At 70.9% G+C, this 57,671-nt stretch carries 49 protein-coding genes and 1 riboswitch (1 of these 50 running past the window's edge); of the genes, 24 read left to right on the top strand and 25 right to left on the bottom strand.

The window, feature by feature from the left end; genetic code table 11:
- A protein-coding gene (locus Q1K33_RS05515) for a lysine 2,3-aminomutase (RefSeq protein WP_300401485.1) crosses the window boundary here: on the bottom strand, positions 1-838 show its 5' portion. The gene continues 626 nt to the left of window position 1, outside the view; 838 of the gene's 1,464 nt are visible here — the first part of the coding sequence; it begins with the start codon at positions 836-838; its stop codon lies off the left edge, out of view.
- Between the two features lie 133 nt (positions 839-971).
- On the opposite strand from Q1K33_RS05515, the gene Q1K33_RS05510 reads away from it, so the two are divergent.
- The 8 genes from Q1K33_RS05510 (at position 972) to Q1K33_RS05475 (ending at position 9,596) form a co-directional block, all read left to right on the top strand.
- A complete protein-coding gene (locus tag Q1K33_RS05510; protein WP_300401483.1) occupies positions 972-2,045 on the top strand; it encodes an L-erythro-3,5-diaminohexanoate dehydrogenase in 1,074 nt (357 codons plus the stop codon).
- Positions 2,038-3,582 (top strand): amidohydrolase family protein, encoded by a 1,545-nt coding sequence (locus tag Q1K33_RS05505; protein WP_300401481.1) that lies wholly within the window; start codon positions 2,038-2,040, stop codon positions 3,580-3,582. Before Q1K33_RS05510 ends, Q1K33_RS05505 begins: the two co-directional genes overlap by 8 nt.
- The gene (locus Q1K33_RS05500; RefSeq protein ID WP_300401479.1) at positions 3,579-5,162 is read left to right on the top strand and encodes a lysine 5,6-aminomutase subunit alpha; all 1,584 of its coding nucleotides are present in this window, start codon (positions 3,579-3,581) and stop codon (positions 5,160-5,162) included. The genes Q1K33_RS05505 and Q1K33_RS05500 overlap by 4 nt, the downstream gene beginning before the upstream one ends.
- Positions 5,159-5,902 (top strand): OAM dimerization domain-containing protein, encoded by a 744-nt coding sequence (locus Q1K33_RS05495; protein ID WP_300401477.1) that lies wholly within the window; start codon positions 5,159-5,161, stop codon positions 5,900-5,902. The genes Q1K33_RS05500 and Q1K33_RS05495 overlap by 4 nt, the downstream gene beginning before the upstream one ends.
- Entirely contained in the window at positions 5,899-6,333 is a 435-nt protein-coding gene (locus Q1K33_RS05490; RefSeq protein ID WP_300401475.1) for a hotdog fold domain-containing protein, read from the top strand. The genes Q1K33_RS05495 and Q1K33_RS05490 overlap by 4 nt, the downstream gene beginning before the upstream one ends.
- A gap of 405 nt (positions 6,334-6,738) precedes the next feature.
- Positions 6,739-8,340 carry an apolipoprotein N-acyltransferase gene (lnt, locus tag Q1K33_RS05485; protein ID WP_300401473.1) on the top strand — a complete coding sequence of 534 codons (1,602 nt, stop codon included), beginning with the start codon at positions 6,739-6,741 and terminating at the stop codon, positions 8,338-8,340.
- Positions 8,291-9,121, top strand: a complete 831-nt coding sequence (locus tag Q1K33_RS05480) for a polyprenol monophosphomannose synthase (protein ID WP_300401542.1) — start codon at positions 8,291-8,293, stop codon at positions 9,119-9,121. The genes lnt and Q1K33_RS05480 overlap by 50 nt, the downstream gene beginning before the upstream one ends.
- Before the next feature lie 4 nt (positions 9,122-9,125).
- Positions 9,126-9,596 (top strand): FxsA family protein, encoded by a 471-nt coding sequence (locus tag Q1K33_RS05475; RefSeq protein ID WP_300401471.1) that lies wholly within the window; start codon positions 9,126-9,128, stop codon positions 9,594-9,596.
- Positions 9,597-9,608: 12 nt separating this feature from the next.
- Here the strand turns inward: Q1K33_RS05475 and Q1K33_RS05470 are convergent, their stop codons facing one another.
- The 4 genes from Q1K33_RS05470 to Q1K33_RS05455 form a co-directional block, all read right to left on the bottom strand.
- Positions 9,609-9,989, bottom strand: a complete 381-nt coding sequence (locus tag Q1K33_RS05470; RefSeq protein ID WP_300401469.1) for an RNA polymerase-binding protein RbpA — start codon at positions 9,987-9,989, stop codon at positions 9,609-9,611.
- A 93-nt stretch (positions 9,990-10,082) separates the two neighbouring features.
- The gene (locus tag Q1K33_RS05465; protein ID WP_300401467.1) at positions 10,083-11,471 is read right to left on the bottom strand and encodes an MFS transporter; all 1,389 of its coding nucleotides are present in this window, start codon (positions 11,469-11,471) and stop codon (positions 10,083-10,085) included.
- Positions 11,468-12,277, bottom strand: coding sequence for a glycerophosphodiester phosphodiesterase (locus tag Q1K33_RS05460; protein WP_300401465.1), 810 nt, complete (start codon positions 12,275-12,277; stop codon positions 11,468-11,470). The genes Q1K33_RS05465 and Q1K33_RS05460 overlap by 4 nt, the downstream gene beginning before the upstream one ends.
- Positions 12,278-12,280: 3 nt before the next feature.
- Positions 12,281-13,807, bottom strand: coding sequence for a UDP-N-acetylglucosamine 1-carboxyvinyltransferase (locus Q1K33_RS05455; protein ID WP_300401463.1), 1,527 nt, complete (start codon positions 13,805-13,807; stop codon positions 12,281-12,283).
- A 65-nt stretch (positions 13,808-13,872) separates the two neighbouring features.
- Here Q1K33_RS05455 and Q1K33_RS05450 point away from each other — a divergent pair, with 65 nt between their 5' ends.
- Positions 13,873-14,889, top strand: a complete 1,017-nt coding sequence (locus Q1K33_RS05450; RefSeq protein ID WP_300401461.1) for a zinc-dependent alcohol dehydrogenase family protein — start codon at positions 13,873-13,875, stop codon at positions 14,887-14,889.
- Between the two features lie 266 nt (positions 14,890-15,155).
- Here Q1K33_RS05450 and Q1K33_RS05445 read toward each other — a convergent pair whose 3' ends face one another.
- Positions 15,156-16,991, bottom strand: a complete 1,836-nt coding sequence (locus Q1K33_RS05445; RefSeq protein ID WP_300401459.1) for a HAMP domain-containing sensor histidine kinase — start codon at positions 16,989-16,991, stop codon at positions 15,156-15,158.
- Positions 16,992-17,010: 19 nt separating this feature from the next.
- Between Q1K33_RS05445 and Q1K33_RS05440 the strand changes: the two genes are divergently transcribed.
- Both Q1K33_RS05440 and Q1K33_RS05435 read left to right on the top strand, forming a co-directional pair.
- Positions 17,011-17,226, top strand: coding sequence for a hypothetical protein (locus tag Q1K33_RS05440; protein ID WP_300401457.1), 216 nt, complete (start codon positions 17,011-17,013; stop codon positions 17,224-17,226).
- 3 nt (positions 17,227-17,229) lie between these two features.
- Entirely contained in the window at positions 17,230-19,587 is a 2,358-nt protein-coding gene (locus tag Q1K33_RS05435) for an excinuclease ABC subunit UvrA (RefSeq protein WP_300401455.1), read from the top strand.
- A 50-nt stretch (positions 19,588-19,637) separates the two neighbouring features.
- Here Q1K33_RS05435 and Q1K33_RS05430 read toward each other — a convergent pair whose 3' ends face one another.
- On the bottom strand, positions 19,638-20,951 hold the full coding sequence (locus Q1K33_RS05430) for a peptide synthetase (RefSeq protein WP_300401453.1): 1,314 nt from the start codon (positions 20,949-20,951) through the stop codon (positions 19,638-19,640).
- Between the two features lie 46 nt (positions 20,952-20,997).
- Between Q1K33_RS05430 and Q1K33_RS05425 the strand changes: the two genes are divergently transcribed.
- Positions 20,998-21,789 carry an alpha/beta hydrolase gene (locus Q1K33_RS05425; protein WP_300401452.1) on the top strand — a complete coding sequence of 264 codons (792 nt, stop codon included), beginning with the start codon at positions 20,998-21,000 and terminating at the stop codon, positions 21,787-21,789.
- 3 nt (positions 21,790-21,792) lie between these two features.
- Here the strand turns inward: Q1K33_RS05425 and Q1K33_RS05420 are convergent, their stop codons facing one another.
- From Q1K33_RS05420 to Q1K33_RS05405, 4 genes are all read right to left on the bottom strand, one after another.
- Positions 21,793-22,101, bottom strand: coding sequence for a hypothetical protein (locus Q1K33_RS05420; RefSeq protein ID WP_300401450.1), 309 nt, complete (start codon positions 22,099-22,101; stop codon positions 21,793-21,795).
- Positions 22,102-22,255: 154 nt separating this feature from the next.
- Positions 22,256-22,984, bottom strand: coding sequence for a class E sortase (locus Q1K33_RS05415; RefSeq protein ID WP_300401448.1), 729 nt, complete (start codon positions 22,982-22,984; stop codon positions 22,256-22,258).
- Positions 22,985-23,030: 46 nt separating this feature from the next.
- Entirely contained in the window at positions 23,031-27,017 is a 3,987-nt protein-coding gene (locus tag Q1K33_RS05410) for a M12 family metallo-peptidase (protein WP_300401446.1), read from the bottom strand.
- Positions 27,018-27,185: 168 nt separating this feature from the next.
- Positions 27,186-28,055: an LLM class F420-dependent oxidoreductase gene (locus Q1K33_RS05405; RefSeq protein ID WP_300401444.1), complete on the bottom strand. Its 870-nt coding sequence runs from the start codon at positions 28,053-28,055 to the stop codon at positions 27,186-27,188.
- 45 nt (positions 28,056-28,100) lie between these two features.
- Between Q1K33_RS05405 and Q1K33_RS05400 the strand changes: the two genes are divergently transcribed.
- Complete coding sequence (locus tag Q1K33_RS05400) at positions 28,101-29,393, top strand: peptidylprolyl isomerase (RefSeq protein WP_300401442.1); 1,293 nt, start codon at positions 28,101-28,103, stop codon at positions 29,391-29,393.
- On the opposite strand, the gene Q1K33_RS05395 is transcribed toward Q1K33_RS05400, so the two are convergent.
- The gene (locus Q1K33_RS05395) at positions 29,380-30,267 is read right to left on the bottom strand and encodes an oxidoreductase (RefSeq protein ID WP_300401440.1); all 888 of its coding nucleotides are present in this window, start codon (positions 30,265-30,267) and stop codon (positions 29,380-29,382) included. The genes Q1K33_RS05400 and Q1K33_RS05395 overlap by 14 nt on opposite strands.
- A gap of 113 nt (positions 30,268-30,380) precedes the next feature.
- Between Q1K33_RS05395 and Q1K33_RS05390 the strand changes: the two genes are divergently transcribed.
- The 11 genes from Q1K33_RS05390 (at position 30,381) to Q1K33_RS05340 (ending at position 44,757) form a co-directional block, all read left to right on the top strand.
- Positions 30,381-30,662: a Fe-S cluster assembly protein HesB gene (locus Q1K33_RS05390; RefSeq protein ID WP_300401438.1), complete on the top strand. Its 282-nt coding sequence runs from the start codon at positions 30,381-30,383 to the stop codon at positions 30,660-30,662.
- A gap of 94 nt (positions 30,663-30,756) precedes the next feature.
- A complete protein-coding gene (locus tag Q1K33_RS05385) occupies positions 30,757-31,755 on the top strand; it encodes an NADP-dependent oxidoreductase (protein ID WP_300401436.1) in 999 nt (332 codons plus the stop codon).
- Between the two features lie 129 nt (positions 31,756-31,884).
- On the top strand, positions 31,885-32,031 hold the full coding sequence (locus tag Q1K33_RS05380; RefSeq protein WP_300401434.1) for a hypothetical protein: 147 nt from the start codon (positions 31,885-31,887) through the stop codon (positions 32,029-32,031).
- Positions 32,032-32,061: 30 nt separating this feature from the next.
- A complete protein-coding gene (gene pepN, locus Q1K33_RS05375) occupies positions 32,062-34,521 on the top strand; it encodes an aminopeptidase N (protein ID WP_300401432.1) in 2,460 nt (819 codons plus the stop codon).
- 2 nt (positions 34,522-34,523) lie between these two features.
- Entirely contained in the window at positions 34,524-35,357 is an 834-nt protein-coding gene (locus Q1K33_RS05370) for a formate dehydrogenase accessory sulfurtransferase FdhD (protein ID WP_300401430.1), read from the top strand.
- 62 nt (positions 35,358-35,419) lie between these two features.
- A complete protein-coding gene (locus Q1K33_RS05365) occupies positions 35,420-36,625 on the top strand; it encodes an exonuclease SbcCD subunit D (protein WP_300401428.1) in 1,206 nt (401 codons plus the stop codon).
- Positions 36,622-39,657: an SMC family ATPase gene (locus Q1K33_RS05360; protein ID WP_300401426.1), complete on the top strand. Its 3,036-nt coding sequence runs from the start codon at positions 36,622-36,624 to the stop codon at positions 39,655-39,657. The genes Q1K33_RS05365 and Q1K33_RS05360 overlap by 4 nt, the downstream gene beginning before the upstream one ends.
- Complete coding sequence (locus Q1K33_RS05355; protein WP_300401424.1) at positions 39,641-41,032, top strand: mycothione reductase; 1,392 nt, start codon at positions 39,641-39,643, stop codon at positions 41,030-41,032. The genes Q1K33_RS05360 and Q1K33_RS05355 overlap by 17 nt, the downstream gene beginning before the upstream one ends.
- Before the next feature lie 9 nt (positions 41,033-41,041).
- Positions 41,042-42,583, top strand: coding sequence for a TldD/PmbA family protein (locus tag Q1K33_RS05350; protein WP_300401422.1), 1,542 nt, complete (start codon positions 41,042-41,044; stop codon positions 42,581-42,583).
- Positions 42,580-43,986 (top strand): metallopeptidase TldD-related protein, encoded by a 1,407-nt coding sequence (locus Q1K33_RS05345; RefSeq protein WP_300401420.1) that lies wholly within the window; start codon positions 42,580-42,582, stop codon positions 43,984-43,986. Before Q1K33_RS05350 ends, Q1K33_RS05345 begins: the two co-directional genes overlap by 4 nt.
- A 102-nt stretch (positions 43,987-44,088) precedes the next feature.
- Positions 44,089-44,757 carry a hypothetical protein gene (locus Q1K33_RS05340; RefSeq protein WP_300401418.1) on the top strand — a complete coding sequence of 223 codons (669 nt, stop codon included), beginning with the start codon at positions 44,089-44,091 and terminating at the stop codon, positions 44,755-44,757.
- 18 nt (positions 44,758-44,775) lie between these two features.
- Here the strand turns inward: Q1K33_RS05340 and Q1K33_RS05335 are convergent, their stop codons facing one another.
- The 13 genes from Q1K33_RS05335 to Q1K33_RS05275 form a co-directional block, all read right to left on the bottom strand.
- Complete coding sequence (locus tag Q1K33_RS05335; RefSeq protein WP_300401416.1) at positions 44,776-46,023, bottom strand: serine hydrolase domain-containing protein; 1,248 nt, start codon at positions 46,021-46,023, stop codon at positions 44,776-44,778.
- An 18-nt stretch (positions 46,024-46,041) separates the two neighbouring features.
- Positions 46,042-48,882 (bottom strand): aminomethyl-transferring glycine dehydrogenase, encoded by a 2,841-nt coding sequence (gene gcvP / locus Q1K33_RS05330; protein WP_300401414.1) that lies wholly within the window; start codon positions 48,880-48,882, stop codon positions 46,042-46,044.
- An 81-nt stretch (positions 48,883-48,963) separates the two neighbouring features.
- Positions 48,964-49,066: riboswitch (glycine riboswitch) on the bottom strand.
- 117 nt (positions 49,067-49,183) lie between these two features.
- Positions 49,184-49,780 carry a MerR family transcriptional regulator gene (locus tag Q1K33_RS05325; RefSeq protein ID WP_300401412.1) on the bottom strand — a complete coding sequence of 199 codons (597 nt, stop codon included), beginning with the start codon at positions 49,778-49,780 and terminating at the stop codon, positions 49,184-49,186.
- Between the two features lie 195 nt (positions 49,781-49,975).
- Positions 49,976-50,446, bottom strand: a complete 471-nt coding sequence (locus tag Q1K33_RS05320) for a bifunctional nuclease family protein (protein ID WP_300401410.1) — start codon at positions 50,444-50,446, stop codon at positions 49,976-49,978.
- A gap of 62 nt (positions 50,447-50,508) precedes the next feature.
- Complete coding sequence (locus tag Q1K33_RS05315; RefSeq protein WP_300401407.1) at positions 50,509-51,267, bottom strand: MerR family transcriptional regulator; 759 nt, start codon at positions 51,265-51,267, stop codon at positions 50,509-50,511.
- A gap of 11 nt (positions 51,268-51,278) precedes the next feature.
- Entirely contained in the window at positions 51,279-51,824 is a 546-nt protein-coding gene (locus Q1K33_RS05310; protein ID WP_300401405.1) for an FHA domain-containing protein, read from the bottom strand.
- Positions 51,825-51,939: 115 nt separating this feature from the next.
- A complete protein-coding gene (gene gcvH / locus Q1K33_RS05305; RefSeq protein ID WP_300401403.1) occupies positions 51,940-52,335 on the bottom strand; it encodes a glycine cleavage system protein GcvH in 396 nt (131 codons plus the stop codon).
- A gap of 87 nt (positions 52,336-52,422) precedes the next feature.
- Positions 52,423-53,154 (bottom strand): DUF881 domain-containing protein, encoded by a 732-nt coding sequence (locus Q1K33_RS05300; protein WP_300401401.1) that lies wholly within the window; start codon positions 53,152-53,154, stop codon positions 52,423-52,425.
- Positions 53,147-53,479, bottom strand: a complete 333-nt coding sequence (locus tag Q1K33_RS05295) for a small basic family protein (RefSeq protein WP_300401399.1) — start codon at positions 53,477-53,479, stop codon at positions 53,147-53,149. The genes Q1K33_RS05300 and Q1K33_RS05295 overlap by 8 nt, the downstream gene beginning before the upstream one ends.
- A complete protein-coding gene (locus Q1K33_RS05290) occupies positions 53,476-54,396 on the bottom strand; it encodes a DUF881 domain-containing protein (protein ID WP_300401397.1) in 921 nt (306 codons plus the stop codon). The genes Q1K33_RS05295 and Q1K33_RS05290 overlap by 4 nt, the downstream gene beginning before the upstream one ends.
- Before the next feature lie 4 nt (positions 54,397-54,400).
- Positions 54,401-55,000: a CDP-alcohol phosphatidyltransferase family protein gene (locus Q1K33_RS05285; RefSeq protein WP_300401395.1), complete on the bottom strand. Its 600-nt coding sequence runs from the start codon at positions 54,998-55,000 to the stop codon at positions 54,401-54,403.
- Positions 55,001-55,049: 49 nt separating this feature from the next.
- The gene (locus Q1K33_RS05280) at positions 55,050-56,099 is read right to left on the bottom strand and encodes a hemolysin family protein (protein ID WP_300401393.1); all 1,050 of its coding nucleotides are present in this window, start codon (positions 56,097-56,099) and stop codon (positions 55,050-55,052) included.
- Positions 56,092-57,441 (bottom strand): hemolysin family protein, encoded by a 1,350-nt coding sequence (locus Q1K33_RS05275; protein ID WP_300401391.1) that lies wholly within the window; start codon positions 57,439-57,441, stop codon positions 56,092-56,094. The genes Q1K33_RS05280 and Q1K33_RS05275 overlap by 8 nt, the downstream gene beginning before the upstream one ends.
- Positions 57,442-57,671 lie beyond the last annotated feature (230 nt).

The following is a 57,671-nucleotide window of genomic DNA, read 5'->3' as shown; positions in this document are numbered from 1 at the left end:
CGATGCCGGCCACGCGCTCCATCCCCGTGCGCACCTCGGGCTGGAGCCAGTGCTGCGGGAGTCCGACGAGCGCCTTGGTCGCCAGCCGGATGTCGCGCACGTTCTCGACCTCGAGGAGTCGCGTGAGGAAGTCCTCGAGCCTCTGCCACGGCATGTTCGCCACGTCCCCGCCCGAGACGACCACGTCGCGCACCGACGGCGTACGACGCAGGTAGTCGAGCATCGCGTCGATCCGGTCGGTGGGCTTGGCGGTGAACTTCAGCTTGTCGACGGTCGGGGTCGAGTTGCCGACCAGGTCCATCCGCGTGCAGTGCCCGCAGTACTGCGGGCAGGTCGGCAACAGCTCGGCGAGCACCTTCGTGGGGTAGCGGTGCGTGAGGCCCTCGGCCACCCACATGTCGTGCTCGTGGAGGGAGTCGCGGGTGGCGTGCGGGTGGGAGGACCAGTCGGTCCGCCGGTCGGAGAGGACGGGGATCATGTAGTGCCGCACCGGGTCGGCGTACAGCTCCTCGGTGAACGAGCCCGCTCCACGGGGTGTGGCGTGGGGAAGCATCGTGTTCACCATCTGCGGGGGGACGAGCATCGACATGGTGGCGCGCTCGGCCTGGTCGCGCTCGAGGTCGACGTAGAACCGGTCCTCGACGAGGTCACCCATCAGCTCGCGCAGCTGGCGGACGTTCTTGACGCAGTGCGCGCGCTGCCACTGCACCGAGGCCCACTCGTCCGCGGTGACGTCGGACCAGCCGGGGAACCGCGTCCAGTCGGGCTCGGCGAGCTCGACCCGGCGATAGGGGTAGGGCTGGTCGGACTCAAGGCCGATGGAGGACTCGATGCTCATCTGCGCTCCCGGGGGTGTCGAGGGTGGTGTGGACCACATCCATCACTAGACTACGTGCAGATACTCACGTCAACACGTTGCCACGCAACAGGATTTCCTGTGCGCGGTCGTTGACGAGAAAGGACTTGTCTTCATGAGCGTCTCGACCACCACCGTCTCGGCCGATCCCACGGGGCTGCACCGCGTCCTCGACCGTCCACCAGTGCTGCCCCAGGCGGCCGAGCGGCTGGATCCGGGCGGCGCACTGTGGCCCGACGAGGTGCGGGTACGCGTGGAGCGGCTCAACCTCGATGCCGCCTCCTTCCGCCAGCTCGCGGAGAAGCACACCGTCGCCGGGCGACCTGACGGCGACGCCGTGCGCGCCGAGGTCCTGGCCATCGTGTCGGCCCGCGGCAAGATGCAGAATCCGGTGACCGGCTCCGGTGGGATGCTCGTCGGCACCGTCGAGGAGGTCGGGCCCGAGTCGCCCCTGGGCCTGGTCGTGGGGGACCGGGTGGCCACCCTCGTCTCGCTCACGCTGACGCCGCTGGTGATCGACGACGCGCTGTCCTCCTGGGACGGCCTCACCGAGCAGGTGCCCTGCGCGGGTCATGCCGTGCTGTTCGGGCGATCCATCGCCGCGCGACTCCCCGAGGACCTGCCCGTGGCCCTGAGCCTGTCGGTGATGGACGTCTGCGGCGCCCCGGCGCTGACAGCCCGCGTCGTCGAGGAGTACGTCGAGCGGGGGCGCGCCCCGGTGGTCGCGGTCATCGGGGGAGCCGGGAAGTCGGGCTCGCTCAGCCTCGCCGCCGCTCGGCGCGCCGGAGCGGCCTCCACCATCGGCGTCGTGCCGCACGGGGCGGAGGCCGAGGTCCTGCGCGGAGCCGGCCTGGCCGACCACGTGAGCGTCTCGGACGCACGTGACCCGATCGCCCTGCGCCAGGCGGTCACCAGTGTCGGTGGGCCCGCCGACGTCACCGTGGTGTGCGTCGACGTCCCCGGCTGCGAAGGTGGCGCCGTCCTGGCGACCGCCGAGCGGGGCACGGTGATCTTCTTCTCGATGGCCACCTCGTTCTCCGCCGCGGCCCTCGGCGCTGAGGGCCTGGCCGCCGACGTCCGGATGCTGATCGGCAACGGCTACGTCCCTGGCCACGCCGCCTACGCCCTCGAGCTGCTGCGCAGCGAGGCCGGTGTCCGCGAACTCTTCGAGAGGAGGCTGCATGACTGACCGCACGCGCACCGTCCTGCGGGGCGGCCAGGTGGCCGTCGACCTCGGCGGCGCAGCGGCCACCGCCGTGGGCATCGAGGGCGACCGGATCGCCTTCATCGGCACCGAGGACCAGGCGACCGGCTGGGTGGGCGTCGGCCGGGACGCCCCCGAGGTCGTCGACCTCGAGGGTGGCTGGGTGGCACCGGCCTTCGTGGACAGCCACGTGCACACCGTGCGCAGCGGCTTCGCCCTCACCGGACTCGACCTGACCGGCATCGCGGGCCTGGTGGCCTGCCTCGACGCGGTCGCCGACTTCGCCGTGTCGCATCCCGACGACGCGGTGCTGGTGGGTCAGGGGTGGGACGAGACCTCCTGGCCGGAGTCGCGCCCGCCCACCAGCGCAGAGCTGGAGCGCGCCGCACCCGGACGGCGCACCTACGTGACGCGGGTCGACGGGCACTCCTCGGTCATCTCGCCGGCACTGGCGTCCCTGGTCCCGGGGCTCGAGGGGCTGGCCGGGTGGAGCGATGACGGGCGGGTCGAGCGCGACGCCCACCACGCCGTGCGCAACACCCTGGAGGCGCTGATCGGCGACACCGAACGCCTCGGTGCGGCCCGCGCCGCCTGCCACGCGATGGCGGCCCAGGGGATCGTCAGCTTCCACGAGAACGCCGCGCCCCACATCGGCCCCGAGTCCGAGATCGACCTCGTGCGCCAGGCCGCCGTCGAGACCGGTCTGCACGCCGTCGTCTACTGGGGCGAGCTGATGGCGATCGAGACCGCGCGTCGTCTCGGCGTCGCTGGCCTGGCCGGGGACCTGGTCGCCGACGGCGCGTTCGGCTCCCGTACGGCGGCCCTGGAGCAGCCGTACTCCGACGCGCCCGGCTCCTGCGGCCACGGCTACGTCACCGCCGAGCAGGTCCGTGACCACGTGATCGCGTGCACCCACGCCGGGCTGCAGGCCGGCTTCCACGTCATCGGCGACGGCGCCCTGGAGGAGGTCGCGACCGGCTTCGAGCTGGCCGAGGCCGTGCTGGGAGGGGCTGTCGACGCCGGCCACCGGCTCGAGCACGTCGAGCTTCCCTCACCTCGGGTCCTCGAGGTCATCGACCGGCTCGGCATCGTGTGCAGCGTCCAGCCGATGTTCGACGCACTGTGGGGCGGTCCCACCGACATGTACGCCGCCCGGCTCGGCGAGCGCTGGCGCCGGACGAGTCCCTTCGCGCAGATGCGGCGCCTCGCCTTCGGCTCCGACTCGCCCGTCACGCCCTTGGGGCCGTGGGCCGCGATCCGCGCGGCGGTGCACCCGCACAACCCGGAGCACGCGCTCGTGCCTGCAGTCGCCTTCGCCGCGCACACCGTCGGCGGTTGGGATGCCGCCAACCTGCACGCGGGTGACCTCACCGTCGGGGCGCCCGCTCACCTGGCTGTCTGGGACACCCCCGCCGGGCTGCGTGCCGGCGCCATGCCCGACGTGTCACCGGGAGCTCCGCTGCCAGTCCTGCGCAGGCTCGTCTCGAGCGGTCGGACCATCCACGAAGGAGCGCCCGCATGACCGGCAAGCTCGACCTCGACCCGAGGACGGTGCGCCACGCGCGCAGCCTGGCGCGCAAGGCCGGTCGTCCGATCGTCACGATGGCGAAGAAGCACACCACGGTCTCGGTGGAGCGTGCGACGCTGCGGCTCGCCGGACTCGCCGGCGCCGACGAGGAGGGCACACCGTGGGTCAACCGGCTGGTGGACGTGGTGCGCGCCGACCTCGACGACCAGGGCGGCCTCGAGCACGGCGTCGCGCTTCCCGTCTGGGACGCGCTGCTGCGCGGCGAGGGAGACGACCTCCTCACCCTGGCCCAGAAGGCCGCCGCCGGGACGATCGCCTTCCGCCTTCCCGAGGGCAAGGACGCCACGCGGGCCCGCGCAGCCGCCCGCAAGCGGGTGGACGCGGGGCTGCGGACCGTCGACGCTCGGCGCCGGGAGCGCGAGCGGCTCATCACCCGACATGGCGACGCTCCCCGCCAACCCTGGATCTACCTGATCGTCGCCACGGGGGACATCCACGAGGACATCCCGCAGGCCCAGCAGGCGGCCCGCGAGGGCGCCGACGTGATCGCGGTGATCCGATCCACCGGACAGAGTCTGCTCGACTTCGTGCCCGAGGGAGCCACCCGCGAAGGCTTCGCCGGCACGTACGCGACCCAGGAGAACTTCCGTCTCATGCGGGCCGCCCTGGACGAGTCGAGCAAGGAGCTCGGCCGCTACATCCGCCTGACCAACTATGCGAGCGGGCTGTGCATGCCCGAGATCGCCGCACTGGCGGGGCTGGAGCGCCTCGACATGATGCTCAACGACTCGATGTACGGGATCCTCTTCCGCGACATCAACCCGGTGCGCACCTTCGTCGACCAACGCTTCAGCCGGCAGGTCCATGCGCGCGCGGGGATCATCATCAACACCGGCGAGGACAACTACCTCACCACCGCGGACGCGGTGGAGGCGGCTCACACGGTCACGACGAGCCAGCTCCTCAACGAGTACTTCGCCAAGGAGGCCGGGCTCGAGGACTGGCAGCTCGGGCTGGGCCACGCGTTCGAGATCGACCCGTCCATCCCCGACTCGTTCCGGATGGAGCTCGCGCACGCGCTGCTGGCCAGGGAGATCTTCCCGAAGGCGCCGTTGAAGTGGATGCCTCCGACGCGTCACATGACCGGGGACGTCTTCCGGGGCAACCTGCTCGACGGGTTCTTCAACCTCGCCGGCGCCCTCACCGGCCAGGGCATCCTCTTGGTCGGGATGATGACCGAGGCCGTGGTGACGCCGTGGCTCTCGGACCGTGACGTGGCCCTGCAGAACGTCCGCTACGTGCTCGACGCCGCCGGCTCCCTGCACGAGGACTTCCATCCAGCGCCCGACGGCTTCATCGCCTCCCGGGCGCGCCACGTGCTGGGGGAGTCCATCGCGCTGCTCGACCGCATCGTCGACGACGGCATGCTCGACGCGATCGCCGAGGGCACGTTCGGGTTGATGAAGCGACCCGCCGACGCGGGTCGCGGTCTCGACGGCGTCGCGGTGAAGTCCGACCTCTACTACAACCCGGCCTCCGAGGCACTGGACGCACCACCGGAGGCGGCACGATGAGCGAGGTCCTCGTTCCGTACGGCGACACCCGCGGCGACGGCATGGTGCAGGTGAGCTTCACGCTGCCGATGGCGCACTCCAAGGTCGCCGAGGGTGCCGCGGCCCAGCTGGCCAACAAGATGGGGATGGACCCCGCGCTGGTCGTGCACGCCAAGCCGCTCGGCCCAGACTTCACGTTCTTCGTCGTCTACGGCCGGGTCAACCACGTGGTCGACCCGAGTCAGGTCGTGGTGGTCGAGCGTGACTACCCGTTGCTCAGCCCGAAGGAGGTCAATGCCGCGATCAAGCGTCGCCTCCGCCGCCGGCTGACGGTGGTGGGGGCCTGCATCGGCACGGACGCCCACACGGTGGGGATCGACGCGATCCTCAACATCAAGGGCTTCGCCGGTGAGAAGGGGCTGGAGTACTACCGCGAGCTGAAGGTGGTCAACCTCGGCGCCCAGGTCGCGGTGCCGCAGCTCGTGGAGCGCGCTCGCGCCGAGAGGGCCGACGTGGTGCTGGTCTCGCAGGTCGTCACCCAACGGGACGCGCACCTGCTCAACACCCGAGAGATGTCCGCGGCCTTCCGCGAGTCCTACCCCTCCGACAAGCGGCCCCTCCTCGTGGTGGGCGGTCCCCGCTTCGACGAGAAGATGGCCGACGAGCTCGGTGTCGACCGGATCTTCGGACGCGGTACGACGCCGGGCGAGGTGGCCTCGTTCATCACCAGCCGACTCGCACCTCCCAGGAGCACCACGTGACTGCCGACCATGACCCGTCGCCCACCGGCGACCACCGCGAGGGCACCCGCATCGTGCACCGACGCTACGTCCCCTACTCACACGCCCACTACGCCGGGAACCTGGTCGACGGGGCCTACGGCCTGGGCTTGTTCGGCGACGTGGCCACGGAGCTCTGCGTGCGCACCGACGGCGACGAGGGACTGTTCGCGTCCTACTCGGACGTGCAGTTCTCCGCGCCCGTGCGGGCCGGTGACGTGGTCGAGGTGGAGGCGGTGCTGGTCCGGGCAGGCGCTCGGTCTCGGTTGATCGACTTCGAGCTGCGCGTCGTGGCCCGCGGAGCCGCCACGGAGGCCCACCCCGGCGCCGCCGAGGTGGTCGACCCGCCGATCGCAGCCACCACCGCGCGGGGCACGGTCGTCGTACCCGGCACGACGCCGTCGGCGCAATAGCCCACCCGTCGGCGTTTCGCCGGACGACACGCCGTCAGTAGTGACTAATTCAAGGACTATTTCTTCGCCGGACGGGGCAGCCTGACCTGCGACTTTGCCCATCCTCGCAGGTCAGGGGCTGGTTGACACTCGCGTCCAGCGGCGCAAGTCTGTGCCGTCCGCTCATGCAGGTCGTGGCAAGCGGACCGACGTCCGAGTGGCCGGGGTCGGAGGGGTGTAGCGCCAACATCCTGACGCCGTGGTTCGCGGAGGCCGGTCCGCTCCATGAGAGCGGCACGGGAGGACCCCCCACACCTGAGACAACGACCCCGTCGCGGCAGCCTGTCGCGGACGGCGGACGGCCGAGGGGGCGGCGGGTCCTCCCGGAGCCCTGCAGGGTGGCCAGGCCCCCGGTACCGTTCGGGTGTGCTCGCCCGGACCTTCGTCGCCCTCGTCGCGGGCGCGGCGCTCTCGCTGGCCTTCGAGCCCGTCGCGATCGCCTACCTGATGCCACTCTCGTTGGCAGCGCTCGCCCTGACGACGCGTGACCTGCGGGCCCGCTCCGGGTTCGTGGTCGGCCTCGTGTTCGGGATCGGGTTCTACTTCCCGCACATCTACTGGATGAGCTCCTCCATCGGCGCGGTCGCCTGGATCGCGCTCGCCGGCATCGAGGCCATCTTCCACGGTCTCTTCGGTGCTGCGGCCGCGGTGCTGCACCGCCTTCGGGCCTGGCCCTTCTGGTTGGCCGGTGCCTGGTTGACGATGGAGTTCACCCGCAGCACGTGGCCCTTCAGCGGGATGCCGTGGGGGCGCCTCGGCTTTGGCGTCGTCGACACCCCGCTGGCGCCCACCCTGGCCTACGTCGGCGTCAACGGCGTCTCGCTGATCGTGGCGACCATCGGCTTCATCGTGGCCAGACTGGTCGTCTCGGCCCGTGGGTACGAGCGGCTCTATGCAGCTGTCGGCCTGGTGGGACTGACGTCGGTGGCCGTGGTGCCGTCCGTCGTGCCGTGGACGCTGCCGACTCGTGCCCAGACGACGGTGGCCGCCGTCCAGGGTGACGTGCCCGGCGCCGGCAACGACATCCTCGAGGACTTCCGAGGTGTCACCCAGAACCACGTCGACGCCACCGTCGCGTTGGCCAGGGACGTCGCCGAGGGGCTGCGCCCTCGACCTGACTTCGTGGTGTGGCCGGAGAACTCCACGGCCGTGGACCCGTTCGACGATGCGTCCACCAACGCCCAGATCCAGACCGCGGTGGCCGCGATCGGGGTGCCGATCATGGTCGGTGCCATCGTCGACGACGGGCCCGACCACATCCTCAACCAGGGCATCGTGTGGGACCCCGACACCGGTCCGGGGGAGCGGTACACCAAGCGGCACCCCGTCCCGATGGGGGAGTACATCCCGTTCCGCGGGGTCTTCGAGTGGGCCGGGCTCACCGAGAGCGGTCAGCTGGCCCGCATCGGCCGAGACATGCGCAGCGGCGACCGCGTCACACCGCTCGACGTCGCCGGTGTGGCGGTGGCCGACGCGATCTGCTTCGACATCGCCTACGACGACGGGCTGGCGATCCAGCAGGAGAACGGCGCCGAGCTGCTCACCGTGCAGACGAGCAACGCCAGCTTCATCTTCACCGACCAGATCGAGCAGCAGTTCGCGATGACTCGCGCCCGCGCGGTGGAGAGCGGCAAGTACGTCGTGGTCGCGGCCACCAACGGGGTCTCCGGGGTGATCGCCCCCGACGGCTCCGTGGTCGACCGCACGCAGCGACTGACCCAGGAGGTCCTCGTCGAGACCGTCGACCTGCGCACCGGGCTGACACCCGGGGTCCGGGTCGGTGGCGTCCTTCCGCTGTTGAGCGCGCTGTCGAGCGCCGTTGGGTTGCTGTTGGGGATCCGGGCCTACCGTGGCGCGCTCACCGAGCCGCGCAACGGCTCCCGGACGAGACGACGGACACGACGACGCGATGGACGCGATGGACGCGATGAACTCCACCAGGCCGGCTCCGGCGCCGGAGACCGGTGACCCGGTGTCCCGCACCGTCATGGTCGTGCCGACGTACGACGAGGCCGACAACCTCGCCTGGATCGTACGGCGGCTGCGAGCCGCCCAGCCGCTCGTGGACGTACTGGTGGTCGACGACGAGTCTCCCGACGGGACGGGCCTGATCGCCGACGACCTGGCCGCCAGCGACACGGCGGTCCACGTCCTGCACCGCAGTGCCAAGGGCGGCCTGGGGGCGGCCTACCTGGCGGGCTTCGCCTGGGCGCTCGCCGAGGGCTACGACGTCATCGGCGAGATGGACGCCGACGGCTCGCACCAGCCCGAGCAGCTCGGCAGGCTGATCGACGCCCTGGACGGCGCAGACCTCGTGATCGGATCGCGCTGGGTGCCCGGAGGCTCCGTGGTCAACTGGCCGGTACGTCGTGAGCTGCTCTCGCGCGGCGGCAACCGCTACGTCCGTCTGCTGCTGGGCATCGAGGTGCGCGACGCCACCGCGGGATTCCGGCTCTTCCGCCGCACCACCCTGGAGAAGATCGGGCTGGAGCAGGTGCGCTCCACCGGCTACGTCTTCCAGACCGACCTCGTCTGGCGCACCCTGCACAGCGGGCTGGTGGTGCGCGAGGTCCCGATCGAGTTCGTCGAGCGCGTGCGCGGCGACTCCAAGATGAGCGGGGCCGTGGCGGGCGAGTCGCTGCGGCGGATCACCCAGTGGGGCCTGCGCGAGCGACGCGAGCAGATGCGCCGGGTGCGGGCCCGGCGTCGCCTCCGCCCGGCATCGGCGCACGGCAGCGAACTACAGTAGGACCATGGCTCGTCGTCGACCCGTCGGTTGGTTCCTGCTCATCGCGTTCGTCGTCGTGCCGATCGTCGAGATCTACGTCCTGATCCAGGTCGGTCAGGTGATCGGGCCCTGGTGGACCATCCTGCTGCTCATCGCCGACAGTGCCCTGGGGTCGTGGCTGATCAAGCGCGAGGGCGGTCGGGCCTGGAGGGCGTTGCGCTCGGCGCTGGAGAGCGGCCGGATGCCGGCCGACGAGCTGGCCGACGGCGCCCTGATCCTCATCGGCGGCACCCTGATGCTCAGCCCGGGATTCGTCCTCGACGTGCTCGGGGTCTTCCTGATCCTGCCCTTCACCCGGCCGCTGTTCCGCGGGGTGCTGGCCAAGGTCGTCTCACGCAGGCTCACGGTGTTCGGCCCGATGGGCACCGGACACACAACACGCCCCGGACCCGGGTCCGATGGACCCGTGATCCGGGGCGAGGTGGTCGACGAGTAGTCGAACGAGCGATCAGGCGGTCGCGCGCCGCTTCTTGGAGCGGTGCAGGTGAGCCGGGCCGATCTGACCCCCGCGCAGGAGGTCGAGGCGCTCCTTGAGGATGTCCTCGAGCTCCTTCTCCGAGCGACGTTCGAGCAGCATGTCCCAGTGGGTGCGGACGGGCTTCTCGGCCTTCTCCTCCTTCTGGATGCCGGCGGTGCTGAGGCCCTCGGCCCCGCAGCGCGGACACTCCCAGACGGCAGGGATGTCGGCCTCGACCGACATCGTGATCTCGAACTCGTGTGCCTGTGGGCAGCGGTAGCCGACCTGCTGACGAGCGGCGAACTCGATGCCGCGCTCATCCTCGAAACTCTGGCCTCCGAGCCGTGCGCCACGCAAAGTGCGCTCTGCCATGAGGCACCTCCAAACTGTGTCCGCGTGGTCTGTGGACGGGCGGGTGCGCCCGTACATCTGTCAACGTTACCCACTTCTCCAAGATTCCACGCCTCAGAAGGTTCGTGGCACCTCGTTGCCGGCCTCCCGGATGCCCCGCTCGGCGTCGAGCCGGAGCAGGAACGCGGCTCCGATCGCGAAGAAGGCGATCAGGGCCAGGAGCGCCGGCCGATAGCTCCCGGTGAGCTGGAAGACGATGCCGAACGTCAGCGTGCCCAGCCACGACGTACCGCGCTCGCACGCGTTGTAGAGCGCGAAGTACTCGCCTTCGCGACCTCGGGGGATGAGCAGGCTGAAGAACGAGCGGGCCAGCGCCTGGGTGCCGCCCAGGACCAGGCCGATGCCGATGGCCACCAGCACGAACAGCGGGACGTTCTTCTCCGGCAGGAAGAAGGCCAGCACGACGATGCCGATCCAGGTGAACGTGCCCCACAGGATCGGTTTGTAGCTGCCGTAGCGCGCGGCGATCCGACCGAACAGCAGCGCGCCCCCGAAGGCGACGAACTGGATCAGCAGGATGGTCCCGATGAGCACGCTGGTGTCGAACTTCAGTGTCTTCTCACCGTAGGTGGAGGCGGCGTAGATCACGGTCTGGATGCCGTCGTTGAAGAAGAGGTAGGCCGCCAGGAAGGTCAGCGTCATCGGGTAGTTGCGCAGGTCCTTGAGCGTGCGGAACAGCTGGCCGAAGCTGCGCGAGAGGAGCCCACCCTCGACGGCGACCACGGCGACCGGGGGGCGGTTGCGCAGTCGGAGGAACGGGATCAGCGTGAAGCCCGCCCACCACAGAGCCGCGGAGAGCAACGAGATCCGCACCGCCATCTCGCGGTCGAGACCGAAGAGGTCGTTGCCCTGCACCAGCACGAGGTTGACGAGCAGCAGGGTGCCGCCGCCGAGGTACCCGAAGGCCCATCCCCGCGAGGAGACGTGGTCGCGCTCGTCCTCGGTGGAGATGTCCACGAGGATCGCCGAGTAGCTGACCAGCGAGCATCCGGCCAGGACGCTGCTGAGCACGACGGCGACCGCGCCGATCTGCCACTGGTCGCCGCGAAGGAAGAAGAGCATCGACGCGGACGCCGCCCCGGCCCAGGCGAAGCCCGCCATGTGGAGCTTCTTGCGGGCCGAGCGGTCCACGATCGCGCCGACGACCGGGAGGACGAAGGCGCTGGTGATGGTCGCGAAGCTGGTCAGGTAGAACGGCAGCGATCCGGGAGACACCGCGATCCCCAACAGGCTCAAGGTGCGGGTGCAGCCCTCGACCTCGTCACCACACCCGGCAGCCCGGCCGGCGACGGTGGCCATGTAGGGCGCGAAGAGCACGCTGAGGACGGTGGTGAAGTAGGCCGAGTTGGCCCAGTCGTACCAGTACCACGCCCTCTGCTCGCGCGACCGGCTCAACGGCTCCAGGTCGGCGACGGGCAGGGGGTCTCGCGGTCCAGCGGTCATGTCGTGGTCTCCCTCCACCGGCCGTCCTCGACGAGGACGGCCTTCAACACGTCCGTGCGATCGGTGAACAGTCCGTCGGCACCTCGGTCGACCAGCTGTCGGATCTCGTCGGGGGTGTCGATGGTCCACACGTGGACGTGCTTGCCCACCGCGTGCGCACGCCGTACGAGTCTGGGGGACGTGACCCGCAGTCCGTGGCGGAAGTGCGGAATCTGCAGGGCGTCGCAGCCGGCCGTCGCGCGTCGTACGGCGGCGAGGCCGGGCGCAGCCAGGACGGCGCCGACCTCGGCGGGGGTGGCAGACGTGGCCACGCGGCCCCGCACCAGCCGCCGGAACTCGCGCATCCGGGGGGTGGAGAACGAGCCGACGAGCACCCGGTCCCACGCGCCGCGCGCGGTGATGAAGTCGGCCAGGGCTCGCGGCGACCCCTCGGACTTCAGGTCGATGTTGAAGCGGGCCCGCGGGAGCGCGTCGAAGAGGTCCTCCAGACGCGGGATCTCCTCCCGGCCGGCCACCCGCACCTCACGCACGTGCGCGTACGGCAGGCGCCAGATGCTGCCGGACTGGTCGGTCAGGCGGTCGAGCTCGTCGTCGTGGAAGGCCATCAGGACGCCGTCCGAGGTGACCTGGGCGTCGGTCTCCAGGTAGTCGTAGCCCAGGGAGACGGCGTGCTCGAACGCGGCGAGGGTGTTCTCCAGGCCGGCGATCTCGGGCGGCGATCCGCCCCGATGGGCCATCGCCAGCACGGAGCCGGGCTGGTCGAGCACCGCATCGAGGTAGGGGCGCCCGGTGCGCGGGGACGTCACGGATCAGATGTCCCTGAACGTCTCGATGTTGGCACCGAGGGTGTTGAGGCGCTCGGCGAGGTCCTCGTAGCCGCGGTGGATCACGTAGGTGCCTCGGAGCACCGAGGTGCCCTTGGAGGCGAGCATCGCGAGCAGGATGACCACGGCCGGTCGCAGGGCCGGGGGGCAGATCAGCTCGGCTCCGGAGAACGAGGTCGGCCCCTCGATCATCACGCGGTGCGGGTCCAGGAGCTTGACCTGGCCTCCCAGCTTGGTCAGCTCGGTGAGGTAGATGGCGCGATTCTCGTAGACCCAGTCGTGCAGGAACGTCTGGCCCTCCGCCACGGCCGCGATCACGGCGAAGAACGGGAGGTTGTCGATGTTGAGCCCCGGGAACGGCATCGGGTGGATCTTGTCCAGCGGCGCGTGCAGCTGCGAGGGCCGCGTCTCGATGTCCACCAGACGGGTGTGGCCGTTGAGGGCGACGTACTCCTCCGACTGGTGGTACTGCAGGCCCATCTCGGAGAGCACCGCGAGCTCGATCTCCAGGAACTCGATCGGGGCCCGCCGGATGGTGATCGACGACTTGGTGACGATCGCGGCGGCCAGCAGCGACATCGCCTCGATTGGGTCCTCGCTCGGGGCGTAGTCGACGTCCACGTCGATGGTCTCCACACCCGTCACGCGCAGGGTCGTGGTGCCGACACCCTCGATGCTCACCCCGAGCTTCTGCAGGTAGAAGCAGAGGTCCTGGACCATGTAGTTGGACGAGGCGTTGCGGATGGTGGTGGTGCCGGCGTGCAGCGCCGCGGCCATCAGGGCGTTCTCGGTGACGGTGTCACCGCGCTCGGTGAGCACGATCGGACGTCCCGGCTCGATGGCCCGGTTGACCTGCGCGTGGTACATCCCGTCGGTCGCCTTGACCTCGAGGCCGAACGGCCGCAGGGCCGACATGTGCGGCTCCACGGTGCGGGTGCCGAGGTTGCAGCCGCCGGCGTAGGGCAGGTCGAAGGCGTCGGCGCGGTGCAGCAGGGGCCCGAGGAACATGATCACCGAGCGCGTACGGCGGGCCGCGGCCTCGTCGATCCGGCTGAGGTCGAGGTCCTTGGGCGGGACGATCTCGAGGTCGTTGTCGTCGTTGAGCCACTTGGTCTGCACACCGAGGCTCTCGAGGACCTCGAGCAGCCGGTTGACCTCCTCGATCCGGGCGACCTTGCGCAGCGTCGTGCGGCCCCGGTTGAGCAGGGAGGCACACAACAGCGCCACGCCTGCGTTCTTGGACGTCTTGACGTCGATCGATCCCGACAGGGTCGTCGGGCCCTGGATCCGCAGGTGCGTCGGACCGGCACCGACCGCCACGATCTCGGAGTCCACCGCAGCGCCGATCCGAGCCAGCATCTCCAGCGAGAGGTTCTGGTGACCCTTCTCGATGCGGTTGATCGCACTCTGGCTGGTGGAGAGTCGCTCGGCGAGCTGGGACTGGGTTAACCCACGGTGCTTGCGCGCATCGCGGATGAGGTTGCCGATCCGGCCCTTGTAGTCATCAGACATGACGAAAACGTAACTCATATATGAGTTATTCGGCGATCCCGGGCCGTCCTGACAGGATCACGTCCATGCTGGCAACCACGATCCACGGCACCCGCGACATCCGCTTCGGCGACGTCGCCGACCCGACTCTCGAGGCTCCCACCGACGCGATCGTCAAGGTGACGGCCGGGTGCATCTGCGGGTCCGACCTCTGGCCCTACCGGGGCGAGAGCCCGATCACCGCTGGCGCGACCATCGGCCACGAGTGTGTGGGCGTCGTGGAGGAGGTCGGCTCGGACGTGTCGTCCTTCAAGGCGGGCGACTTTGTCGTCGTGCCCTTCGACCACTGCGACAACACGTGCGCCCACTGCCGGGCCGGCGTGCAGTCTGCCTGCGTGAACCTCGGCATGACCAGCAGTGGCCAGGGTGAGTACGCCCGCGTCGCCCAGGCCGACGGCAGCCTCGTCGCGACGCACGGTGTGCCGGACGCCTCGATGATCCCTTCCCTGTTGGCCCTCTCCGACGTGATGCCGACCGGCTGGCACGCTGCGGTCTCCGCGGGGGTCCGCGAGGGCGGCACGGTCGTGGTGGTCGGTGACGGGGCGGTCGGCCTGTGCGGTGTCCTCGCGGCCGCCACGATGGGTGCGGAGAAGGTGATCGCCATGTCGCGCCACGAGCCGCGTCAGCAGATCGCGACCTCGTTCGGCGCCACCCACATCGTGGCCGAGCGCGGCAAGGAGGGCGCGGCGGCCGTCAAGGAGATCACCGGGGGAGTGGGCGCCGACGCGGTGCTCGAGTGCGTCGGAACCGATCAGTCGATGGGGACCGCCTTCGCGGTGGCTCGCCCTGGCGCGACCGTGGGATTCGTAGGGGTGCCGCACGGAGTCGAGCTGCCGGTGCGTCGCATGTTCCAGAAGAACGTCGGTCTGGCCGGCGGCATGGCACCGGTCCGACGCTACCTGCCCGAGCTCCTCGAGCTGGTGACCCAGGGGCGCATCGACCCGGGCCTCGTCTTCGACCTGACCCTGCCCCTGGCGCAGGTGGCCGAGGGTTACACCGCGATGGACGAGCGCCGCGCCATCAAGGTGCTGCTGGAGCCCTGAGCCGCGAGCGACAGCTCGTCGGGCCGGCAGCGGCAGGTCTCCGAGCACGCGAGGAACGTGTGTCGGGCGTGCCCGCACCGGGCGCAGGGCATGTCGTGCGAGAGGTGGAGGCGCGTGGCCTCGGGAGCGGTGTCGAACACGAGAGTCTCCTGGTCGGGTGTGACCCGACCGTAGGCTCGTGCGCACCCGATCCGACGCCGATTCGCGCAGGATGGCCCGAGATGACTAGGCGGTCTGGCCGAGTGGCCAGGAGCGGGGGAGCCTGGTCAGGCGCGGGGGAGCCGCACGATGAACGAGCTCCCCTGACCGACCTGCGAGGCGACCTCGATGCTGCCACCGTGTCGCTGGACCACACGACGCACGATGGGGAGCCCCAGTCCGCTTCCCGGCTTGGCCCTGGCCCCGGGGCTCGAGGACCGGTCGAACTCGTCGAAGATCGAGGACATGTCCTGCGCCCTGATGCCCATCCCGGTGTCGGTGCAGCGGAACTCGACGTGCTGGGCGTCCTGCCTGACGCTGAGGGAGACCACGTCCCCCTCGCCGCTGTACTTGATCGCGTTGGACACCAGGTTGAGCACCATCCGGTCCAGCTCTGAGCCCTCGCTGCGCACCTGGACGCCCGCCTCGACAGCGCTCAGGTCGAGCCGCACGCCCTGGCGATTCGCCCCCTGAGCCTCGAGCGTGGCCACCTCGGCGACGACCTCGGACAGGTCCACGGTGACGCGGTCGAGCTCGACGACCGGCTCACGCAGCCGGGTGAGGGTGAGGAGGTCGTCGACCAGGGTCTGCATCCGGTCGGCTCCACGAGCGATGGCCTCGTGCGCCCGGCTCGTCAGGTCGGGCTCTTCCCGGGCGAGCTCCAGGTTGCCCATCACCACCGAGAGCGGGTTCTTGAGCTCGTGGATGATCGTGGTGACCACCCGGTCCTTGTACTCGTCCAGCTCTTCGAGACGCGCCATCAGCTCCTGCTCGCGAGCCCGCAGCCGCGCCGAGCTGATCACTCGTCCCAGCTCACGCCCGACGTCCAGGGCGGCCGCCTCCTCCGCCTCGGTCCAACCACCACCCGTACGGCGGTTCAGCGCGATGTAGCCCAGGCACTGATCGGCCACGCCCAGCGGCACCAGGACAACCTGGTCGTCGCCCAGGGACTGCAGCCACGACAGCACCGAGGTGAGGACCTCCCGCTCGAGCAGGTCGGCGCCGTCGTCGGGCCTGCACCGCGAGACCGACAGGATCCGGCCCGCCTGCCAGCACGTGGAGGCGATCTCCTCCACCCCGGCAAGCAACAGCTCGACCGATCCGGCGGCGTCGTGCGAGGCCTCGGAGCTGATCGCGGCGCGCAGGTCGTCCACCAGGCCGGACGGCAGGTTCACCGCCTCCCAGGCCCCGCTCGCCTCGGCGAACAGACGGATCCACACCTGGGTAGCGCGGAAGCCGCCCTCCAGAGCAGGCCGCGAGGCGGAGAGGATGTGCTCGAGGTCGTCGTAGCCGGCGGCGGCCTGCACGACGGCGTGGGTCGCGGCGGACAGGCGCAGCCTCTCCGCGAGACGCTCGCGCTCCCGGGCGTGATGGATCGCCAGACCGATCTGCACGGCGTACATCTCGAGGATGCTGCACAGGACGGCACCGGGACGCCGGCCGTCGCGGGGCAGGTCGACGCTGAGGATTCCCAGCAGCTGACCATCCGGCGCGCGCAACGGCGCGTACAGGGCATCGCCGGGGAGCCAGGCGTGCGCTTCCTCGAGCGGTGGCTCCGAGGTCGCCCAGGAAGCCATCGCGGGATCGTGGACGATGCTGCCCTCAGGGACGAAGGCGAGCTGTCCCCAGACCTCACCGGCCTCGACCTCGGACAGGAGCGCGTCGCGGCTGTTGCGGGTGCCGATGAGTGCCTCGTGCGGTGGTCCGAGCACCGTGACTGCCTCGAACTCGTCCTGGTCGGTGAGCATGTTGACCACGACGGCGTCGAACCCGATGACGTCGATGACGCCCTGTGCCGCGGTGTGGAGGACATCGACCAGGTCACGCGCCGAGTTCACCAGCATCGTGATCCGGTGGAGCTCGCGCAGAGCCGTCAGCTCCGGCGTCTCGTACTCACCGTTCACGCGTGACCCCCAGACCTGGTTGTCCGCCGAGACTAGTGCCTCCTCGGGCAACCGGATCGACGTGATGGGAGGACGGCGTCGCTACGGGCCCGTGGCCGCCCTGATTCTGCTGATCCTCATGCTCGACGACCCGACCGCGTTCCTCGCCCGCATCGAGCTCTGGCGCGGTACGACGGACGCGGCGATGGCCCGACAGGCCCATCGCTCACACCAGCCTGATCCCGAGCGTCAGTAGGGTGTGCCCGTGCATGCCGCAGACAGCCACGACCTGATCCGCGTGCAGGGCGCGCGGGAGAACAACCTCAAGGACATCAGCGTCGAGATCCCCAAACGCCGGCTGACGGTGTTCACCGGTGTCTCCGGCTCGGGCAAGAGCTCGTTGGTCTTCGGCACGATCGCGGCGGAGTCGCAGCGCCTGATCAACGAGACGTACAGCGCTTTCGTCCAGGGCTTCATGCCGACTCTGGCGCGTCCCGAGGTCGATCTGCTCGACGGGCTCACGACCGCGATCATCGTCGACCAGGAGCGGCTCGGCTCCAACCCGCGCTCCACGGTCGGCACCGTCACCGACACCAACGCGATGCTGCGGATCCTGTTCAGCCGGCTCGGCGACCCCCGGATCGGGCCACCCAACGCCTACTCGTTCAACGTGCCGTCGGTGACGGCCAGCGGTGCCATCACCGTGGATCGGGGCGAGGGGAGGACCCGCACCGAGAAGGCGACCTTCCATCGGCTCGGAGGCATGTGCTCGCGCTGCGAGGGGCGTGGCTCGGTGTCCGACTTCGACCTCACGGCGCTGTACGACGAGAGCCTGACGATCAACGAGGGCGCGCTGACGATCCCTGGCTGGTCGATGGAAGGCTGGCAGGGACGGATCCTGCGCGGCTGCGGCTACTTCGACTGCGACAAGCCGATCAAGAAGTTCACCAAGCGCGAGTTGCAGGACCTGCTGCACCGGGAGCCGACGAAGATCAAGGTCGACGGCATCAACCTCACCTACGCGGGTCTGATCCCCACGATCCAGAAGTCGTTCCTGGCCAAGGACGTCGACGCGATGCAGCCCCACATCCGTGCCTTCGTGGAGCGGGCGGTGGTCTTCACCGCCTGCCCGGAGTGCCAGGGGACGCGGCTCGGCCCCGAGGCCCGCTCCTCGCGCATCGGCGAGCTCAACATCGCGGATGCCTGCGCGATGCAGATCAGCGACCTGGCGTCGTGGGTGCGTGAGCTGGACGAGCCGTCGGTCGCCCCGTTGCTGGGGGCGCTGGGGGAGACCCTCGACTCCTTCGTCGAGATCGGCCTCGGCTACCTCTCGCTCGACCGGCCCTCGGGGACGCTGTCCGGAGGAGAGGCGCAGCGCACCAAGATGATCCGGCACCTGGGCTCGTCGCTCACCGACGTCACCTACGTCTTCGACGAGCCCACGATCGGGCTGCACCCGCACGACATCGACCAGATGAACGGCCTGCTGCGTCGACTGCGCGACAAGGGCAACACGGTGCTGGTCGTCGAGCACAAGCCGGAGACGATCGCGGTGGCCGACCACGTGATCGACCTCGGGCCACGCGCCGGCACCGCTGGTGGAGAGATCGTCTTCGAGGGCACCGTCGAGGGGCTGCGGGGGAGCGACACGCTCACCGGTCGCCACCTCGACGACCGGGTGTCGCTGAAGGGCTCGGTGCGTACGGCGAGCGAGGTGCTGGAGGTGCGCGGCGCCGAGGCCCACAACCTGCAGTCGATCGACGTGGATGTCCCCCTGGGCGTGCTCACGGTCGTGACCGGCGTCGCCGGGTCCGGCAAGTCGACGCTGATCCACGACTCGGTCTCCGGACGCGACGGTGTCGTGGCGGTCGACCAGACGGCCATCAGGGGGTCGCGGCGCAGCAACCCCGCGACGTACACGGGGTTGTTGGAGCCGATCCGCAAGGCCTTCGCCAAGGAGAACGGGGTCAAGCCCGGACTCTTCAGCGCCAACTCCGACGGCGCCTGTCCGACCTGCAACGGGGCCGGGGTGATCTACACCGACCTGGCGATGATGGCCGGGGTCGCCTCGACCTGCGAGGACTGCGGGGGGCGGCGCTTCCAGGCGGCCGTCCTGGAGTTCACCTTCGGTGGTCGCGACATCGCCGAGGTGCTGGCGATGCCGGTGGCCGAGGCGGAGGAGTTCTTCCGCGAGGGCGACGCCAGGCTCCCCGCCGCCCACAGGATCCTCGAGCGCCTCGTCGATGTCGGACTCGGTTATGTCAGCCTGGGTCAGCCGCTGACGACCCTGTCCGGGGGCGAGCGGCAGCGACTGCGGCTCGCCACCCACATGGGCGGCAAGGAGCGGATCCTCGTGCTCGACGAACCCACCACAGGCCTGCACCTCGCCGACGTCGAGCACCTGCTCGGCCTGCTCGACCGCCTCGTCGACTCCGGGATGTCGGTGATCGTGATCGAGCACCACCAGGCCGTGATGGCGCACGCCGACTGGATCATCGACCTCGGGCCCGGCGCCGGCCACGACGGTGGCCGGATCGTCTTCGAGGGCACTCCGGCCGAGCTCGTCGCCGCGAGCTCGACGCTGACCGGGAAGCACCTGGCGGCGTACGTCGCGTGACGTGAGGCCACGGGACTCCCCTGACAGGTTCGCCGATAATGGACATTATGTCAAGTAACACGGACGGAGGGCTCGGTGAGCGGCGTCGCGGCAAGCGTCCGCAACCGCGCGACGAGTGCGTCCAGCCAGCGACCGACGGAGTGGTGAGCCTCGGGCGTCTCCGGGTAACGACACCGCAGGTGCAGGCCTGACTCGTTGAGCACGAACCACAGCATCACGCCGTCGGTGCGGGTCACCGCGCCGACGAACTGCGCGGCCAGCGCCGGGTCGGTGGTCACCGGGAGTCGGCCGAGATCGAGCCAGGAGATCGCGAACATCCCCGGCGCCGCCGGCATCCCGCCGTACGACGCCAGCACGTCGGCCAGCGCCCAGGAGCCCAGCCGCATCGCCTCCTTGACCGCCTCCCCGGCGGCCACCGGGTCGGGGTCGGTGGACTCGACGACCGAGTTGGTGATGAACCAGCCCACGGAGTCGTGCCAGCCCGCGTCGTAGCGGCTGTGGACGGGAAAGACCGCCCGCAGCGGCTGGCCGGCGAGCTCGGCGGTCACCTCGGTCATCGCAGCCACGACCACGGGCAGCAGGCGGACACCGTGGGCGCGACCGAAGGCGACGAGACCGGAGACCTGAGCGGAGCCGAGGACGTCGCGCACCTCCACGACCTCGGCCACGGGCTCCGCCAGGTCGCCCAGCGGCAACGGGAAGCACGGCATGACTCCCCCGCAGGCTCCGAGGATCTCGTGCCACCGCTCCCGCACGTCCGCGGGCGCGCGAGGCCGGGACTCCAGCTCCAGTGTGTGCTCCTCGAACCCACGCGCCGGCGGCAACGCCGCTGCTCCGGCCGGTCGGCGGAACTCGGCCAGCAGGTCGCGCAGCACGACGAGCAGCGACCACATGTCGACGTGCGCGTGGTCGGCCCCGATCACGACGACCGGGCGCCCGTCGCCCGACTCGACGAGACACAGCCGGTGGGACGGACGACCGTACGGCGTGCAGCCGGCGTCGAGCACCTCGCGCAGGACGTCGCGGGTCAGCCGTCCGGGGGCGACCTCGTGCTCGCGCCACTCCCCTGGGCCGACCTCGACGTCGTGGAGGCTCGGCTGCGGATCACCGGGCGAGAACACGCTGTGCAGGGTGCCGTGGCGGCGCACGACCGCGACCCAGGCCTGCGCGAGTCGTCGCTGGGTCGCGTCGGTCGGCAGGCAGAACGCGATCGCCATCCACGAGCCCGGCCGCTCCCCGGCCCCCACGTGGCGAGCCTGGTCGAAGGAGACCGGGATCGGGTCGCCACCGCCGGTCACCTCGACCGTGTAGCTGTACAGCCGCCCCTGCGGCAAGCCCATCCGGGCGACGTTGGTCAGCCGCATCGCCGTACTCTAGGGGTTCGACCCCGCCACCGACCCCGGAGTCACCGTGTCTTCACTCACCGTTCCAGGCGCCGTCATCGACTTCGACCTGAGCGGTGAGGACGCGAGCGGTCCGGTCGTCGTGCAGCTGCACGGTCTCACCTCCAGCAGGACCCGGGACCGGGTCCTCGGTCTGGACCTCGGACGCGAGTTCTCGGGCCGGCTGCTGCGCTACGACGCACGCGGGCACGGGCACTCCACCGGGCGCCCCGTGCCCCAGGACTACGTCTGGGAGCGCCTGGCCGACGATCTGCTGGCGCTGCTGGACGACGTCTGTCCCGGGGAGGCGGTCCACGGTGTCGGGCCCTCCATGGGCACCGGCACCCTGCTCCACGCCGCGATCCGGGAGCCGGGACGGTTCCTCGGACTCACCCTGGTCGTGCCGCCCACGGTCTGGGAGTCCAGGCGCGCCCAGGCCGGCACCTACGAGAGCCAGGCCGCGCTGGTGGAGGCACACGGCATGGACGCCCTCGTCGCGCTGGGGCGGGAGGCGGCTTCTCCTCCGGCGGCCCCGGCGGCACCACCGACCCAGCCGGACGTCTTGCAGGAGCTCCTGCCGAGCCTGCTGCGCGGCGCGGCGCTGGCGGACCTGCCGACGGCCGAGGCGGTCGCCGAGGTCCTCGTGCCCACGCACATCCTCGCGTGGGCCGACGACCCGACCCACCCGCTCAGCACCGCGAACGCGCTGCACGAGCTGCTGTCGGGCAGCACGCTGACCGTGGCCTCGAAGGCGGAGGAGGTCGCAGCGTGGCCGGCGCTGCTGTCCGCGCAGGTGCTCGCGACCGCCGGGTCTGCCTAGGCTCTAGGCCTCGGCGACCCCGGCCCTCGAGCCCTTCGCGCCCCACGCACCCGAGACAAGCGTGTCGGCCAGCTCGACACCGTCGTACTCCATGACGAACGCCCACGCGAGCTGCGCGGAGACGCCCAGCTGCTTCAGGTGGTCGAGCGCCGCCCAGACCTTGGTCTCCACGACGCCGTGGGCGCGCAGCAGCAGCTCGATGTCGGCGTGAGTGGCCAGCTCGGGTCGACGCGCGACGTGGCGCAGTCTCCGGGAGTCTCGACCGAAGACCGAGGCCACACGGGCGCGAAGGGACAGCAGGCGGAGCTTCATGGGGGGATCTCCTCTGACAGGATGACGAGTCGCAAGTCTTTCAGGATCGTGGGCAGCGCGTGGCAATTTGCGACAGCTCCCCCTGTGCCGCCTCGCCGTGCGACCGTCGCCGACGCCTTCGCACCCCTCGTGACCGCTGCCCAGCGCTCGTGGCTCAGGCCGGACGGGTCCTGACCAGCACACCGATCTTGTCGATGCGGTGCTCGGGGTTGTCGAACTCGTCGGACCAGTAGTTGCCCTCCGCGTGGTCCTCGGGGGTTCGACACGTCGACAGGGTGATCATCGCCCGGGTGGCGCTCACCCCGGGACGCCCCGGAACCTCGGCGCGCTGGGCGCGGAGGGACGCGGGCTCACGGAACGACGTGATCCTCGTGCGCCGCACGCGATAGACGTACGTCGTGCGCCCGGCCGTGACCAGCACGCGATCACCTCGCTCGAGGTCGGGGAGGAACTCGAAGATCCGCGTCGAGGACGTCCGGTGGCCGGTGACCTGGTAGTTGCCCACTCCCCCGGGGCCGGTGCCGCCCTCGGGTCCGGTCGGGCTCGCCACGATGCCGGTGTTCTGGATCGCGTGGCCTCGCGCGTCGTCGGTGCGACCGACGTACGAGCGCACCTCCAGCTCGGTGATCGCGAGCTCGGGGATGCTGAGCCGCGCGTCGCGTGCCGTGCCGTCGCTGGGCTGCACGGCCGGCTCGGGCGGCTCGGGCGTCGGGCTCGGGGCGGGTGCTGGAGTCGTGGCAGGCGACGCGGGGTCCCCCGTCGCCGCGGTCTCCCGAGACGCCGGGGCCGCCTGCTCACCCTCGGCGCACGCGGCGAGGACGGCGCCCAGGGTGAGAGCCGCGACCGCTGCCAGCGATCGGGCTCTCCCCTGGGTGCGTGTCATTGCTCCAGCGTAAGGACGCCCGGTGACACCAGCGGCGTCAGCGGCGTCAGGAGCCGAAGCTCCCCCGCGTCGCCTGCGGGCCGGGGACGGGACGCGAGACCACCTCGGAGGTGCGCACGCCCAGTCCCTCGATCTGTACGCGCTTGCCGTTGCGGGTCTTGATCTTCACGACACCGCTCGTGGGCGAGGAGAACTTCGTGATGCCGCTGAGCTTGCGCACCTTGGTGTTCTTCGACTTCGTCTTGATGGTCCGCAGCTTGGTCTTGCCGAGGAACACGTCCACCGCGCCGAGCCCGGGGGCCTGCCGGTAGATCAGCGCCATCGAAACCGCGTCGGTCACCCGGAGCTTGAGCCTGGAGCCCTTGTCGGCGACCTCCAGGTAGGTGCCGCGGAACGAGCCGTCGCTGCTCGTGCGGTCCCAGGCCTTCTTGACGTTCTTCAGCTTGCGGTCGTTGAAGGGCACCGAGAAGCGTCGGGTGGCCGGGGTCGCATCGGTGTTGCCCGCTGCGTCCGTCGCCGCGACCGCGAAGTCGTAGGTGCCAGGCTTCACGCCACGCGCCGTCACCGACCCGTCGGCCGGACACTCCCCCGCCCGCGTGCCGAGGGAGCAGGAGTACGACGCACCCGGCTCCGACTCGTAGGCGAAGTCGATCGCCCGGTCCAGGGCGAAGCTGCCCTTGCGCGGCCCGTCGGTGATCGTGGTCTCGGGCGGCGTCGTGTCGGCCACGACGTCGTCCTGCTCGACGCTCACCGACGTGTCGGCCCCCGAGGCACCGACGTAGCGTCCCGCGACGTCCAGCGCGACGCTGTAGGTGCGACCGTCGTCGGCGGGGAACGTCGCGGTCACCGTGCAGGTGGCGCTACCCACACCAGGCGAGGTCTGGGCGACCGGGGCGGCCTCGCACAGCGTGGTCTGCGTGGTCGTGTCGGTGAAGGTCACCGTGGCTGTCGTGACGTCGCCCGAGGCACCGTCGTCGGAGGCGGTGACCTGCGCGCTCATCTCCACCGGGGTGGTCCCTGACGTTGCCGGCGCGGTGACCGCCGTGTCGCCGGTGTAGACGACGTCGGCCTCCTCGCGGGTCACCTCGACCGTGAGGTCGGCTGTCGCGTCGGTCGCCGCGCCGTCGGAGACCGTGGCGGTGACCGCGAACGAGCCGGGCTCGGCGGTGGCCTCGCCGACGACCTCGAAGGTGGCGGTGCCGGGCAGCACACCATCCTCGGACGCAGCCGTCCTGACGAGGCTCAGGCCCTCGGGGAGACCGGTGGCCGACGCCGTGATGTCGCCACCCTCGACGGTGGCGGACTCGGCGCTGAGTACCGGCGCCGGGTCGACCGCGTCGGAGTACTGCACGCTGAACTCGCCGTCGACGGCCGTGCCGCTCAGGGTGAGCGACGGATCGGGGTCGTCGGCCTCGATGGTGATGTCGGCATCGTTGATGTCGAAGAAGTAGTTGTCGACAGCAGCCACCTTCACCCGAGCCTCCGTCGTGGAGACGTTCGGCCAGGTGATGTCCACGCTGCCGTCGTTCGGCGTCGACTCGAGCAGCGTGATCGGGTAGGTCCGTCCGCCGTCGGTGGACAGGGTGATGGTGACGTCGTCGGCGAGGCCCAGCGTGTCGGTGCGCGCGGCGTCCCAGTCGATCGTGCCGGCCCCGCCACCGGCCACCGTGGTGGCGTCCGCCTGGGAGTCGACCAGGAAGGGGCCGGCCAGGGCGCTGACGGTCAGCTCGGTGTCGGCGAAGCTGGTCCCGCCGTCGTACCCGATGTCACCGCCGAGGTCGCGGGCGGTGAGACGGAAGTTCATCGTCCGGTCCAGGGCGCCACCCAGGTAAGTGGCCGTCGGCAGCATCTCGGAGTAGCACTCCAGGACCGGGCCGTCCTCCAGCGCTTCCTGGGCCACGGAGGCCGGGCAGAAGCCGGTCTCGGCATTGGTCGAGCCAGCGATGACCTGCTCGATGTCGGGGAACGTACGGGTCGGTGTCGTGCCCGCCGCGTTCTGACCGGGCGAGAGGTACGTGATCGAGTCCTCGAGGCTCACGTCGGCATAGGCGCCGAAGACGCGGAACAGCGGACCGGATACTCGACCGTTGCTCGGAAGGGGTGTGCCGACGCCGACGAGGCTGATGCCGGGGCCTTCGTCGTTCTGCTCCCACAGGTAGAGCAGGTCGCCGCCGTCGACGTCCTCCCCCGCTCCGGTCAGCTCGAACGGGGTCTGTATCGGGATCGTGCGCGCCTCGGGGGCGGTGACGGTGGGGACGTGGTTGTCAGAGACGACCGAGCTGTTCCCTCCGTTGGCGGCGGGGCCGCCCTGTCGGACGTCGTTGACCACGGCTGCGAAGTCGCCCGCGAGGACCTCGAGCGTCGGGTTGGCGATCGCCGTACCGGCCAGCGCTCCGGAGAAGGTCAGCTGGAAGCCCGTGGTGTCGAAGCCGCCGGCGTCGAAGTGGGCGGCGACGGTGACCGTGGCTCCGGTGACGGCCTCGACAGCGGCCTTGATCCCGGTCGTCGAGTAGTTCGTGCCGTTGGTGATCGGGGCAGTCACGCCGTAGTCCGCGAAGTCGAGCCGGAAGGAGTCGACGGCACCGAAGTCGGTGAGCAGGACCGACTCGATCTCGTTCAGGTCGGCGAAGGAGCTGAGGACGTGGTCGCCGATCTCGGTCTGGCTCCGCTGGCTGAAGTAGGGGTCGGTGTGCGGCTGCAGGTCGTCCTGGGCGCAGATGCCGGCGTAGGCCATCACCGACGAGCCGGAGCCGGGCTCGACGGAGGTGTCGGCGTTGCGGTTGGTGGCCGCGCAGCTGCCGTTGAGGCCGTTGAAGGTGTGGTTCCCGGCGAACTGGTGGCCGATCTCGTGGGCCACGTAGTCAATCGCGTAGAAGTCGCCGACGGGGAACGGCAGCCCGGTGCAGCCGCGCGCCTTGCCGTCCAGTCCGACGACGCCGAGGGCGGCGATGCCTCCGCCGTTGATGCCCAGGCCGATGTGACCCACGTCGAAGTTCTCGGCGCCGATCACCTGTCCGAGCACGAGCCGGTTGCGGTTGAGCAGGTCGCTGGAGCAGCCGTCAGTCTCGATCGCCGCGTCGTAGCAGGCGGTGGCGCCGCACGGCCCTCCTGCCTCGAAGGCGTCGGCCGCGGTGTTGAAGTTGGTCTTGTCGGTCTCGTCGACGAGCACCATCTGCAGGGACGTGTCGTCGCCGTAGATCTGGTTGACCCGGTTCATCAGGGTCACCTTGGCGGCGGTGACCAGGAGGTTGAACTCCTCGTCCGTGGTCGCGTCGGGTGCGAAGTAGGCGGAGTAGGACGGGTCGGTGGCGAAGGCGATCCGGTAGGTCCGCGCCGTCACGGCGTTGCCGGGTCCCTCGCCGATCCGCGGTGCCTCGGCGCCCTTGACCAGGCGGCCACCGCCGTCGGTGGGAATCGCCTCCGGCTCGATCAGCGGCTTCTCCGGCGCCGGGAGGGCGCGGCCGTCGTAGGAGAGGTACGGCGCCTCGGCGCCCTGATCCGCGCCGATGTAGGCGGGATCGACATACCAGGAGCCGCTGGCGCCGCGCACGGAGGCGTGGAAGCCGAGCGGGGTGGTGTCGAGGCGGATGCTGGCCGGCGGCCCGGTGATGCTGCGCCCGGCGTACGTCGAGATGTCGGGGCGGGCTGCGGCCAGACCGGGCTCCATCACCTCGACCTCACGCACCGCGAAGCGGACCAGCTCGCCGCTGGGCGCGGGGATGGAGATCGTCGCGGGCGTGGCCCTCGCCCGGGCTGCTGGCGGGCTGGCCGCCAGGCGCCGGCCGAGCTCAGGCAGGTCGAGCCGGTAGGCGGCGTAGGTGCTGGGGTCGACCGACCTGGCCATGCCGTCGCGCTCGGCGGGAAGGGCCTCGGAGATCGGGCTCCACAGTCCCCCGACCAGCGATGGGGCCACCTCGGAGGGCGCGGCGTCGACGGGCGCGGTCGCGCCCGGGACGACGGCGAGCGCCGCCATCGCGGTCGCCCCTCCGGCGAGGGTGCTGAGGAGACGACGGGAGAGACGACTGGCGATCACTGAAGGTGGTCCTCACGAGACGATGGGCGCTGCACGGCGGGGGGCCGTCGTGAGGGACAACGTGACTCATCCTCTCCGGCTACGGGGGCGAAATCACAATTTTGTTACGGCCCGGACACGGGGAGGAGCAGGGTTCTTACTGCCGGGGGTATAGCTCCTCGTGCGGCGTCACACGAGGTCGAGGCGCGGCACGACCCGCTCGCACACGGCGGTGGTCCACGCGACGGGGTCCTCGTCGGCGGGACCGACACAGACCGTGTCGATGCCCAACGCGGCGTAGGTCTCCATCTCGCGCAGGAAGCCGTCCGGGTCTCCCGCGGGGTCGGCCATCAGGATGATCGACTTCTCGATCGCGTCGTAGTCGGTGCCGAGGGCCTCGCAGTGCCGGCGCAGCACGTCCAGCTTGTGGGCGACGGCGTCGGTCGACTCGCCGAACAGGTTGCACATCTGGGCGTACTGGGCGACCAGGCGCAGGGTCTTGCGCTCCCCCGATCCGCCGACCAGGATCGGGGGGTGCGGGTCGCCGTACGGCGGCGGGACGTTGACGGTCTCGGCCAGCTGGAAGTGAGCACCGTCGTACGGGCCGTCGTTCGGACTCCACATCTGCAGGCACACCTGGAGCGTCTCCTCGAGCCGCTCGAAGCGCTCCGAGGTCGACGGGAAGGGGATGCCGAGACCGGCGTGCTCACGGTCGTACCAGGCCGCGCCGATGCCGAGCATGGCGCGGCCGCGGGAGAGCCGGTCCAGGGTGGTGACGGTCTTGGCGAGCAACCCGGGATGGCGGTAGGTCACCCCCGTCACCAGCAGGCTGAGCCGCACCCGCTCGGTCACCGCGGCGAGGTAGCCCAGGGTCGTGTAACCCTCCAGCATGGGTTGCTCGGGGCCGCCGAGGTTCTCCATCTGGAACCAGTGATCCATCACCGTGAAGAGCGAGACACCGCCCTGGTCGGCGACCCGCGCGGTCTCGGTGAGCCGGTCCTCGAGGGTCGTGGCCCAGTCGGGGTGGGTGAAGTTGGCGTAGTGCACTCCCAGTCGCATGTACCCGACGGTAGCCACCACCGCCACCCCCCTAGGATCGTGCGCATGGTGAAGCGGTTCAGCGGCGTCGTGGCCGCACTGGTGCTGGTGCTCGGCGTGACGGCCTGTGGGGACGACAACGACGGCGGCGACCCGACGAGTGCCGCGGACCCGAGCAGCGCCTCGCGCACCCACTCCCCCCAGCCCAGCGACGCCGCCGGAGCGAGCTGCACCTACGTGCAGACCACCTCGCCGTCGAAGACCGTCGACCCGCCGGCCGAGACCGCGGCCTACAACGGGAGCGTCGAGGCGACCCTGGCGACCAACGTCGGCGACGTCGACGTGACCCTGGACGCCGCGGCCGCCCCGTGCACGGTCAACTCGTTCACCTCGCTCGCCTCCCAGGCCTACTTCGACGACACCACCTGCCACCGCCTGACCACCTCGGGCATCTTCGTGCTGCAGTGCGGCGACCCGGACGGCACCGGCGCCGGCGGGCCGGGGTACTCGTTCGCCGACGAGCTGAGTGGCGCGGAGACCTACCCGGCCGGCACGCTCGCGATGGCCAACGCCGGGCCCAACACCAACGGGTCGCAGTTCTTCCTGGTCTACGAGGACTCCCAGCTGCCCGCGGCCTACACGGTCTTCGGCGAGGTCAGCCCCGACGGCCTCGAGGTGCTGCGCAGCCTCGCGGAGAAGGGCACCGCGGACGGCAGTGGCGACGGCGCCCCCGCCGACCCGGTCGACATCGACTTCGCCGAGATCGGCGACGCCACCCCGGGCGACCCCGCACAGCCGACCTCGCCGGCGACGGAGGCGAGCTGCACCTACAGCGAGGACGGCTCGGGCTCCGCCGACGTACCGCCCTCGGAGCCGACCGAGACGACCGAGGTCTCCGCCCGCATCCGCACCTCGGCCGGCGTCATCCCGGTGACCCTGGACGCCGCGAACGCCCCCTGCACCGTCAACTCGTTCCTCTCGCTGGCCGACCAGAGGTTCTTCGACTCCACGACGTGCCACCGGCTCACCACCGAGGGGCTGCGCGTCCTGCAGTGCGGCGACCCGACCGGCACCGGCGCCGGCGGTCCCGGCTACTCGTTCGCCGACGAGCTCGACGGCACCGAGACCTACGGCAAGGACACCCTCGCCATGGCCAACGCCGGGCCCAACACCAACGGCTCGCAGTTCTTCATGGTGTACGGCGACTCGCAGCTCTCCCCGGCCTACACCGTCTTCGGCTCGATCGCTCCCGCCGGGCTGAAGGTGCTGAACAAGGTCGCGGCCGCCGGCGTCAAGGGCGGCGGCGGGGACGGTCAGCCCAAGACGACCGTGCGGATCAGCGGCGTCACGGTGGGCTGACCGGCCCGCACCCGAACGACGTGCCGCTCAGCTCCTCGGAGCGGCACCACAGCTTCTTGGCGAGGTCGGGGTCGAGCGCCGCACGGCTGCGTCCGACCGCCGTCGGTCGGCCGCGCATCTCGCGCAGCTTGCCGGGACCGACGTAGGTGTTGCCCGGGACGTCCATCGTGGCGGCGTAGAGCGTCGACAACGCCCCTTCGGCCGGGCTCATCCCGACCAGGCCATGGCCCCACCCGCCGACGGCCGTCGCCCACCCGCGTCCGGTGTGCCCGGTGATGCCCGTCGCCGTGCTGCCCGGGTGTGCCCCGGTGGCCCGCAGCGTCGACCCGGCAGCGGTCAGGCGCCGCTGCAGCTCGGCGAGGAAGAGCAGGTTGGCCAGCTTGGACTGGGCGTAGGCGGCGAAGGCCGCGTAGCCGCGACGGCTCCAGTCGAGGTCGTCGACGTCGAGCTCGGCGCGGCGGTGGGCGATCGAGCTGACCACCACGACGCGGTCGGTGAGGCGATCGAGCAGCAGGTTGGTGAGAGCGAAGTGCCCCAGGTGGTTGGTGGCGAAGTGCAGCTCCACACCGTCGGGGCTGTGCGAGAAGGGGACTCCCATGACCCCGGCGTTGTTGACCAGGACGTCGACCGCGCCCACCTCGGCGGCGAAGGCGCGCACCGACGACAGGTCGGAGACGTCGAGGGCGCGGACCTCGGCCTCCCCCGGCCCGGTGAGGTCCGCGGCGGCCCGCTCGCCCCTGTCGGGGCTGCGGCACGCGAGGACGACGTGTGCTCCGGCGCCGACCAGGGCCCTCGCGGTCTCGAGGCCGACCCCGCTGTTGGCACCGGTCACCACGAAGCGGCGGCCCACCTGCGGGGGTATGCGAGCGCTCATGGTCTCAGCGTGGCATGCGCCACATCGACACGCCCGGAAAGCCACTGCCCTTGAACGCAGGGCCCAGGTCCGCAACGGTGGAGGAGTCCTGAACTTCCAACGGAAGGCGAGCCATGCTCACCCTCACCGAGAACGCCAGCACGATCGTCCGCGAGATCACCACCCAGCCCGGGCTCCCCGAGTCCGCCGGGCTGCGCATCACCAGCGAGGGCGACCAGTCGTCGTTCGCGATCGCGGCCACCGACAACCCCGAGCCCGCCGACAAGGTCGTCGAGCAGGCCGGAGCCACGCTGTACCTCGACGAGCAGGCTGCCGTCGTCCTGGACGACAAGATCCTCGACGCCGCCGTCGACGAGCAGGGCCAGGTCGAGTTCGCGCTCGCCGTACAGCCCTGATCTCTCGCGCGCTCAGCGCTGAGCATCGACGAGCCCCCGGCCATCCGGCCGGGGGCTCGTCGCGTCCGCGGACCCACCTGGCAGGATCGAACGAATGACCACCACCACGCGCGAGATCCACCTCGCCTCACGTCCTCAGGGCACGCCCGTCGCCGACAACTTCCGTACGGTCGAGACCACCCTGGAGGCCCCGGCCGAGGGCCAGGTACTGGTGCGCAACTCCGTGCTGTCGGTCGACCCGTACATGCGCGGGCGGATGAACGACGTGAAGTCCTACGTCCCGCCGTTCGCGCTGGACGCTCCCCTCGAGGGTGGCGCCGTCGGCGTCGTCGAGGAGTCCGCCTCGGAGTCCGTGCCGGTCGGCACCGTCGTGCAGCACATGGCCGGGTGGCGTGAGCACGCCCTGCTTCCCGCCGGCGAGGTGCGCGCCCTCGACACGACGCTGGCCCCGGCCTCCGCCTACCTGGGCGCGCTCGGCATGCCCGGCCTGACGGCGTACGCCGGTCTGACCGCCATCGGACGGCTGCGTGAGGGCGAGACGGTCTTCGTCTCCGGTGCCGCCGGTGCCGTCGGCTCCATCGCGGGCCAGGTCGCCAAGAAGCTGGGAGCCGCGAAGGTCGTCGGCTCGGCCGGCACCGCGGAGAAGGTCAGCTGGCTGACCGACGAGCTCGGCTTCGACGCCGCCTTCAACTACCGCGACGCGTCGGTGGCCAAGCAGCTGGGCGCCCATGCGCCGGTGGACGTGTACTTCGACAATGTCGGCGGGGACCATCTCGAGGCCGCGATCTTCCACATGGCCGACTTCGGCCGCCTCGCGCTGTGCGGGGCCATCGCCGGGTACGACACCACCGAGCCGCTCCCCGGACCGCGCAACATGATGATGGCCATCCAGAAGCGCCTGACCCTGCGCGGCTTCATCGTCACCGACCACGCCGACCTGGCCGGCGAGTTCTACAAGACCGTGGGTCCGTGGCTGGCCTCCGGCGAGGTGACCTACCGCGAGACCTTCGTCGACGGGCTCGACCAGACCGTCGACGCGTTCCTCGGACTGGGCACCGGCGCGAACGTCGGCAAGATGCTGGTCCGACTCTGAGGGAGCTGCGCCGGGCCGACACCAAGGTCGGCGACTCGATTGCCACTGGGCCACGCAAAGGTCCTCCTGCCGTTGCTGGCCTTGCGGTCGACGACTCACGAGTCGGTTGCCGCGCGCGGATCGCGTCGGATGAGTGAGTCGACCGCCTACGGCAGGGTCGTGTGCCTGAGACCGGTCCATGCACCGGGCTCGGGCACACGACTCGCCGGCTACGCCTACGACCCCGACTCGACGTACGGGCACTACTGGGTGCAGGACTTCGCCTCGCCGAGGTGAGCAGTTGGCCACGGTCCTAGGGTGGGCGGGGTGAGTGCCACCCAGAGTCTTCGTCAGACCGAGGCCCAGGAGCGCTTCGACCTCCTCGACGTCACGTCGTACGACGTCAGCCTCGACCTCGCCGCGAGCGAGACGACCTTCGCGTCGGTCACCCGGGTCGAGTTCGAGAGCCGGGGCGGGGCGACCTTCCTCGACCTGAAGCCGACCCACCTGGCTTCGGTGCGTCTCAACGACCGGTCCCTGGACGTGGACCTCCTCGACCGTGGACGCTTCCCGCTGGACACGGTGGCCGGCCACAACGTGCTTGTCGTCGAGGCGACGATGCCGTTCCGCAACGACGGCGAGGGCCTGCACCGCCACGTCGACCCGGTCGACGCGAAGGCCTACGTCTACGGGATGAGCTTCATGGACGCGGCGCCGACGATCTTCGCCTGCTTCGACCAGCCCGACCTCAAGGCGCCGTACACCTGGCACGTGCGCGCACCCGAGGACTGGATCGTCGTCGGCAACGCGCCCGCGACGGGTGGGGACGGCGAGTGGGAGCTCGGCCCGACGCAGCCCCTGTCGACGTACTTCGTCACGCTCGTCGCGGGCCCGTACCACCTGCTGCGCTCCGAGCACGACGGCATCCCGCTGGGCCTGAGCTGCCGGGCCAGCCTCGCGGACGCCCTCGACGCGGACGCCGACGAGCTCTTCGAGATGACCGGTCAGTGCTTCGACGAGTTCCACCGGCTCTTCGGCATCCGCTACCCGTTCGGCGACTACCACCAGGCGTTCGTGCCCGAGTTCAACGCCGGAGCGATGGAGAACCCCGGCTGCGTCACCTTCCGCGACCAGCTCGTCTTCGACACCCGCGTCACCCGGGGCCTGCGAATCCAACGCGCCACCACGATCGCGCACGAGATGGCGCACCAGTGGTTCGGCAACATCGTGACGCCGAAGTGGTGGGACGACCTCTGGCTCAACGAGTCCTTCGCCGAGTACATGGGCAACCGGGTGACCGCGGACGTCACGCAGTACGACGACGCCTGGACGCACGTGTCCTGGTCACGACGGCAGTGGGGCCTGGGCGCCGACCAGAAGCCCAGCACTCACCCGGTCGCCGGCAACGGTGCCGAGGACGCGCTCCTGGCCCTGCAGAACTTCGACGGCATCTCGTACGCCAAGGGCTCGAGCATCCTCAAGCAGCTCGCCACCAGCCTCGGTGACGAGGTCTTCGTCGCGGGCGCGATCGACCACTTCACCCGCAACCGGTTCGGCAACGCCACGATGCACGACCTGTTCGCCAGCTGGGAGCGTGCCGGGGCCGGTGACCTCTCCGGCGTCACCGAGCAGTGGCTGCGCACCGCCGGCGCCGACGTCCTCCGACTCGACCGAGCCCGTGCGGTGCTCGAGCGCCGCTCCCCCGCCGAGCACCCCGCCGAGCGCACCCACCGGCTCCCCATCCTGCGGCTCCCCGACGGCGGGGAGACGGCGCTCGACGTGACGAGCGACGAGACCCCGCTGCCCGCCGAGACCCTGGCCGGGGCGAGCGAGGCGACCGCCCTGGTGATCGACCCGCGAGAGGAGAGCTGGGGGGTCTACGTCCCGGACGCCACCACGGTGCGCGCCCTGGTCGACGTCCTGCCGGAGGTCACCGACACCCGCGTGCAGGCCGCCATCTGGAATAACCTCAAGAGCGGGTTCTCCGTCGCCGCGATCGACCCCGACGCGGTGGTCGACCTGCTCGAGGCGCGGCTGCCCGTCGAGGACACCGAGGACACGCTGCGCCAGACCAAGCCGTGGGTGATGGGTGAGGTCGTCCCGGCCGCTTCCCCCGGAGCCCTGGCGCGGATCCACGTCGCGGCGCGTGACCGCCTCGCCGAGACGCAGGCCGGCGACGAGCTCCAGCTCTCGTCGTTCCGCTGGGTGGTCAGCACCACCGACGACCCGGCTCGCCTCCATCGGTGGCTCGCCGGGTCCGACCTGCCCGATGGCATCGACCTGGACGTCGACCTGCGCTGGCGACTCCTCACCCAGCTCGCCGTCCTCGGCGACACCGACCAGGCGACGCTCGACACCGCGCTGGCCGACGAGCCGACAGTCTTCACCCAGGTGATGCACAGCCGCGCCGTGGCCTCGCTGCCCACGCCCGAGGCCAAGGCCTGGGCCTGGGCGCGGTTCACCGGTGAGGTCTCGGTGGCCAACTACGAGCTCGAGGCCGCCGGCCGCGGTCTGTGGCGAGCCGGACACGAGGACGTCACCCACCCCTACGTCCAGCGCTACGTGACCGACCTGGCCGGCATCGCCGACGTGCACAGCGGCTGGATGCAGGCCGTCGTCGCCGAGGCCTACTTCCCGGCGTCGCACGTCGACGAGGCCTCCTTGGCCCTGCTGCGCCCCCTGGCCGACGATGACGCCCTGCCCGGCGCCGTACGCCGCAGGGTGGTCGATCAGCTCGACGCTGCCCACCGCAAGCTCGCCGTGCGTGCTGCGTTCCCGAAGCACTGACCATGCCCGTGGACGAGCGAGCACGCAGGCCTGGACCCACCACCCGGGTCCGCGTCACCGAGTCAAGGGCCCAGCGCACCAGCGAGCGCGAGGACCGGTTGATCACCGAGGAACCGCTGGAGGTACGCCTGGAGTGGCCCGGCGCCCCCGCCAGACGCGTGTGGGTCACGATGCGGACCCCCGGCCACGACTTCGAGCTGGCGGCCGGGTGGGCGGTCCACGAGGGTCTCGTCGCCGCTCCCGGTGGGGTCGCCGGTGTCGCCTACTGCACTGACGCAGCACTGAGCCCCGAGCAGGACTTCAACGTCGTGACGGTGGCCCTGGACAGGGCACCCGACCACGTCCCGCACCAGTACGAAGCACTCTCCGCCGGCTCGTCGGCCTGCGGGGTCTGCGGCACCGACAGCATCGACGCCGCCCTGACGAGGATGGCCCCCGGCTGGGCCGGCGAGCTGCCCTCCCCCGAGGTCGTACGCCGGCTGCCCGCCGTGCTGCGGGAGGGGCAACGCCTGTTCGACCGCACCGGCGGGGTGCACGCCGCCGCGCTCGTCACCGCAGCGGGCGAGCTGCTCGTCGCCCGCGAGGACGTCGGCCGCCACAACGCTGTCGACAAGGTCACCGGGGCGCGAGTGCTCGCCGGCGAGTCGCCGGCCGCGGCCTGCCTCGTGGTGAGTGGCCGCATCGGCTACGAGCTGGTGCAGAAGGCGCTCGCCGTGGGGACCGGCAGCCTGGTCGCCGTCGGGGCTCCGACGAGCCTCGCCGCGTCGCTGGCCAGGCGAGGGGGCCTGGCGCTCTACGGCTTCACCGCGGCCGACCGGACGGTCCGTTACGCCTGACACAGCCCCCGTCCCGGCGTGGGTCCGACGGGTTGTCGGTGGCCGCACCTAGCGTGCTGGAGGTGCGCATCCTCCACACCTCCGACTGGCACCTGGGTCGGTCGTTCCATCGCGAGGACATGCTCGAGCACCAGGCCGCCTACGTCGACCACCTGCTCGACGTGGTGGCGACCGAGCGGATCGACCTGGTCGTCGTCGCCGGCGACATCTACGACCGCGCCCTGCCGCCGGTCGACGCCGTCCGCCTGGCGGACGAGGCGCTCGTCCGCCTCGCGCACTCGCGCGCCACGGTGGTCCTGACCAGCGGCAACCACGACTCCGCTCAGCGCCTGGGGTTCTCGGCGCGGCTGATCGATGCGGCCGGCGTGCACCTGCGCACCAACGCCTCGGCGGTGGGGACCCCGGTGTTGCTGGAGGACCAGCACGGCCAGGTGGCGGTGCACGGGATCCCCTATCTCGACCCCCACGCGGTCGCGGAGCCCTGGGGGCTGGACAGGCGCTCCCACCAGGCAGCTCTCTCCGCGGCCATGGACCGGGTCGGTGGCGACCTGGCGCAGCGCCCGGGGGCGCGCTCGGTGGTGCTCGCCCACGCGTTCGTCGCCGGCGCCACGCCCAGCGACTCCGAGCGCGACATCAGCGTCGGCGGCGTCTCCCGGGTCTCCACGTCGCTCTTCGACGGCATCGACTACGCCGCGCTCGGGCACCTGCACGGTGCCCACGTACTCGACAACCACCTGCGCTACAGCGGCTCCCCTCTCGCCTACTCCTTCTCCGAGACCGACCACCGCAAGGGCTCCTGGATCGTCGACCTCGGCGCGCCCGGGACACCGGTTGCCGTCGAGTTCGTCCCGGCCCCGGTCCCGCGCGCCCTGGCCCGTCTGCGCGGCACCATCGAGTCGCTGCTCACCCATCCCGCGCACACCGCGCACGAGGGCTCCTGGATCGAGGCCACGCTCACCGACCCGGTCCGCCCCCTGGCGGCGATGGAGCGGCTGCGCAAGCGCTTCCCCCACACCCTGATCCTGGGCTTCGACTCCCCGCGCTCGACCATGGGCGCCCCCACGGCCGGTGCCACCTACGCCCGCAGCGACCGGCAGATCGCCCACGACTTCATGGTCGACCTGCGCGGCGAGGACCCGACCGACGGCGAGGTGCAGGTCCTCTACCGAGCGGTCGACGCGTGCTGCGACACCGACGAGACCGGACGGGAGGGCGGCGACATGATGATCGACGACGAGCGCCCTCCCCGCGACGAGGAGGCCGGATGAGGCTCCACGTGCTCGAGATGGAGGCCTTCGGCCCGTTCGCCGGTGCGACGCGCGTCGACTTCGACACCTTGTCCGAGGCCGGGCTGTTCCTGCTCTCCGGTGCCACGGGTGCCGGCAAGACCAGCGTCCTCGACGCGGTCTGCTTCGCGCTGTACGGCGACGTGCCCGGCGACCGCAGCGCGGCCAAGCGGCTGCGCTGCGACCAGGCCGAGCCGTCGGTCGCGCCCCGTGTGCACCTCGAGGTCACGCTCGGAGTACGCCGCTTCCGCATCGAGCGCAGCCCTGCGTGGGACCGCCCCAAGCGCCGGGGTGCCGGCACGACCCGGCAGCAGGCCTCGGTCACGATGTCGGAGCTGCGCGGCGGCGCGTGGACGGCGCTGTCGAGTCGCGTCGACGAGACCGGTGACCTCGTGGGACGTCTCGTGGGCATGAGCCTCACCCAGTTCACCCAGGTCGCGCTCCTCCCGCAGGGCCGTTTCCAGACGTTCCTGCGGGCAGGCTCGGACGAGCGACACCAGCTCTTGCAGCGACTCTTCCGGACCGGGCGGTTCGCCGAGGTGGAGCGCTGGCTGCGGGAGCGACGCCTCGAGCTCTCCCGGGCCGACCAGCAGCAGCACCGCGCCGTGGCCGAGGTCGTGAGCCGGGTCAGCGAGGCCGCCGCCACGCCGCTCCCCGACGACTGGGACATCCAGGACCTGGGGCCCGTCGCCGATGCCGACCGGCTGACCCGGTGGGCCGAGCACCTCCACGCACTGGCTGCCGAGACGGCGGCACTGCGCGCCACCTCGGCCCAGGACGCCGCACGCAGCGAGCAGACGGCGCGCACCGAGCTCGAGGCCGCCCGTGCGGACGCTGCTCGGCGCCAGCGCTACGACACCGCCCGCGCGGAGCTCGCCCGCCTCGATGCGCGCGCCGAGGACCACAGCCGGGCCGTGGAGACCCTCGCGGCAGCGCGACGTGCCGCTGGCGTCGTACCCCTCCAGCGGCATGCGGAGACCCGCGCCGGCGCGGCCGCTCGGGCCCGCGTCGCCGCCGAGGCCGCGGACACCGCACTGTCGACCCACCTCGCTGTCGCCGACGACCTCCCCCACCCCCTCCCCGGCACCCTTCTGGAGGAGGCCGCCGCGCAGGCCGGAGACGCGGCGGCCGCGGCGCGCGCCCTTCTTCCCCGAGCCGCCCGCCAGGAGCGCGCGCGAGCCGAGCTCGTCGAGACCCGCCGCACCCTCGAGAGCCTGACCACCGACCTGGCCGGCACCCGGGCCGAGCAGGCGGCGCTACCCTCGCGGTTGGCATCCCTGCGCTCCTCCGTCGCGCTCGCCAGCGACGCGCGTGCGCGCATCCCCGCGCGCCTCGAGAGGATCGCGGCACTCACCGGGCAGGTCGATGCCCACGCCGTTGTCGTCCGTCTCGGCGCGGAGCTCGCGACCGCTCGCCAGGAGTGGCTCGCCGCGCGGGAGGTGGCGCTCAGCCTCAAGGAGGACCTCATCTCCCTGCAGCAGGCCCGCGTCGAGGGCATGGCCGCCGAGCTCGCGGGCGCCCTGGCCAGCGGGTGCAGCTGTCCAGTGTGCGGCTCCGGGGTCCACCCGGCGAAGGCATCGGCGGCGCCGGGTGCCCCGGACGCCGCCGCCGAGAAGCACGCTCGCGCAGCGGCGGACGACGCCGCCATGGTCGAGACCGCCTTCGACGCCAAAGTCCGTGAGGTCGAGGCGTCGTTGGCCGCCGCGACCGCGCGCGCCGGGGAGACCTCGGTGGGCGACGTGCGACAGCAGATCGCGAACCAGCAAGTCGACCTGCGCCAGGACCGCGCCGCAGCAGAACAGCTGGTGGCGCGCCAGGCTGCGCTCGACGACGCCGAGCAGGCCGCCGACCGACTGGGGTCCCGCCTGGCCCAGCTGAGCGCCGAGGAAGCCCGCGCGCAGTCGCGCGGGGTGGCGCTCACCTCGGAGCTCGACACGTGGGAGAGCGAGCTCGCAGCGATCCTGGACGACACCGGGCACCACGACCTCGCGACGCTGGTGGCGCACCACGAGCGCACGATCACCCTGGCTCGCGCCGCCCTTGCCCGACGCGCTGAGGTCACGGCCGCCGAGCGTGAGCTCACCGAGTCGGAGTGGTCGGCCCGGGCCGCCGCTCTGGAGGTCGGCTTCGACGATGCGGCACACGCCATCTCCCACGCCCGCACCCCTCGCGACGTCGCCGAGCTGGAAGGCTCCGTCGAGACCCACCTGCGCAGGCTGGCAGCGGTGAGCGAGGTCCTTGCCGAGCCCGGCGCCGCACTCCAGCAGGATCCGCCGCACCAGTCTCTGGACGAGCTGGTCCACGACCACGCGTCGGCGATGGAGAGACGTGACGACACCGGCGCCGCCCTGCGGGTAGCGGTGGCGCGCGAGCAGCGCCTGGCCAGCCTCGTCGGCGATCTCGGCACCCGGGTGACCGCCTGGGCGCCCCTGCGCGAGGAGCTCGCCCTGACCACCGGGTTGTCGTCGTTCGTGGAGGGCAAGTCCGCCGACAACCAGCTGCGCATGCGGCTCTCCGCCTACGTCCTGGCCTACCGGCTCAGCCAGGTCGTCGACGCCGCCAACGAACGACTGGCGACGATGAGCGACCAGCGCTACTCCCTGGAGCACACCGGGCACCGCGGCGCCGGCGAGACGCGCGGAGGCCTCAGCCTCCTGGTGCGTGACGACTGGTCGGGCGAGACCCGCGACCCCGCGACGTTGTCCGGCGGCGAGACGTTCGTGGTCTCCCTGGCCCTCGCGCTGGGCCTCTCCGACGTGGTGGCGCACGAGAGCGGCGGCGCCTCGCTCGACACCCTCTTCGTCGACGAGGGATTCGGCTCCCTGGACGCCGACACCCTGGACGACGTGATGGACACCCTCGACTCGCTGCGCGACGGTGGTCGGGTCGTGGGCGTGGTCAGCCACGTCGCCGAGATGCGCGACCGGATCCCCACCCAGCTGGTCGTCACGAAGGCCCGGGGCGGCTCATCGGTACGGCTCCGGCACGATGGGCCCCGTGACCCCTCGCACTGACACGCACTACGACCTGGCAATCATCGGGAGCGGCTCCGGCAACTCGATCGCGGACGAGCGGTTCGGCGACCAGCGGGTCGCCCTCCTCGAGAAGGGCGTCTTCGGCGGCACCTGTCTCAACGTCGGTTGCATCCCCACCAAGATGTTCGTCTACCCGGCCGATCTCGCGCTGGGTGCCGAGCACGGCGACCGGCTGGGAGTCGAGACCCGCCTGGAGCGGGTGCGCTGGCCCGAGATCCGCGACCGCGTCTTCGGACGGATCGACCCCATCTCCGCGGGGGGACGGCACTGGCGGATCGAAGGCACCCCCAACGTGACGCTCTACGAGGGACACGCCCGGTTCGTCGGGGAGCGCACCGTCGACACCGGCACCGGCACGACGATCACGGCCGACCAGGTCGTCATCGCGACCGGCTCCCGCGCAACCATGCCCCCGGTCGTCGGCCTCGACACCCTGCCCGAGTCCCGGGTCCACACCAGCGACACGATCATGCGCCTCGACAGCCTCCCGGACCGGGTGCTCATCATCGGCGGCGGCTTCGTCGCCGCCGAGTTCGCCCACGTGTTCGGTTCCTTCGGCGCCGGCGTGACCATCGCCAACCGGTCCGGGGCATTGCTGCGCGCCGAGGACGACGACATCTCCGCCGCCTTCACCGCTGCCGCGCAGTCACGCTGGGACGTCCGGCTCGACACGCACGTGAGTCGGCTCGAGGAGCACTCCGGGGCGATCCGGGCGCACCTGAGCGACACCAGCACGGTCGACGTGGACGTCGTCCTGGTCGCGACGGGGCGGGTCCCCAACGCCGACGACCTGGGTCTCGAGCACGCCGGCATCCGGATCGATGCCACCGGCACGATCCTCGTCGACGAGCATCAGCGCACGACCGCCGACGGCGTCTGGGCCCTGGGCGACGTCGCCAACTCCTTCCAGCTCAAGCACGTCGCCAACCACGAGGCGCGCGTCGTGCAGCACAACCTCCTGCACCCCGACCACCTCGAGAGCACGCGTCACACCGCCGTCCCGAGTGCGGTGTTCTCCTCCCCGCAGGTGGCCAGCGTCGGGCTCACCGAGCGCGAGGCGCTGGCCCAGGGCGTGCGCCACGTCGTCAGCCGCCAGCAGTACGGCGACACGGCGTACGGCTGGGCCATGGAGGACACCGCCAGCTTCGCCAAGGTGCTCGCCGACCCCGACACCGGACTGATCCTCGGGGCGCACTTCCTCGGACCCCAGGCGTCCAACCTGATCCAGCCGATCATCGCCGCGATGAGCTTCGGGCAGCCCGCCCACGAGTTCGCCCGCGGCCAGTACTGGATCCATCCCGCGCTGGCCGAGGTCACCGAGAACCTCCTCCTCGGGCTCCCCGATCCACGGTAGGTTCGCCGCATGAGTGGACTCGATCCCACCTTCGTCGACCTCCCCTACCGCAGCCTCGGCGACGCGGCGCTGTCCCGGGCCCGTGCCCTGGGGGTGTCCCACGCCGACTTCCGCTTCGAGCGCGTGCGCTACCAGAGCCTGTCGGTGCGTGACGGCGTCCTGCAGAACGCCTCCGACACCGAGGACCTCGGCTTCGCCGTCCGCGTTATCCATCGCGGGTCGTGGGGGTTCGCCTCGGGGGTGGTCCTGACACCCGAGGAGGCCGCGCGCGTCGCGGAGACGGCCGTCGCGGTCGCGACCGTCGCCGCCGACATGACCAGCACTCCGGTCGAGATCGCCGACGAGCCGGCCTACGACGACGTCACCTGGGTGAGCGCCTACGAGGTCAACCCGCTCCAGGTCCCGGTGGCCGAGAAGGCCTCGCTCCTGATCGACTGGACCGAGCGGCTGCGCACCGGCGCTGCCGTCGACCACGCCCGTGCCTTCTGCGAGCAGGTCCAGGAGAACAAGTACTACACCGACCTCGCGGGCACCACGACCACGCAGCAGCGCGTCCGGATGATGCCAGGCTTCGAGGCGATGGGTGCCGGCGCCGACACCTTCGACTCGATGGCCAGCATCGCGCCGCCCGTGGGTCGCGGGTGGGAGTACCTCCGCGGCCCCGCCGAGGGCGGCATCCATGACTGGGACGAGGAGATCGAGCAGGTCCCCGAGCTGCTGGCCGAGAAGCTCAAGTCCCCCACTGTCGTCGCCGGCACCTACGACCTCGTGATCCACCCCAGCAACCTGTGGTTGACGATCCACGAGTCGATCGGGCACGCCACCGAGCTCGACCGGGCCCTGGGCTACGAGGCCAACTACGCCGGCACGTCGTTCGCGACTCCCGACCTGCTCAACAACCTCCAGTACGGTTCCCCCGTCATGCACGTCACCGGTGATCGGACCGTCGAGCACGGACTGGCCACCGTTGGCTTCGACGACGAGGGCGTGCAGACGCAGTCGTGGGACATCGTCAAGGACGGGTTGTTCGTCGGCTACCAGCTCGACCGGCCGATGGGCGTGATGCTGCCCGAGCTCAACCAGCTGGACGGCAACGGCCGATCCAACGGCTGCGCCTACGCCGACTCACCCGGTCACATCCCCATCCAGCGGATGGCCAACGTCTCCCTCCAGCCCTCCCCCGCAGCTGACGGCGGCCCGAGCACCGAGGAGCTGATCGGCCGTGTCGACGACGGCCTGTACGTCGTGGGTGACAAGTCCTGGTCGATCGACATGCAGCGCTTCAACTTCCAGTTCACCGGGCAGCGCTTCTACAAGATCACGAACGGCGAGCTCGTCGGCCAGGTCCGCGACGTCGCCTACCAGGCCACCACGACCGACTTCTGGCGCTCGATGGAGGCCGTCGGCGGACCCGACACCTGGGAGCTCGGCGGAGCCTTCAACTGCGGCAAGGCCCAGCCCGGCCAGGTCGCCGCAGTCAGCCACGGCTGTCCGACCGCGCTCTTCCGCGACGTCCGCATCCTCAACACCCTCGAGGAAGGCAGCGCATGAGCCCCCAGCGCACTGCACTGGTCCCCCAGTCCCTCGTCGAGCACGCGGTGTCGACGTCGATTTCGGACGACTGCATCGCGATCGTGCGCGACCAGACCAGCGCCAACCTGCGCTGGGCCAACAACACGCTGACCACCAACGGCGTGATGCACGGGGTCTCGGTCACGATCATCTCCTTCGTCCACGTCGCGGGGGGCGTGGCCACCGGTTCGGTCACCGGCAGCGCCAGCGACCAGGCCCAGGTGACCGCTCTGGTGGAGGCGGCCGACGCCGCGGCGCGAGCGGGTGCCCCCGCCGAGGACGCGCACCCCCTCGTCGACGACGCCCCGAGCGCCGAGGACTGGGACGAGGCGCCCGTCCCCACCGACATCGGCGTCTACTCGTCCTTCGCGCCGGCCCTGGGCGAGGCCTTCGGGCGTGCCGGCGCCGCCGAGCGGATCCTCTACGGGTTCGTCAACCACGAGATGACCACGACGTACGTCGGCTCCACCACCGGTCTGCGCCTGCGCCACGTCCAGCCGACCGGTCACTACGGCTGCACGGCGAAGAACACCGCCCTGACCAACAGCGCCTGGGTCGGCGGAGCCACCCGGGACTTCGCCGACGTCGATGCGCTCGAGATGGAGGAGGCCGTCGCGACCCGCCTGGGCTGGGGAGAGCGCCGCGTCGACCTGCCCGCCGGACGCTACGACACGATCCTCCCGCCGTCGGCCGTTGCCGACCTGATGATCGACGCCTACTGGTACGCCGGGGCGCGCGATGCCCACGACGGGCAGTCGGTCTACAGCCGTCGCGGCGGGGGCACTCGGATCGGCGAGACGATCACCGCGCCGGGAGTCAACCTGTACTCCGACCCTGCCTACCCCGGCCTGCAGTGCGCGCCGTTTGCTCTCGCCTCGTCCTCGGGCAACGACGCATCCGTCTTCGACAACGGTCTCCCGCTCGCCCGCACCGACTGGATCCGCGACGGCCAGCTGCGCTCGCTGCTCCAGACCCGCTTCTCGGCCGGGCTCACCCAGCAGCCGGTCACGCCGGCTGTGGACAACCTCGTCCTCGACGTCGACGGCGCCACGTCCTCCCTCGACGACCTGGTCGCCGGGACGGACCGAGGCCTCCTGCTCACCTGCCTGTGGTACATCCGCGAGGTCGACCCGCAGTCGCTGCTGCTCACCGGACTGACCCGCGACGGGGTCTACCTGGTCGAGGACGGTGAGATCACCGGCGCGGTCAACAACTTCCGCTTCAACGAGAGCCCGGTCGACCTGCTCCGCCGGTTCAGCCACGCCTCGACGACGGCGCCGAGCTTCAGCCGGGAGTGGGGAGACGACTACTTCTCCCGGACCGCGACGCCGGCGCTGCGGGTGCCTGATTTCAACATGTCCAGCGTGTCCCAGGCCCTGTGACATAGAGTCACGTCGACGCCCGCTCGGTCTCGGCGCTGGTGGCGTCACGCTTCTCCCCCCCCGCCCCGCATCCCCGCAGACTCCCGGAGTTCCGTCGTGCCCGTGCTCGCTCGACCGCGCGCCCTGAGCGCTGTGCTCGCCGGCCTCGCAGGCGCCGGCCTGGCCCTCTCGACCGTCGCGGCCGCCCCCGCCGAGGCCGACCCGCAGCAGCGCCCGATCGCCAACAGCGACGTCTTCAGCGTCTACGCCTCCGGTGAGTACTCACTCGACGTGCTCGCCAACGACGAGGTGACCTTCCTCAGCTCGGGTGACCTGACGTTGTGCGGGGTCGACGTCGACGAGGCGACCCAGCGCGTGCTCTACGCCGAGATCGACCGCGACGACCCCACGAAGATCTTCATCGAGACCAACCGGAACGCCGACGGTGTCGTCGCCTTCACCTACGACGCCTGCCAGGGCGGCTCCCGGGACACGACGACCGTCGCGCTCGACATCACGAAGCTGCAGTCCCCCAGGGTCGTCAAGCACAAGAAGCGCCGGGGCCGGATCGCCGCCGCCAACCGCAACGACGTCGACTTGATGATCGTCTGGGGCAGCAACCGCACCAACGTCGTCGACGGCAGCCGCGTCATCCCCGCGGACGCGAGGATCCGGATCAAGGTCAAGCGCAAGCGCGTCTTCTGGACGGCCTTCCTGCTCGACGGGGAGTCGGTGATCCTGGCCGGCGACGGCACCGTGGACAAGATCAAGAAGAAGAAGCGCAAGAAGTAGCGCCTCGACGGGCTGCGGTCACCTCCCGGGGATCGGCGCACCGGGGTCGTAGGGGACCCGCGTGTGGATGAACGAGGCGCACTCCAGATGAGTGGGGTGCACGGTCAGGACCTCACCGCGGTGGTAGCCGCGCACACCGACCAGCAGGCCGTCGTGGACCTCGAAGCGGCTTCCCTGCGCCCCACCCTGCAGGTGCCGCTGCTCCAGGCCACCGTCGTGCCAGCGGTGCTCGATCGCGGTGTTGCCCCAGAACCACAGGCCCACGGCACCGAGAGCCTCCGACGGCACGTGCGTCGTCGGGTGCCACGGTGAGCTGGGAGGTGCTGGAGCGGGTTCGCTCGTCAAGGCCGTGGGCACCGCCTCGCAGGCGAGGCCCGTCGTGGCGTTGCTCAGGACGATCGTGGCGTCAGCACGCTCGGGGTCGACGAACAGGCTGGCCAGGAAGCCGGGCATCGAGCCGGTGTGTCCGCACCAGGGTCGTCCGGCCACGTCCACCAGGCGCAGGCCCAGCCCGTAGCCCGACCCACTGCGCTCGGTGGCCATCTCGGCGGCCGTGCCAGGCGCCAGAACGTCGGGGCGGCGACCCGCGAGCACCCGGGACCACCGGGCGAGATCGCCCACGGTGCTCCAGGCCTGCCCGGCGGGAGCCATCGCACCGGTGTCGGTGTGAGGCTCTGGAGTGAGCCGGCCGGTGAAGTGCTCGACACTGTAGCCCGGAGCGTGGGGCGTCACCGGCGCGTACGTCGTGCGCTCCATGCCGAGCGGCGAGAGCAGCCGATCGACGACGCTCGACCACCAGGTCGTGCCGTGAGCTCGCGCGACGACCTCGCCGAGCAGTGCGTAGCCCAGGTTGGAGTAGTGGAACCACGACCCAGGTGGCGCCACCGCACCGGTCCCGTCGTTGGCCGCCTGCAGGTCAGCGAACGAGCCGCCCTCGGAGCGTTCCCACCACGGTCCGGCCGGCTCGCTCTGGAGACCGCCGGTGTGGCCCAGCAGGTCGGCGATCGAGATCTCGCCGTACGGCGTGCCCGGCAGGTGACTGCCGACCGGGTCGGCCAGCGAGAGCCGACCCGCGTCGCGCAGCTGCAGCACGAGCACCGCGGTGAAGGTCTTGGTGATGGAACCGACCCGGTAGGCGGTCTCGGGGTCGGCGCCGACACCCGCCTCGTCCACGACCACCCCGTCGCGCACCCGCGCCCCGACGACGGACGGGAGCCGGCCGTCGACCTGCAGCCGGAGCAGCCGGGACTCGAGGTCCGCGCTCACCGTTCGCTCACCCAGCACTCATTGCGCGAACGCCTCCGGAGGAGGGCAGGCGCACACGAGGTTGCGATCGCCGTAGGCCTGGTCGACGCGCGCGACCGGCGGCCAGTACTTGTCCGGGTCGATCCCCGTCGGGAACACCGCGAGCTCGCGGGAGTAGCCACGCTCCCACTCCCCCACCAGCGCCCGCGACGTGTGCGGGGCCCCACGCAAGGGAGAGGCATCCGCGGGCCACTCGCCGGCTGCGACCCGGTCGATCTCCTCGCGGATGGAGATCATCGCGTCGCAGAAGCGGTCGATCTCGACCAGGTCCTCGGACTCGGTGGGCTCGACCATCAGGGTGCCGGCCACCGGGAACGACATCGTCGGGGCGTGGAAGCCGTAGTCGATCAGTCGCTTCGCGACGTCGTCGACGGTGACGCCGGAGTCCTTCGTCAGTCCGCGGACGTCGAGGATGCACTCGTGGGCGACCAGTCCGCCGTGGCCCTTGTACAGCACCGGGAAGTGGTCGGCCAGCCGCTTGGCGACGTAGTTGGCCGACAGCACAGCGCTCGCCGTGGCACGGGTCAGCCCCTCTGCTCCCATCAAGCGGACGTAGGCCCAGGAGATCGGCAGGATGCCGGCCGAGCCGTACGGCGCCGCGCTGATCGGTCCGATCCCCTCCCGCTTGGCGGGCTCGGGGTGCTGGGCGTGGGAGGGCAGAAACGGGGCCAGGTGCTCGAGCACCGCCACCGGACCGACGCCGGGGCCGCCGCCACCGTGCGGGATGCAGAAGGTCTTGTGCAGGTTGAGGTGGGACACGTCGCCACCGAAGTCGCCGGGCTTGGCATAGCCCAGCAGCGCGTTGAGGTTGGCGCCGTCGACGTAGACCTGGCCGCCGTGACGGTGCACGAGGTCGCAGAGGTCGCCGATCGTGTCCTCGTAGGCTCCGTGCGTGGACGGGTAGGTGACCATGATCGCGGCGAGCGTGTCGGCGTGCTTCTCGCACTGCTGGTGCAGGTCGGAGAGGTCGACGGTGCCGTCGTCACCGGACTTCACGACCACGACCTTCATCCCCGCCATCACGGCCGAGGCGGCGTTGGTGCCGTGTGCCGAGCTCGGGATCAGGCAGACGTCGCGCTGCTGGTCACCTCGTGAGTGGTGGTAGCCCCGGATCGCCAGCAGCCCGGCGAGCTCGCCCTGCGACCCGGCGTTGGGCTGGATCGACACGCGGTCGTAGCCGGTCACCTCGGCCAGCCAGCCCTCCAGCTCGTCGACGAGACGTCGGTAGCCGAGGGCGTCCTCGGCGGGCACGAAGGGGTGCAGGTCGGCGAAGCCCGGCAGGGAGACCGGCTCCATCTCCGTGGTGGCGTTGAGCTTCATGGTGCAGGAGCCGAGCGGGATCATGCCCCGGTCGAGCGCGTAGTCGCGGGCCGAGAGCCGACGGAGGTAGCGCAGCATCTGGGTCTCGCTGTGGTGGCTCGAGAACACCTCGTGGGTCAGGAAGTCGGTCGTGCGCAGCAGGCTCTGCGGCACGGCGGGCACCGGCTCGACCTCCCTCGGGGCGATCGCGAAGGTGCGGTGCACAGCCGCGAGCGTGCTCGCTCCGCTCACCTCCGAGAAGGACAGACCGACGGTGTCCTCGTCGACGAGCCGCAGCTGCAGGCCTTCCTCACGGGCGGACTTCACGATGTCCTGGGCCCGACCCGGCACCGAGACGGTGAAGGTGTCGAAGAAGGCCGTGGTCAGCACCTCGTGCCCGGCCGCGGACAGCGAGGCCGCCGCCCGCGCGGCGAGATCGTGGGTGCGACGTGCGATCGCGCGCAGGCCCTCGGGACCGTGGTAGACGGCGTACATCGAGGCTACGACGGCCAGCAGCACCTGGGCGGTGCAGATGTTGGACGTCGCCTTGTCGCGCCGGATGTGCTGCTCGCGGGTCTGCAGGGCGAGCCGGTAGGCGGGCCGGCCCTCGGCGTCGACGGAGACCCCGACCAGGCGACCGGGCAGGTGCCGCTCGAGGCCGGCGGCGACGGCCATGAAGCCGGCGTGCGGGCCGCCGTAGAAGAGCGGCACGCCGAAGCGTTGCGACGAGCCGACCACGACGTCGGCGCCCAGCGTGCCGGGAGCCTCCAGCAGGGTGAGCGCCAGCAGGTCCGCGGCCACGACCGCGAGCGCGTTGCGCTCGTGGGCGGCCTCGATCAGCGGACGCGGGTCGAGGATCCGCCCCGAGGCTCCGGGGTACTGCACGAGCAGCCCGGACAGCTCCCCCTCGGGCAGCCCCTCGGAGAGGTCGGCCACCACCACGTCGATGCCCATCGCCTCGGCGCGGGTCCGCACGACGTCGATCGTCTGCGGCAGGGCGTCGGCGTCGACCACGAACGGACCGGCCGCCTTCCGGTTGCCACGGCGCACGAGCGTCATCGCCTCCGCGGCCGCGGTTCCCTCGTCGAGGAGCGAGGCGTTGGCGGTCGGCAGGCCCGTGAGGTCGCCGATGACGGTCTGGAAGTTGAGCAGCGCCTCGAGACGGCCCTGCGAGATCTCCGGCTGGTACGGCGTGTACGCGGTGTACCAGCTCGGGTCCTCGAGCACGTTGCGTCGTACGACGGGCGGTGTGATCGTCGCGTGGTAGCCCAGGCCGATCATCGCCTCGCCCGGCCGGTTGTCGGCGGCGATCTCGCGCAGCTCGCGAGCCGTCTCCTCCTCGCTGAGCGGCTCGGGGAGTGCCAGCGACGCGCTGCTGCGGATGCCGCCGGGCACCGCGGCTGACATGAGGTCGTCGAGGTTGTCGTAGCCGAGCGTGGCGAGCATCGTGGCGACGTCCTCGGGGCGCAGCCCGATGTGACGGTCGGCGAAGACGCGGGGCGAGATGTCGGGCTGGGGCACGGGTGGGGCTCCTAGACGCTACGGATCGCAGTCGGTCGGTGCCCTCCCCCTCTGTCACTCGTCGATGAGCTCCACAGGTGCCTGCTCCGCGCGGTCCGGGTGCCTGAGAGGTTCCGGGGAGGAATTGCCCCTTCGGCGCTTCGCTGGTGGTGCTGGTGCTCGAAGACTCTCCCGCGCGGGATCATCAGCACCAGGAATCTAGCAGGCCCGGTCACGCGGCCCGCAGACATGGGCCGGACATGACGACCGCGCCGCGGCCTCGAGGGCCACGACGCGGACGGGGTCGAAGAACCGCAGGGACTCAGCTGATCTTGCGGGCCTCGCGGCGTGCGGCCAGCTCGTCGGCCGCGGAGATCGCGGCAGCAGGCTCGTCGGCGCGCTCGCTGGGCAGCTCCGCGAGGGTGCCTTCGATCTCGCGCCACACACCGCCGATGGCGATCCCGAAGACTCCCTGACCACCCTGGAGCAGGTCGATGACCTCGTCGTTGGAGGTGCACTCGTAGACCGAGGCGCCGTCGCTCATCAACGTCACCCGGGTCAGGTCGTCGGTGCCACGCTCCCGCAGGTGGGTGACCGCGGTGCGGATCTGCTGCAGGGAGACGCCGGCGTCGAGCAGGCGCTTGATGATCTTGAGGATCAAGATGTCGCGGAAGGAGTAGAGCCGCTGCGAGCCCGAACCCTTGGCTCCCCGCACGGTGGGCTCGATCAGACCGGTTCGGGCCCAGTAGTCGAGCTGGCGGTAGGTGATCCCGGCGGCGTTGCAGGCGGTGGGACCGCGGTAGCCGACGTCGCTGGGCAGCGGCGAGACGTCGTCGGTGAACAACAGCCCCTGCTCGTCGGCAGACGCCTCGGCGCGCTCGTGGGCGACGCTGGGCTCCGGCTGGTTCTGCTCGTTCACACGGTCCTCCGTGGGGGTCTACTTCGTACGACGTAGCTCCGGGAAGGGTGACGCCTGGCGAGTCCGGGGACCAACCACACGCGTGGAGTTACAACGAAGACAGTTCAAGGTACGACGTGACACCGGGTCGGTCAAAGGCCACGCCCGGCGTGTCGCAAACCCTCAACCTCAGGTTGAGGCTGAGCGCACGGCGGCTCAGGGCTCGGCGTCGAAGTCCTCGGGAGTCACGTGGTCCAGGAACTCGCGGAACTTCTCGACCTCGTCCTCCTGCTCGGCCGGCACGGCCAACCCGGCCTCGTCGAGCACGTCCTCGTCGCACACGATCCGGGTGCCGGTGCGCAACGCCAGGGCGATGGAGTCCGAGGGCCGGGCACTGACCTCGACCCCGGAGTCGAAGACGAGCAGCGCGAAGAACACGCCGTCCTTGACGTCGGTGATGCGCACCTCGGTCAGCGGGTTGCCGGTCGCCTCGAGCACGTCCTTCATCAGGTCGTGGGTGAGCGGTCGTGGCGGGACGACGCCCTGCTGGGCGAAGGCGATCGCGGTCGCCTCCACGGCACCGATCCAGATCGGCAGGTAGCGCTCCCCCGTCACCTCACGCAGCAGCACGATGGGCTGGTTGGAAGGCATCTCGACCCTGACTCCCATGACATCGACTTCGCGCACACGCTCACCCTACCCCCGCGCCAAGTGCGCGTGGCAGGGCGAGGGGGGTCCCTCGCCGCCCGTCAGCGGCGTCGCAGACCGGCCTTGACCAGAGTGGCGTGCAGGCGCACCGACAGCGCCGCGATCTGGCTCATCGCATCCTCGGCACGTGCCCCCGCGGCCGCGTCGCGACCTCGCGCCAGCGGAGCGACCACCTGCTCCACGAGGCCCACCTCGCGGTCCGCCGCAGCCCGGAAGGCACGCAGGTGCCGGGGTTCGAGACCGAAGTCCGAGAGCTCCCGTGCCGTCTGGGCGATCACCAGGGCGTCGGTGTCGTAGTGACCGGTCCCGGTGCGGGAGGTGACCAGCCCGAACTGCTCGAGCGAGGCCAGCAGGTCCTCGTCGATGTCGGCGATCTTGATCAGCTCCTTGCGCGAGAGCCGCACGTTGTCCCGCCGAGCGAAGGACTCCGGGCTCGGTAGCCCGTCGGAGCTCAGCACGACGGTCGGTACCGTGGGCACCACGGGCTCGATCGGCGGCGGCTCGAGACCCCGGTCCAGCGCGTCCAGGTGCTCACCGATCACCCGCAGGGGCAGGTAGTGATCACGCTGCATCGTCAGGACGTAGCGCAGCCGGTCGACGTCCCCCGTGGAGAACTTGCGGTACCCGGCGGCGGTCCGCTCGGGCTTGATCAGCCCCTTGTCCTCCAGGAAGCGGATCTTCGGGATCGTGATGGAGTCGAAGTCCGGGCGCAGCAGGTCCAGGACCTGGCCGATCGTGAGGAGCTGGCCCGACGGGCGGGACTCACCCTCGTCGGCACCTGCGGGCAGTGCGGTCGCCATCGCCTCGACCGTCAGGAGAACCGGGCGTCGTGCCCGGAGAAGAACACCAACCGGTACTTGCCGATCTGCACCTCATCGCTGTCCTTGAGCCGCACCGTCTCGATGCGGTCGCGGTTGACGTAGGTCCCGTTGAGGCTACCGGCGTCACTGACGGTGAAGGAGTCCCCGTCGCGTCGGAAGACCGCGTGCTGGCGGGACACCGTGACGTCGTCGAGGAAGATCTCGCTCTCCGGGTGGCGACCGGCGTTGACCACGTCGGCGTCGAGCAGGAAGCGACTGCCCGCACCGGGCCCCTTCTGCACCACGAGCAGTGCATGCCCCGCAGGCAGGGCATCGACCGCGGCCGCGTCGACCGCGTTGAGCTGGCGGTCGGAGGTCTCCACCTTGTCGGCGCCCACGCCGATCTGGATCGTGGCGGTGGACTCCCCGGTCGGCTCGGCCGGGCCGGCGCCGGAGGTCGACCCGGCGTCACCGACACTGACGAGCCGGGTGCCGCACTGGGCGCAGAACCGAGCGTCGTCCGGGTTCTGTCGGCCGCAGGCGGTGCAGAAGGGCATCGGGCTCTCCAGTCACGAGATCGGGGGGTGGGAGTGGTCTGCGACGGGGCAAACCCTCACTACCGGGCTGAGGTTGACGGTTGTTGCGAACCTACCAGCAGCGGTGCTGCGCGGCTCAGGCTTCGAGCGAGGCCGTGTAGGTCTCGGCCGGCATCAGCGCGTCGACCGCAGCACTGGGCGAGCCGTCCGAGGGCATCACCTCGAAGAGCCACCCCGCGCCGTACGGGTCGGAGTTCACCAGCTCGGGAGTCGCGTCCAGCGCCTCGTTGCGCGCGACCACCTCACCGGTCACCGGCGCGTAGATGTCGCTGACCGACTTGGTCGACTCCAGCTCACCGCAGGTGCTGCCGGCCTCGACCGATTCGCCCAACTCGGGAAGGGAGACGTAGACGATGTCCCCCAGGGCGTCCTGGGCGTACTCGGTGATCCCCACGCGCACCGAGCCGTCGTGCTCGCCCGGCGTGCGCACCCACTCGTGCTCGGCGGTGTACTTCAGGTCCTCGGGGTACAACTGCTTCCTCCATCACCGGGGGGCTGCTCAGGCATCGAGCGATCTGGGGCCGCTCGCGCGGACAGGCTACTTGCCGACGGCGATCCGTCACGGGTCCGGGGTCGCGAACTCCGGCTGCACCAGACGGCGCACGGCGTCGATGTCCAGCGACGCCAGCTCGGTCACCTCGACGACCGCCCCGTCGTCGCGCAGCTGCTTCAGTGGGCCCACCGGCAACCGCATCGCGCTGGCGAGCGTGTTGGACACCCCGATGACGTCGATCACGTAGGGCGACTCGACCAGGGTGCCGTCGATCACCAGTCCTCCCACGCCGTCCTCGAAGGAGGTCTGGGCCACCGCGCGCACCTGACCGTTGACCTGGATCGCCTCCGCGCTGTTGGAGCGCAGCTCCTGGATCACGTCCAGCATCGAGGAGACCGTGACGCGACCGGTCTGCTCGGTGATCGTCACCCGGATGCCGGGCCCGGTCACCGGGACCACACCGGCCAGGACGTTGAGGCTGTCGACCTCCTGCTGGGCCTGGTCCACGGCGGTGCTGCGTTGTCCCGCCTCGGAGCGGAGCTCGCTGCGGGCAGAGGTGAGCCGGTCGATCTCGGCCTGGGTGCGCTGCGTCGTGCCCGAGAGACCGGCCAGCACGTCGATGAGGTCCTGCTCGCGCAGCCCCGCATAGCTCGAGGAGTCCTCGGTTGCCTGGATCTGCACGACGGCGGCGAAGCCCACGATCGCGAGCAGGATGCCGACGACGACTTGGCTGCGAGAGGGCCTGCGCAGCGCGTCCCACAGCCGCGACCGGCCCGTGGGGCGCTCCGGATCAGGCATGGAAGAGATGACGCCGGATCGCGGCGACGTTGGAGAAGATGCGAATTCCGAGCACGACGATGACTCCGGTCGACAGCTGGCCACCGACTCCGAGCCGGTCCCCGAGGTAGACGATACCGGCCGCGATGAAGACGTTGCTCACGAACGAGACGACGAAGACCTTGTCGTCGAAGATGCCGTCCAGGTAGGCCCGCAGTCCACCGAACACGGCATCCAGCGCGGCCACCACGGCGATGGGCAGGTAGGGCTCGAGACCGAGCGGCACGTCGGGTTGGAAGACCAGCCCCAGGAGCACGCCGAGGAGCAGGCCGAGGGCTGCGATCACGGCTCCTCCTCCGTCGTCGGTGTAGCCCTGGGTCGGGCCGGGGGCTCGTTCTCCACCAGGACGTCGCCTACGTCCGTGGACGCCGACAGCAGCCGGAGGTACGACTGTGGCCCGGACTGCAGTGACATCGATCCGACATTCTCCACGTCGTAGGTGAAGCCGTAGAAGTCGGCCTTGCCGGCGAACGCCAGGCCGGACGTCGTGTCGAACAGCTCGGCCGACAGGGTACGGGTGTCGCCGATCGCCTCGACGACGTATGGCGCCGAGACACCGCGGTTGTTCACCAGGATCGCCTGACCGCCGATCCGGATCGCGCTCATCGAGGTCAGCCGCTGGCCGTTGACGGAGATGGCCTCGGCTCCGGCCTCCCACAGGCCGTTGACCAGCAGGGTGAGGTCGGAGTCGTGGATCTGCTGGACCTCGTCGGCGTCGGGCCGCTCCTGGACGGTCACCCGCACTCCTTCTCCGGTTACCCCGATGAAGCCGGCCCGCACCTGGAGCCGCCGGTTGCGGACCAGCGCCTCCTGCTCGGTGTCGGCGAGCTGCCCGAGGCTCGCTTCGAGGGCGAGATTGCCGTCGCGCAGAGCGGCGACACGCTCCTGCTGGCTCGAGAGGACAGCGCGCTCCGCCTCCAGGCGGTCGATCAGCGTGGCTCGTCCGGCGTCGTCGACGTCGGCGTTCTGCGAGGTCTGCACGAACGCGGTCGAGACCAGCACGCCGAAGACCGCGACGACCACGGCCGCGACCCGGTGCGGTCGCCCCTTCGGCGGACGTGGCGCCCCGGCGGCGCGCTGCTCGGCCGCGACCAGGTAGTCCTCGTCCAACGACTGGTGGGTGATCAGCGTCAGCAGCGGCAGGTGCACCCGCTCGGGCAGCAGGTCGGTCTCCGACCGGGACGAGTCTGGTGAGGACGACACCTGATCACCTGCGCTCGGTCGTCGCGAGCAGACGTCGTACCTGCCAGGCGTAGAGCACGCCTGCCCACCAGTAGAGCGCGATCCCCCAGATGGCGAAGGCCCAGCCGAAGACCTGGGCCAGCGTGGCCACCGTGCCCTCTCCGTCACCCAGCAGGAGCAGCGGGAAGGCGTAGAGGAGGTTGAACGTGGCCGCCTTGCCCAGGAAGTGCACCGGCAGCGCGCTGTACCCCCGGGTGCGCAACAGCGGGACGAGTCCCCACATCAAGGCATCCCGCAGGGGGAGCGAGACCGCGACCCACCACGGGATGACGTCGCGCAGCGCGAGAGCGACCACGACGGCCAGGATGTAGAGCCGGTCCGCGACCGGGTCGAGGATCTGCCCGACAACCGACTGCTGGTCGAGCTTGCGGGCCAACCAGCCGTCCAGGTAGTCGGTGATGCCCGAGGCGACGAGCAGGGCCAGGGCCCATCCGTCCTCCTCGGGACCGAGGACGAGGTACAGGAAGAGCGGCACGCCGAGCAGGCGCAGCGCGCTGAGGGCGTTGGGAAGGGTCCACACCAGCGTCGCCGACCGCTCGGCACCGGGCGCCACGTCACCTGCCACGGGAACTCACCCTAAACGCCTCGGCCGGCGGATTCGGGACCCGCACGGTTCACGACGTCTCGTCGAGGTGGGCACCGTCGCGGATCTCCCCGACCAGCTCCTCGATGACGTCCTCCAGGGTGGCCAGCCCTACGGTCGCGCCGCCGGAGTCGACGACGCGTGCCATGTGGGCGCCCCGGCGTTGCAGGACCTCGAGCGTCTCGTGGAGCGGAGCGTCCTCGGCGACGGGCGCGAACGGACGGATCCACTTGTCGTCGATCGGCAGCCTGCGGCGCTGCTCGTCGGGCTCGAGCACGTCCTTGATGTGCAGGTAGCCGAGGAGCTCGCCGCCCGAGGCAGACACCGGGAAGCGGCTGAAGCCGGTGGAGGCGCACAACGCCTCCACGTCCGCGGCGCTCGACCCCCGCACGATGGTCTCGAGCGTGTCGGGGGTCAGCAGCACGAGGTCGACCGTCTTCTCGGTGAAGCCCAGCGCTCCGGCGAGACGGTCGTACTCGTGGGCCTCCAACAGCCCCTCGCCGCGCGACTCCTCGACCAGGGCGGCGACCTCCTCGCGGGTGTAGGTCGAGCTCACCTCGTCCTTGGGCTCGACGCGGATGAGCCGCAGGGTCGCGTTGGCGATCGCGTTGAGGGAGACGATGATCGGGCGCAGCACCGTCACGACACCCACCAGGACCGGCGCCAGGACCAGGGCGGAGCGCTCCGGGCCGGCGATGGCGATGTTCTTCGGGACCATCTCGCCCAGCACCACGTGCAGGGACACCACGACGACGAGCGCCAGGGAGAACGCGATCGGGTGGACCAGCGCCTCCGGGATGCCCCAGCTCTCGAACAGCGGCTCGATGAGGTGCGCCAGTGCGGGCTCGCCGACCGCACCGAGGCCCAGCGAGCAGATGGTGATGCCGAGCTGGGCCCCGGCCATCATCAGGGAGACGTTCTCCATGGCCCGCAGGGTCGTCTTGGCGGCGCGGGAGCCCTGCTGCGCCCGTGGCTCGATCTGGCTGCGACGAGCAGAGATGAGCGCGAACTCGGCACCGACGAAGAAGGCGTTGAAGGCGAGCAGCAGTACCGCGACGAGAAGCGCACCGTAGTCACTCATCGACGTCCACCCCCGCGTCGTGGAGACGCAGCGCGAGTCGGTCGACCCGCAGCCCGTCCATGTGCTCCACGGAGAGTACGGCGAGCAGTCGTCGCCGCTCGTCGGGCTCGCTGCGGTCGGGGACCTCGACCTCGGCGATGTCGCCCGCACGGGGGATCCTGCCCAGCACCGTCAGGACGAGGCCGGCGATCGTGTCGTAGTCCTCGCTCTCGGGCAGCTCGATGCCGGTCACGTCCTCGACCTCGTCGGGTCGGAGCAGTCCCGACAGCGACCAGGAGCCGTCGCGACGCTGGCGCGCGCGGGCCCCGAGCCGGTCGTGCTCGTCGGAGATGTCGCCGACGATCTCCTCGATGACGTCCTCGAGGGTCACGATCCCGGCATGGCCGCCGTACTCGTCGAGCACCACGGCCATCTGGAAACCGTCGGCGCGCAGGAGGGCCATCAGTGGGTCCAGCCGCAGGGAGTCGGGCACCACGACGGGCTTGGCCATCAGGTGCTTGACCTTGGTCGTGGAGCGCTCGTGGACGGGTAGAGCCACCGCGTTCTTGACGTGGACCGTGCCCACGACGTTGTCGTCGTCGTCGAGGACCGGGAAGCGGGAGTGACCGGTGTGGCGGGTCAGGTCGATGACGGCGCTGGCGCGGTCGTTGACCTCCATCGAGCGGGTGCGGACCCGGGGCGTCATGATCTCCCCCGCGGTGCGGGTGCCGAACTCCACCGACCGCTCCATCAGCTCGGCGGTGTCGGCGTCCAGGGTGCCCTCGTCGGCGGAGCGCGAGATCAGGCTCGCGAGCTCGGTGGAGCTGCGTGCGGACCTCAGCTCCTCCTGCGGCTCCATCCCGAGCCGCCGCACGATGGCGTTGGCAGAGCCGTTCAGGACGTGGATGGGCCCCCGCATGGCCGCGGTGAACCATCGCATCGGCCGCTGCGTGGCGCGCGCTGTCGCCATCGGCAGGGCGATCGCGACGTTCTTGGGCACCAGCTCGCCGAACAGCATCGTCATCACCGTGCTCAGCGTCAGCGCGACGGCCAACGCCGTCGGACGCACGGCGCCCTCGGACAGACCCAGGAACGTCAGGGGGTCGGTGAGCAGCTCGGAGATCGCCGGCTCGGCCAGGAACCCGATGCCGAGGTTGGTCACCGTGATGCCGACCTGGGCCCCGGAGAGCTGGGTCGAGAGCGAGCGGAGGGCGTGCTGGACGCCGATCGCCGCGGTCTCGCCCTCGGCGGCCTCACGGTCCACCTGGTTGCGGTCCACGGTGACCAGTGCGAACTCTGCCGCGACGAACAGGCCGCAGGCAGCGACCAGCAGGAGCGCCACCCCGAGCAGGAGCCAGGCCATCACGCCACCCCGCCCGCAGGTCGGAGCTGGAGCGGGGCCGAGAGGTCACGCGGGTACGTACTTTGAGAGCCGTCCATCGGGCGGTTCGTTGTCCTTCTTCGTGGTCGCTTCGTGTTCGTCGGGGGTGCGAGCAGCCTAGCCGGGCGGTGGTGGGAGCTGCCGGTCGGTCACTCCGGCTAGTGTGCTGTCAGGTTGAAGCGGTCACTTTTGGTTGATCGCGGTGCAGTAGC

Origin of the sequence: Nocardioides sp., assembly GCF_029937575.1 — a bacterium.
GTDB lineage: Bacteria > Actinomycetota > Actinomycetes > Propionibacteriales > Nocardioidaceae > Nocardioides.
This window is presented reverse-complemented; position numbering and strand designations above follow the sequence as displayed.

What these genes read in the sequence shown, in the direction of transcription:
- Q1K33_RS05390 (WP_300401438.1), top strand. Translation starts at nt 30,381, where the DNA reads ATGCTCACCCTCACCGAGAACGCCAGCACGATCGTCCGCGAGATCACC.
- Q1K33_RS05470 (WP_300401469.1), bottom strand. Translation starts at nt 9,989, where the DNA reads ATGGCAGAGCGCACTTTGCGTGGCGCACGGCTCGGAGGCCAGAGTTTC.
- Q1K33_RS05370 (WP_300401430.1), top strand. Translation starts at nt 34,524, where the DNA reads ATGCCCGTGGACGAGCGAGCACGCAGGCCTGGACCCACCACCCGGGTC.
- Q1K33_RS05420 (WP_300401450.1), bottom strand. Translation starts at nt 22,101, where the DNA reads ATGAAGCTCCGCCTGCTGTCCCTTCGCGCCCGTGTGGCCTCGGTCTTC.
- Q1K33_RS05385 (WP_300401436.1), top strand. Translation starts at nt 30,757, where the DNA reads ATGACCACCACCACGCGCGAGATCCACCTCGCCTCACGTCCTCAGGGC.
- Q1K33_RS05395 (WP_300401440.1), bottom strand. Translation starts at nt 30,267, where the DNA reads ATGAGCGCTCGCATACCCCCGCAGGTGGGCCGCCGCTTCGTGGTGACC.
- Q1K33_RS05300 (WP_300401401.1), bottom strand. Translation starts at nt 53,154, where the DNA reads ATGCCTGATCCGGAGCGCCCCACGGGCCGGTCGCGGCTGTGGGACGCG.
- Q1K33_RS05475 (WP_300401471.1), top strand. Translation starts at nt 9,126, where the DNA reads ATGGCTCGTCGTCGACCCGTCGGTTGGTTCCTGCTCATCGCGTTCGTC.
- Q1K33_RS05345 (WP_300401420.1), top strand. Translation starts at nt 42,580, where the DNA reads ATGAGCCCCCAGCGCACTGCACTGGTCCCCCAGTCCCTCGTCGAGCAC.
- Q1K33_RS05465 (WP_300401467.1), bottom strand. Translation starts at nt 11,471, where the DNA reads ATGACCGCTGGACCGCGAGACCCCCTGCCCGTCGCCGACCTGGAGCCG.
- Q1K33_RS05450 (WP_300401461.1), top strand. Translation starts at nt 13,873, where the DNA reads ATGCTGGCAACCACGATCCACGGCACCCGCGACATCCGCTTCGGCGAC.
- Q1K33_RS05405 (WP_300401444.1), bottom strand. Translation starts at nt 28,055, where the DNA reads ATGCGACTGGGAGTGCACTACGCCAACTTCACCCACCCCGACTGGGCC.
- Q1K33_RS05310 (WP_300401405.1), bottom strand. Translation starts at nt 51,824, where the DNA reads ATGCCCTTCTGCACCGCCTGCGGCCGACAGAACCCGGACGACGCTCGG.
- Q1K33_RS05505 (WP_300401481.1), top strand. Translation starts at nt 2,038, where the DNA reads ATGACTGACCGCACGCGCACCGTCCTGCGGGGCGGCCAGGTGGCCGTC.
- Q1K33_RS05495 (WP_300401477.1), top strand. Translation starts at nt 5,159, where the DNA reads ATGAGCGAGGTCCTCGTTCCGTACGGCGACACCCGCGGCGACGGCATG.
- Q1K33_RS05415 (WP_300401448.1), bottom strand. Translation starts at nt 22,984, where the DNA reads ATGACACGCACCCAGGGGAGAGCCCGATCGCTGGCAGCGGTCGCGGCT.
- Q1K33_RS05400 (WP_300401442.1), top strand. Translation starts at nt 28,101, where the DNA reads ATGGTGAAGCGGTTCAGCGGCGTCGTGGCCGCACTGGTGCTGGTGCTC.
- Q1K33_RS05275 (WP_300401391.1), bottom strand. Translation starts at nt 57,441, where the DNA reads ATGGCCTGGCTCCTGCTCGGGGTGGCGCTCCTGCTGGTCGCTGCCTGC.
- Q1K33_RS05510 (WP_300401483.1), top strand. Translation starts at nt 972, where the DNA reads ATGAGCGTCTCGACCACCACCGTCTCGGCCGATCCCACGGGGCTGCAC.
- Q1K33_RS05380 (WP_300401434.1), top strand. Translation starts at nt 31,885, where the DNA reads ATGAGTGAGTCGACCGCCTACGGCAGGGTCGTGTGCCTGAGACCGGTC.
- Q1K33_RS05280 (WP_300401393.1), bottom strand. Translation starts at nt 56,099, where the DNA reads ATGAGTGACTACGGTGCGCTTCTCGTCGCGGTACTGCTGCTCGCCTTC.
- Q1K33_RS05350 (WP_300401422.1), top strand. Translation starts at nt 41,042, where the DNA reads ATGAGTGGACTCGATCCCACCTTCGTCGACCTCCCCTACCGCAGCCTC.
- Q1K33_RS05315 (WP_300401407.1), bottom strand. Translation starts at nt 51,267, where the DNA reads ATGGCGACCGCACTGCCCGCAGGTGCCGACGAGGGTGAGTCCCGCCCG.
- Q1K33_RS05360 (WP_300401426.1), top strand. Translation starts at nt 36,622, where the DNA reads ATGAGGCTCCACGTGCTCGAGATGGAGGCCTTCGGCCCGTTCGCCGGT.
- Q1K33_RS05480 (WP_300401542.1), top strand. Translation starts at nt 8,291, where the DNA reads ATGGACGCGATGAACTCCACCAGGCCGGCTCCGGCGCCGGAGACCGGT.
- Q1K33_RS05500 (WP_300401479.1), top strand. Translation starts at nt 3,579, where the DNA reads ATGACCGGCAAGCTCGACCTCGACCCGAGGACGGTGCGCCACGCGCGC.
- Q1K33_RS05430 (WP_300401453.1), bottom strand. Translation starts at nt 20,951, where the DNA reads ATGCGGCTGACCAACGTCGCCCGGATGGGCTTGCCGCAGGGGCGGCTG.
- Q1K33_RS05455 (WP_300401463.1), bottom strand. Translation starts at nt 13,807, where the DNA reads ATGTCTGATGACTACAAGGGCCGGATCGGCAACCTCATCCGCGATGCG.